At 52.4% G+C, this 57671-nt stretch carries 42 protein-coding genes, 7 pseudogenes and 1 riboswitch (1 of these 50 cut by a window edge); of the genes and pseudogenes, 16 read left to right on the top strand and 33 right to left on the bottom strand.

Translation table 11 applies throughout. The annotated features are described in order from the left end of the window. From AAGR22_RS07970 to AAGR22_RS07935, 8 genes and pseudogenes are all read right to left on the bottom strand, one after another. A protein-coding gene (locus AAGR22_RS07970) for a hypothetical protein (RefSeq protein ID WP_345831208.1) crosses the window boundary here: on the bottom strand, nucleotides 1–4181 show its 5' portion. Its footprint begins 256 nt before the window's first position; the window shows 4181 of its 4437 coding nt (coding positions 1–4181); its start codon is at nucleotides 4179–4181; its stop codon lies off the left edge, out of view. Between the two features lie 350 nt (nucleotides 4182–4531). Further along, nucleotides 4532–4942 (bottom strand): annotated as a pseudogene (locus AAGR22_RS07965) (IS1 family transposase). Between the two features lie 361 nt (nucleotides 4943–5303). Beyond that, complete coding sequence (locus tag AAGR22_RS07960) at nucleotides 5304–6530, bottom strand: HlyD family type I secretion periplasmic adaptor subunit (protein WP_345831207.1); 1227 nt, start codon at nucleotides 6528–6530, stop codon at nucleotides 5304–5306. A gap of 1 nt (nucleotide 6531) precedes the next feature. Further along, on the bottom strand, nucleotides 6532–7068 hold the full coding sequence (locus AAGR22_RS07955; protein WP_345831206.1) for a hypothetical protein: 537 nt from the start codon (nucleotides 7066–7068) through the stop codon (nucleotides 6532–6534). Further along, nucleotides 7058–8323 (bottom strand): TolC family protein, encoded by a 1266-nt coding sequence (locus tag AAGR22_RS07950; RefSeq protein WP_345831205.1) that lies wholly within the window; start codon nucleotides 8321–8323, stop codon nucleotides 7058–7060. Before AAGR22_RS07950 ends, AAGR22_RS07955 begins: the two co-directional genes overlap by 11 nt. Nucleotides 8324–8327: 4 nt before the next feature. Further along, nucleotides 8328–9449 (bottom strand): MotA/TolQ/ExbB proton channel family protein, encoded by a 1122-nt coding sequence (locus AAGR22_RS07945; RefSeq protein ID WP_345831204.1) that lies wholly within the window; start codon nucleotides 9447–9449, stop codon nucleotides 8328–8330. Nucleotides 9450–10016: 567 nt separating this feature from the next. After that, nucleotides 10017–10640, bottom strand: a pseudogene (locus tag AAGR22_RS07940) (IS6 family transposase). A gap of 399 nt (nucleotides 10641–11039) precedes the next feature. Continuing rightward, nucleotides 11040–11259: pseudogene (locus AAGR22_RS07935) on the bottom strand (IS1 family transposase); the annotation flags it as partial. Between the two features lie 75 nt (nucleotides 11260–11334). Between AAGR22_RS07935 and AAGR22_RS07930 the strand changes: the two are divergent. From AAGR22_RS07930 to AAGR22_RS07910, 5 genes and pseudogenes are all read left to right on the top strand, one after another. Continuing rightward, nucleotides 11335–11922 (top strand): annotated as a pseudogene (locus AAGR22_RS07930) (transposase); the annotation flags it as partial. A gap of 341 nt (nucleotides 11923–12263) precedes the next feature. Continuing rightward, nucleotides 12264–13181 (top strand): LysR family transcriptional regulator, encoded by a 918-nt coding sequence (locus tag AAGR22_RS07925; RefSeq protein ID WP_345831203.1) that lies wholly within the window; start codon nucleotides 12264–12266, stop codon nucleotides 13179–13181. A 186-nt stretch (nucleotides 13182–13367) separates the two neighbouring features. After that, nucleotides 13368–13562, top strand: a pseudogene (locus tag AAGR22_RS07920) (transposase); the annotation flags it as partial. Between the two features lie 594 nt (nucleotides 13563–14156). Beyond that, nucleotides 14157–14888, top strand: a complete 732-nt coding sequence (locus tag AAGR22_RS07915) for a MerR family transcriptional regulator (protein WP_067702613.1) — start codon at nucleotides 14157–14159, stop codon at nucleotides 14886–14888. 92 nt (nucleotides 14889–14980) lie between these two features. After that, nucleotides 14981–15085, top strand: coding sequence for a protein YohO (locus AAGR22_RS07910; RefSeq protein ID WP_073980957.1), 105 nt, complete (start codon nucleotides 14981–14983; stop codon nucleotides 15083–15085). On the opposite strand, the gene AAGR22_RS07905 is transcribed toward AAGR22_RS07910, so the two are convergent. The 4 genes from AAGR22_RS07905 to AAGR22_RS07890 are packed head-to-tail and all read right to left on the bottom strand — an operon-like array spanning nucleotide 15072 to nucleotide 18823. Further along, nucleotides 15072–15797 (bottom strand): ABC transporter permease, encoded by a 726-nt coding sequence (locus tag AAGR22_RS07905; RefSeq protein WP_345831202.1) that lies wholly within the window; start codon nucleotides 15795–15797, stop codon nucleotides 15072–15074. The genes AAGR22_RS07910 and AAGR22_RS07905 overlap by 14 nt on opposite strands. A 1-nt stretch (nucleotide 15798) precedes the next feature. Continuing rightward, complete coding sequence (locus tag AAGR22_RS07900) at nucleotides 15799–16731, bottom strand: ABC transporter ATP-binding protein (protein ID WP_067702607.1); 933 nt, start codon at nucleotides 16729–16731, stop codon at nucleotides 15799–15801. Then, nucleotides 16728–17888, bottom strand: a complete 1161-nt coding sequence (locus tag AAGR22_RS07895; protein ID WP_345831201.1) for an ABC transporter permease — start codon at nucleotides 17886–17888, stop codon at nucleotides 16728–16730. The genes AAGR22_RS07900 and AAGR22_RS07895 overlap by 4 nt, the downstream gene beginning before the upstream one ends. 35 nt (nucleotides 17889–17923) lie before the next feature. After that, nucleotides 17924–18823 carry an ABC transporter substrate-binding protein gene (locus AAGR22_RS07890; RefSeq protein ID WP_345831561.1) on the bottom strand — a complete coding sequence of 300 codons (900 nt, stop codon included), beginning with the start codon at nucleotides 18821–18823 and terminating at the stop codon, nucleotides 17924–17926. 246 nt (nucleotides 18824–19069) lie between these two features. Here AAGR22_RS07890 and AAGR22_RS07885 point away from each other — a divergent pair, with 246 nt between their 5' ends. Continuing rightward, nucleotides 19070–20548 carry an MFS transporter gene (locus tag AAGR22_RS07885; protein ID WP_345831200.1) on the top strand — a complete coding sequence of 493 codons (1479 nt, stop codon included), beginning with the start codon at nucleotides 19070–19072 and terminating at the stop codon, nucleotides 20546–20548. 56 nt (nucleotides 20549–20604) lie between these two features. Here the strand turns inward: AAGR22_RS07885 and idi are convergent, their stop codons facing one another. Next, complete coding sequence (idi, locus tag AAGR22_RS07880) at nucleotides 20605–21147, bottom strand: isopentenyl-diphosphate Delta-isomerase (RefSeq protein ID WP_345831199.1); 543 nt, start codon at nucleotides 21145–21147, stop codon at nucleotides 20605–20607. Nucleotides 21148–21593: 446 nt separating this feature from the next. Between idi and AAGR22_RS07875 the strand changes: the two genes are divergently transcribed. Next, on the top strand, nucleotides 21594–21893 hold the full coding sequence (locus AAGR22_RS07875; RefSeq protein WP_345831198.1) for an NINE protein: 300 nt from the start codon (nucleotides 21594–21596) through the stop codon (nucleotides 21891–21893). Between the two features lie 1916 nt (nucleotides 21894–23809). On the opposite strand, the gene AAGR22_RS07870 is transcribed toward AAGR22_RS07875, so the two are convergent. The 3 genes from AAGR22_RS07870 to bglX form a co-directional block, all read right to left on the bottom strand. Then, the gene (locus AAGR22_RS07870; RefSeq protein WP_345831197.1) at nucleotides 23810–24919 is read right to left on the bottom strand and encodes a suppressor of fused domain protein; all 1110 of its coding nucleotides are present in this window, start codon (nucleotides 24917–24919) and stop codon (nucleotides 23810–23812) included. 119 nt (nucleotides 24920–25038) lie between these two features. Next, nucleotides 25039–25908, bottom strand: coding sequence for an oxygenase MpaB family protein (locus AAGR22_RS07865; RefSeq protein WP_345831196.1), 870 nt, complete (start codon nucleotides 25906–25908; stop codon nucleotides 25039–25041). Between the two features lie 101 nt (nucleotides 25909–26009). Next, nucleotides 26010–28307 carry a beta-glucosidase BglX gene (gene bglX, locus AAGR22_RS07860; RefSeq protein ID WP_345831195.1) on the bottom strand — a complete coding sequence of 766 codons (2298 nt, stop codon included), beginning with the start codon at nucleotides 28305–28307 and terminating at the stop codon, nucleotides 26010–26012. 194 nt (nucleotides 28308–28501) lie between these two features. On the opposite strand from bglX, the gene dld reads away from it, so the two are divergent. Continuing rightward, entirely contained in the window at nucleotides 28502–30235 is a 1734-nt protein-coding gene (gene dld, locus AAGR22_RS07855; RefSeq protein ID WP_345831194.1) for a D-lactate dehydrogenase, read from the top strand. Here the strand turns inward: dld and AAGR22_RS07850 are convergent. Together AAGR22_RS07850 and AAGR22_RS07845 are read right to left on the bottom strand one after the other, a co-directional pair. After that, nucleotides 30186–30404, bottom strand: a complete 219-nt coding sequence (locus AAGR22_RS07850; protein ID WP_345831193.1) for a hypothetical protein — start codon at nucleotides 30402–30404, stop codon at nucleotides 30186–30188. The genes dld and AAGR22_RS07850 overlap by 50 nt on opposite strands. A 1-nt stretch (nucleotide 30405) precedes the next feature. After that, nucleotides 30406–32850 carry a DUF3772 domain-containing protein gene (locus AAGR22_RS07845; RefSeq protein ID WP_345831192.1) on the bottom strand — a complete coding sequence of 815 codons (2445 nt, stop codon included), beginning with the start codon at nucleotides 32848–32850 and terminating at the stop codon, nucleotides 30406–30408. A gap of 196 nt (nucleotides 32851–33046) precedes the next feature. On the opposite strand from AAGR22_RS07845, the gene AAGR22_RS07840 reads away from it, so the two are divergent. After that, nucleotides 33047–33586 (top strand): N-acetyltransferase family protein, encoded by a 540-nt coding sequence (locus AAGR22_RS07840; protein ID WP_345831191.1) that lies wholly within the window; start codon nucleotides 33047–33049, stop codon nucleotides 33584–33586. 4 nt (nucleotides 33587–33590) lie between these two features. On the opposite strand, the gene pbpG is transcribed toward AAGR22_RS07840, so the two are convergent. Together pbpG and AAGR22_RS07830 are read right to left on the bottom strand one after the other, a co-directional pair. After that, the gene (gene pbpG, locus AAGR22_RS07835; protein WP_067702571.1) at nucleotides 33591–34538 is read right to left on the bottom strand and encodes a D-alanyl-D-alanine endopeptidase; all 948 of its coding nucleotides are present in this window, start codon (nucleotides 34536–34538) and stop codon (nucleotides 33591–33593) included. Between the two features lie 174 nt (nucleotides 34539–34712). Further along, nucleotides 34713–35303 (bottom strand): Yip1 family protein, encoded by a 591-nt coding sequence (locus tag AAGR22_RS07830; RefSeq protein ID WP_067702568.1) that lies wholly within the window; start codon nucleotides 35301–35303, stop codon nucleotides 34713–34715. A 228-nt stretch (nucleotides 35304–35531) separates the two neighbouring features. On the opposite strand from AAGR22_RS07830, the gene AAGR22_RS07825 reads away from it, so the two are divergent. The 3 genes and pseudogenes from AAGR22_RS07825 to AAGR22_RS07815 form a co-directional block, all read left to right on the top strand. Continuing rightward, nucleotides 35532–36107: a DedA family protein gene (locus AAGR22_RS07825; RefSeq protein ID WP_067702565.1), complete on the top strand. Its 576-nt coding sequence runs from the start codon at nucleotides 35532–35534 to the stop codon at nucleotides 36105–36107. Further along, nucleotides 36104–37918, top strand: a complete 1815-nt coding sequence (locus AAGR22_RS07820; protein WP_067702562.1) for a glycoside hydrolase family 15 protein — start codon at nucleotides 36104–36106, stop codon at nucleotides 37916–37918. Before AAGR22_RS07825 ends, AAGR22_RS07820 begins: the two co-directional genes overlap by 4 nt. 221 nt (nucleotides 37919–38139) lie before the next feature. Continuing rightward, nucleotides 38140–39141: pseudogene (locus tag AAGR22_RS07815) on the top strand (L,D-transpeptidase family protein); the annotation flags it as partial. 469 nt (nucleotides 39142–39610) lie between these two features. On the opposite strand, the gene AAGR22_RS07810 reads toward AAGR22_RS07815, so the two are convergent. The 6 genes from AAGR22_RS07810 to AAGR22_RS07785 form a co-directional block, all read right to left on the bottom strand. Continuing rightward, entirely contained in the window at nucleotides 39611–39856 is a 246-nt protein-coding gene (locus AAGR22_RS07810; protein ID WP_345831190.1) for a hypothetical protein, read from the bottom strand. Nucleotides 39857–41131: 1275 nt separating this feature from the next. After that, nucleotides 41132–42157 (bottom strand): DUF481 domain-containing protein, encoded by a 1026-nt coding sequence (locus AAGR22_RS07805; protein ID WP_067702553.1) that lies wholly within the window; start codon nucleotides 42155–42157, stop codon nucleotides 41132–41134. A 420-nt stretch (nucleotides 42158–42577) separates the two neighbouring features. After that, on the bottom strand, nucleotides 42578–43771 hold the full coding sequence (locus AAGR22_RS07800) for an MFS transporter (RefSeq protein ID WP_067702550.1): 1194 nt from the start codon (nucleotides 43769–43771) through the stop codon (nucleotides 42578–42580). Between the two features lie 50 nt (nucleotides 43772–43821). Beyond that, a complete protein-coding gene (gene dusC / locus AAGR22_RS07795; RefSeq protein WP_067702547.1) occupies nucleotides 43822–44790 on the bottom strand; it encodes a tRNA dihydrouridine(16) synthase DusC in 969 nt (322 codons plus the stop codon). 113 nt (nucleotides 44791–44903) lie between these two features. Next, the gene (rhlE, locus tag AAGR22_RS07790; protein WP_345831189.1) at nucleotides 44904–46340 is read right to left on the bottom strand and encodes an ATP-dependent RNA helicase RhlE; all 1437 of its coding nucleotides are present in this window, start codon (nucleotides 46338–46340) and stop codon (nucleotides 44904–44906) included. A 460-nt stretch (nucleotides 46341–46800) separates the two neighbouring features. After that, nucleotides 46801–47196 (bottom strand): YbhQ family protein, encoded by a 396-nt coding sequence (locus AAGR22_RS07785; protein WP_067702542.1) that lies wholly within the window; start codon nucleotides 47194–47196, stop codon nucleotides 46801–46803. Nucleotides 47197–47377: 181 nt separating this feature from the next. On the opposite strand from AAGR22_RS07785, the gene AAGR22_RS07780 reads away from it, so the two are divergent. The 3 genes and pseudogenes from AAGR22_RS07780 to AAGR22_RS07770 all read left to right on the top strand — a co-directional run bounded on the left by AAGR22_RS07780 (nucleotide 47378) and on the right by AAGR22_RS07770 (nucleotide 50507). After that, nucleotides 47378–48139: an endonuclease/exonuclease/phosphatase family protein gene (locus AAGR22_RS07780; protein WP_067702539.1), complete on the top strand. Its 762-nt coding sequence runs from the start codon at nucleotides 47378–47380 to the stop codon at nucleotides 48137–48139. Beyond that, nucleotides 48136–49389: pseudogene (gene clsB, locus AAGR22_RS07775) on the top strand (cardiolipin synthase ClsB); the annotation flags it as partial. The gene AAGR22_RS07780 and the pseudogene clsB, both read left to right, overlap by 4 nt. Before the next feature lie 152 nt (nucleotides 49390–49541). Beyond that, a complete protein-coding gene (locus AAGR22_RS07770; protein ID WP_067702536.1) occupies nucleotides 49542–50507 on the top strand; it encodes a lysylphosphatidylglycerol synthase domain-containing protein in 966 nt (321 codons plus the stop codon). A gap of 239 nt (nucleotides 50508–50746) precedes the next feature. Here AAGR22_RS07770 and AAGR22_RS07765 read toward each other — a convergent pair whose 3' ends face one another. Then, entirely contained in the window at nucleotides 50747–51457 is a 711-nt protein-coding gene (locus tag AAGR22_RS07765; RefSeq protein WP_067702533.1) for a Bax inhibitor-1/YccA family protein, read from the bottom strand. Nucleotides 51458–51707: 250 nt separating this feature from the next. Between AAGR22_RS07765 and AAGR22_RS07760 the strand changes: the two genes are divergently transcribed. Then, nucleotides 51708–53654: a methyl-accepting chemotaxis protein gene (locus tag AAGR22_RS07760; protein WP_345831188.1), complete on the top strand. Its 1947-nt coding sequence runs from the start codon at nucleotides 51708–51710 to the stop codon at nucleotides 53652–53654. Nucleotides 53655–53737: 83 nt separating this feature from the next. Here the strand turns inward: AAGR22_RS07760 and AAGR22_RS07755 are convergent, their stop codons facing one another. The 6 genes from AAGR22_RS07755 to moaA form a co-directional block, all read right to left on the bottom strand. Next, nucleotides 53738–54832 (bottom strand): DUF1615 domain-containing protein, encoded by a 1095-nt coding sequence (locus tag AAGR22_RS07755; protein ID WP_345831187.1) that lies wholly within the window; start codon nucleotides 54830–54832, stop codon nucleotides 53738–53740. 15 nt (nucleotides 54833–54847) lie between these two features. After that, a complete protein-coding gene (gene moaE / locus AAGR22_RS07750; RefSeq protein ID WP_067702524.1) occupies nucleotides 54848–55300 on the bottom strand; it encodes a molybdopterin synthase catalytic subunit MoaE in 453 nt (150 codons plus the stop codon). Then, entirely contained in the window at nucleotides 55301–55546 is a 246-nt protein-coding gene (gene moaD, locus AAGR22_RS07745; RefSeq protein ID WP_067702521.1) for a molybdopterin synthase sulfur carrier subunit, read from the bottom strand. Beyond that, nucleotides 55539–56024 (bottom strand): cyclic pyranopterin monophosphate synthase MoaC, encoded by a 486-nt coding sequence (gene moaC / locus AAGR22_RS07740; RefSeq protein ID WP_345831186.1) that lies wholly within the window; start codon nucleotides 56022–56024, stop codon nucleotides 55539–55541. Before moaC ends, moaD begins: the two co-directional genes overlap by 8 nt. 4 nt (nucleotides 56025–56028) lie before the next feature. Continuing rightward, nucleotides 56029–56544 carry a molybdenum cofactor biosynthesis protein B gene (gene moaB / locus AAGR22_RS07735; RefSeq protein ID WP_345831185.1) on the bottom strand — a complete coding sequence of 172 codons (516 nt, stop codon included), beginning with the start codon at nucleotides 56542–56544 and terminating at the stop codon, nucleotides 56029–56031. A 14-nt stretch (nucleotides 56545–56558) separates the two neighbouring features. Then, nucleotides 56559–57548 (bottom strand): GTP 3',8-cyclase MoaA, encoded by a 990-nt coding sequence (moaA, locus tag AAGR22_RS07730; protein WP_156484939.1) that lies wholly within the window; start codon nucleotides 57546–57548, stop codon nucleotides 56559–56561. After that, nucleotides 57535–57666, bottom strand: a riboswitch (molybdenum cofactor riboswitch). (Overlaps the previous gene by 14 nt.) Nucleotides 57667–57671 lie beyond the last annotated feature (5 nt).

Raw genomic sequence — 57671 nt, 5'->3', positions numbered from 1 at the left:
GCCAGAGAGCTTAGGTCAATTACGGTAGCACCATCAGAAGACTGCTCTAATGTGTTTTTCCCTTTACCACCATCAAGCGAGCTGACATTCAGAAAATCATCAACTGTTTTCCATAAAAATGTATCATCTCCATTACTTCCCAGAAGCCTTAACGTGTTTCCTGTAAAACCATTGAGTGTATCCTGGTAATTATTTCCTTTATTTATTATTCCTGAATACAAATTAACATCTATATGATCTAAACCGCTATAATCAAATGAAATATTATCAGAACCCTTCACATTGTTAAATGTATGGTTTCCAGCAATATTTCCGTACACCTTCACTTGAGATGCAACGTTAAAATCAAAATTGAAGTCAGAGGAATCAGTACCCCCTTCAAATAGATTAATGGCAGAAGCATTAGCATCATTAAAAACTATATTCTTCAAATCATATAGATGATCCTGACCCATATCCTTTCCAGCATAGTCCTTTTTATCATAAATTCCTGTATCCATATGGAAATCCCCACCATACGGTGTATCATAAAGGTGTCCTACACCATCACTTCCCCAAACTTTATCATTTCCGGCGCTAACAAGATAATGCATAGCATTATTTTTACTTAGATGTACTACGTCGTCGCCAACAGTAGCTCCAAAGTAATTCACTTTACCTCTGATAATGTCATTATCAACTTTATCAGTGAAACTGATAATTCCCGAATCAAAATTCGCATTTAGACCTTTAGTTCGACTCAGATCATAATTCAAAACAGCATTGTTATTAAAGGTAAATATATTCCCACCACCATTAGCATGAATGTATACTCTATTTGTATTAATACTATGCTGCCCCTGTATTTCAAGGTTTATGTGGTTAGCATCGTTATAGTAGAAATTTGAACTCGTTCCTTTGCTGACATCGTAAATAAGATGAGTCATGCTATTAGCATTAATTTCCCTGTTTGTGTAATCGAGAGAAAAATCGAAATGTCCATCTTTTGAATTTGAAAAATTAATTTTAGAAGAACTTGATTGTTGTATGTAAGTGAATATATTTTCTCCAGTTCCACCGGTAAAGACAGAATCTGAATTACCACCGGTATTGTGATAACTAAATTCATTATTTCCATTACCTGCTTCAATATCAATTTTATTATTCCATCCAAAATTACCATCTAAAACATATTTACCACCCTGATCATTACCATAAATTTTACTCACTAAATTATCATAAGTATCAGTGCCGACAGATTTCTTTACAGAGATATTATTGTTGGTAATATTGAACTCCAACGCCCCACTTATCTTATTATAAAATATGTTATCTGTGTTATTGTTTTTTAATTTAAAATCCGCACTGCCGCCTTCTCCAGAATATATATCTGCTCCTGTAACACCTGAGAGATCGAAAAAAGATCCCCCCATTTCTTTAGCATAAAAGATTCCTTTTTCATCATTATTAGCTATAACCCTGTCAAAACCGTCAATATTATCATTGTTTAATTGCGACTTGTTGTTTAAATCTACACAAAGCACCCCTTTATATTTACTGTAATCGAGAGTATTATTCCCTCCCGAGTTAAATATTTTATAAGTTCCATTCTTACCAAGAATGACAAAATAATTGTTAGACGAAAAGTAACCATCGGAATCCACAGTTATATTGTTTCCATCTGCCTTTCCCGTCTCAAACCGATTCCCATCCCCCCATGCATCAATAGTCAGAGCGGAATCATATGTAGAAAAAATATAATTTCCATCACCATTTTCACCTGAGATAATTTTGTTAATTATAGTATCATTCAGTACTATTTGCCCACCGTTAGAGGAATTTATTATCCCATGATCAAGGTCAGCGGAGATCTTACCGCTATTTCCATGGGAAAAGTTTATTTCAAAACTCTTTGCGTTACCATGTATTTGTGAATAACAATCCCCACTATAAAGAGTGAACGCCCCCTCGTTATCCAAAATAATTTCTGAGAAAGCATTATCTGTCAGGTCTAAACGAGATGCCCCTGAACCTGCATTAATAACAGACCGCCCACCGGATAAAAAGAGATTATCCTCACCTTTTTCTGAGCCATGAAAACGTAAGGTCATATCCTTAGCATGTATATTATTTATCAAACCATGAGCACTGATTTCTGAAACTCCATTTGATATAGTGTATTCATTATGATTATCACCACCTATAATTATTGAGTTACCACCCTCAGTGTAAAACTTAATATTACCCGATGTTCCAATGAGAACATTATCAGATCCTGTTTTTCCAATTAGATTCCCTCCCCCATTAGAGCCAACAATTTTGTGAACATCTGAAAGATGGTCCTGACTACCGTTGTATTTGTTAACAATACCACTATTAAGGTCAATATTTACTTTCCCTTTAAGCAGTGAGTAGTCAACATAAGATTTATCGTTAGCATAGATGACATATGAGCCATCTCCAGACCATATATAGTTAGATCCTAACTGTTCATGCAAGGTACCATGCAAATCATTCAAAAAAACTTCGTCATTGTAGCTACTACCAAAAAACTCATTGATACCCTCAAAGTGGTCTTTACTAATTGCATTTTGATTTACGCCACTATGCTCAGTACTTTTCGATCCAGTATTGATCTTTAGACCATTTACATCTATATATTTACCATCAGAAATATTAATTCTCCCAAAATAATGACTTCCTATTTTGCTATAATCTAAAATATTCTCTCCCCCTCCCCCGTGAAAAATATTGCTATCATTATAAGCGATAAATCTATCATTTCCAGAACCGCCAAAATATTCGCGATCTCCTTTTCCAGTAATGAAAATATTGTTACCTGTACTACTTCCGAACACTTTGTCGAAATTGTTAATGAATTGTGTTTTATCACCAATAGTTACAACTGCAGAACTGCTATCTGTAATCTTGAACTTGGCAAATTCAGAAAAGTTATCCGACTGATAATTGAATATGGTATCTTTATTAATATGAGAAAAATCAACCGAATTTTTACCCATGAAGCCATCATATATATTTAAGCCATCTGAAGCGATGAATGTATCATCTCCCTGACTTCCTTTAATAACAAGCCTGGCGTGAGTGCTTCCTATATGGATTAAGGAGTCATCTTGATCATTTAAACTTGATGATTTGTCAATCCCTATTTGTAAAATTGATTTAGTACCGTCGGCTGAGGTGGTGTTGATTGTAGCTCTGATTATCTCATTGAGCGTGGTATTATATATTATCGCAACTTCATTTTCATGCAATCCCAGTAGCGCACCCTCTTTACTGTTCCATGTTATAAATTTGCAATTTGGGGAATAAGGATAGCTGATCGCATCAACTGATTTAAAATCATTCATTTGTATTATCTTTGTGAGGGTGCTTTCGTTGTTTTCACTACCTACAACTCTGGCATCTATCTTCCATCCCGATTTTTGGTCATCTAAATTGAAATATTTAACTCCATATTGTGATTCATAACTTCCATTATTCCTGTCACCTCCACTGATTATTGCCGTATGTGATGCATAATCTAAATGATCACTAGGTTGCAAAACCTTAACTTGGTTTAATTTATCTAGCTTATTAAAGTCATAATCTCGATCAATTATCACCTCTGCTATTTTTACAGTTTCTTTATTAATTATCACCTCTGCTGTTTTAATAGTTGACTTTGATGAGTGTATGACAACAGGATTTATTGGTTGAAAAGATAATAATTCATCAGAAGAGATATTGTCAGCACTCTGGTTTTCGTCAACTATATCTATGATTTTTTTTATTTCATCTGATTGATTGTTAACGATTGCCTTTTCAATCGTAACAACAATTGTTTTGTTTTCTATACCAGCCTGAGTATTTTTATTATTATTGCTATGATCGCTCTTGTTAGTTTCTATATTATCCTTACCGTGATCAGATGATAGGAATCCATCTTTATTTGTGAAGTTTTTTACAGATTTAATTATTACCTCTTTAGAGGATATTTTTTGGCCATCACTGAATGCTAATGTAAATGACTGATCTGATAATGATGCAAACTGAGCAGCATAAGGGATTTGGTAAATGACGCCAGTTGAGGATTCAATTACCAGATCTTGACCAACAATGTTAAACGTAGTTCCCTCTAGCGGGAATGGGATCTTGTTTTCCTGAAAGGTTTTTAATAATAAAGTTAATTCTTTAGTGCTCATAGTTTGATCTCACGATTATTTGATTTATAGAAGGGTTTTAAGAGGAATTAAATATTTTTACATGTTGCACTAGTTTTTTTAGGCGTGTCCGTCGTGACTGATTATGTTGTCTAAACTTAACTAAAATACTGATTCGCATATATAGGTTTTTACGACGCTTGTTAAACCTAATCACTTGATAGAGGTTCAACGGTGTAAATACGAGATAGTAATAATTTATAAAAAAATTTTGGTTTTTAAAAAAGATTTCAAGACATACTCTGACACCGAGTCGCTAATGTAGATGTGAATTTTATCCATGCATAAAATTAAGACACTAAAATTTTTATCATGCACGTTTAAGTCATGTATTAAAAATAGTGAATATATTGCAATGTATAATACCCGCGCTGGATAAAAGTACCAATGGTCTTATCATGTATTACTGTCGGTTTTCCGTACCCCATTGTTCTACGCTTCAACCTGTTGCGGAGATTCAGGTTTTCACGCTCAATGCGCTGTGTGTGAATTTTACCAGTAATATGTTTTTATTCGGTAACACATCATGAGCTTTGAGACGAGGCTCCCATGCCTACCACAGTCAGCGGATCAGGAATTTGCGTCTTCATACCTTACTGGCAAGCATAGTATTCACATTCAAATTGAAAGGGTGGACAGCATGCCTGGCAGCGATAACGGTGATGCCCGGTACACCCCTGTCCATGCTCTTCCACCGGAGCTGTTTGCTTACAAAACGGATATTTGACATCAACCTTGACCATCAGGATCCCTTCGTTAAAACAGGTAGTTTTCCTTAAGATCTCCTGATTGGATACATGATCCACGTTTGAACCTGAACAGACCACTCCGTCATTGAGATATTGGCCCTGGTTGTTGCCCTCAATACAGGTTAAATCCATAAAATGATAGATGGAAAATTCACAGGAATGTGAAAAAAAGTCATCTGACAATGCACATACTAGTCCACTTGTTGAGCATATTAATGTATATGTTATACGCACTGAGTCTCTTGACGGATTTTCTATTCCCTTAAAATCATCGATTGAACTGCTTAACGAAGCAAGAGGCCCCATAGAGTCAATGACTTATCCTGGCGATGTGACTCTATTATATTTTTTGAACCTATTCAGAAAAAACGTATTTTTCTTGCTTTATCACAGGCCAAAGAATATATTCTGCGACACTTCTTTTGCCAGTTTTTATGTAAGCATCAATGGCCATCCCTGGATATAAACTCTTACCTTTTTTATCTTCAAGACTAATTTCAACCTGATAATATCGCTGACTATTATCTGAGGAAAAAGAATCTTCGCTAATCATGTTTACTATTCCATTAAACGACCCTCTATGGTTATTGAAGCCACCCACTTCAATTTTCGATTGCATCCCAGACCAAATATTTATCCTATCTTTAGGATCTAAACGCACAACTGCAACCAAGGGAATATCTGTAGGTGCTATTTCCATAATTTCTCCACCTTGAGGAATTACGCTACCTTTATGGTTTTTAACTAACTTTTGAATGATCCCGCTTACGGGGCTGAATATTTTTTCTTGAGTTTTCCTGACATTTGCTCCAGAAAAATCAGATTTAGCATCAGATAACTTGTCATTGATATTCTCAAGCTCCTTCTGTTTCACACTTAAAAATTCACTTTTTATCTTTTTAGTGTTGATAATTGCCTTTTCAACTTCGGACTCAACCACTTTTAACTCAGACTTTTCCAGATTATAATCATTTTTTGTTCTCTGGTTTAACGAAATTTTCTCTAAAAGATTTGCTTCTGCTGCCGCCTTGATTTTCACTAATGAAGAAACCATTTTTATCTGTCTACCTTCAATTTCCAGCTGTTTCTCTAAACCTTGTATTCTGATTTTTTTTGCATTAAGCTCGGCCTTTTTTTGTTTTTCGATAGCTATATTGAGATTTACAGATTCTTCAATTTCTTTCAAGTTAGTGAGATAACTCGAATATTCCTGCGCATACAATTTTGGGTCATAACTTTCACTTATTGGAAATGGTTTCCCCTCAATTTCACTTGTTATCCTGGCCTTTCTTAATTTAAGTGTTTCAAGCAATACTCTTGATTTGTCATAACTTTCTGAAATGTAACTATTGTCTACAACTGCTAATAATTCACCTTTTTTTACTTTTTGCCCTTCAGTTATATACAGGCTTTCTATTCTCCCCCCCCCCGGATGGTCAATTTGTATATTCTTGTTTTTTATTTGCAAAAAACCTTGTGCATGCACTGTAATATCAACTTTTAGTAAAAACAATGCAAGCAATAGCAAAAAAGGTAATATTAACTTAACAAAATAACTGGATATTAAATATTTAACCCTCATTTTATTTAATTCTCATTTTTATGACTTCCTGATAATGACCGCCAGGTTTCGAGTTTTTGTTAATTATATTATCGATTGGGAAATTATTCAGTGCTGCTATTTGAAGTACTTCGTAGTATAGTATCGCTTGTGTTCTTAAAACAGAACCAACAGATTTCGTTTCAGGAACTGGCAAGTAAACACTAAAAAGGACCTTTTGTCTTTTGCTATCTACTGTTTGCAGCCACTCTTTGATTAATGTCGCATCTTCTTTACTAAGTGAGTTTTTATCCTTTATGTTTAGGATGAAATCTCCCTTTTTGTTCACATACAATTCATTATTGACATCCATCGAACGCTCAATGTCATATTGAAAATTGACTGAAGTAGCAGGCTTCACATCTTGATTTTCAACACAGACACCTTGTACTAAGGCTACGTCATCATCTCCAATTTGAGTGATAACTACCGACAACAAAACATTAAGCAGCACATATACCAACAACAATACAGTCATCATATCAACGTATGCTGGCCAAATATGATTTTTAGCTGACATTACTACTTCCTATATTGAGGATGGCTTCGTCAGTATTTCCATTCAAATGAAAAATAGCCAAATAATAAAGATAAATATTATATTGAGAATCGATCAATCTTAACTCTGCATCAGTCTCCGATCTTTCGGCCGTGATTAAATCCTCGATGCCTTTGATTCCTAGTGGAAACTCATTATAAAATTGCTCTTTGACTTTTTTTGAATTGACGGCATTTGTTTTCAACATCTCCCATGCTTTTCTCTCTCTATCAAATGAGTTTAGGAGTGTTTCATAATTTTTGACCAGGTCTTTTTCTGCCATGCTTAATGTAAGCTTATTAATCTCCAACTCTGAAATCGCTGCTTTCCTCTTATTTGTGCTATTGAATCCATTGAATAAAGGCATACTTACTTGTACAAAAAATTGCATATCAGGTGATACAACATTTCTAAAATGTTCTTTATAATTGGCAATAGCATTCACTTTAGGGTAATCATCTTTTTTTATTGCATTGTACTCTATCCTCTTCTGTTCTACCCTTGTGGACAACACTTTCAGTGCTGGACTATATTTAATTATATCCCTTTTTGTAATTTTAATATTTGTGATGTTTATGTTACTGACATCGTAAACATCGTTTTTTGATAAAGCTAAACCAGTAAGGGAGGATAATTGTATTTCAGCATTACCCAGTTCTTTTCTGACATTATCTAACTTATTTCTCGTTTCATCAGCAGCCACCTTTGCTCTTAGCATATCTGATTCTTGGGACATCCCTGCATCAACACGGGCGTGAACTTTATTGACCAAGGAAGATAACGAACTGTAATCTGATTCTAATACATTTTCTTCATTTTTTTTCTTCCATATATCCAAATATGATTTAGTAATATCAAACTTTGCTTTTTCTATTTTCGCCCTTCTATCCCACTCTTCTTCATCCTGATTATATTTTGCCGCTTTTACTTTCTCTCCCCTCGCTAGATCAATAAGCGTATACTGTGTAGCAACAGTCAACATTGCTGATTCATCATCACCTCTGTAATAATTAGAACCTGCAAATTTCACTTCATCTTTCGATTTGCCAACCAGGCTAACCTGAGGCCAGTACGAGGAATATGCCTCACCTAATATAGCTTCTGCCTTCTCTTTCTTTGCGTTACTTATTTTAAGTTGGATACTATAATCGAGACCATACTTTATGGTGTCCGTAAGGCTCAACGCTTTGCAAAAAAAAGGGCAAAAAAACAAGAACAAACATAATTTTTTTTTCATAATATTAGTCACTTTCTTTATAATTTTTTATTATAGCTATCTTTGTTTCATTAAGCTCACGAAGACATGCTATAGTCGAATTCACGATAACTTGCTGAGTATGATTGTTATCATGCAGAGCATAAGTGTTTTCTTGTGCTATCTCTTTTATCCCTAACAATTCTGCTTTCAAGAACCTTGCTTTATCAGATAAGGAATTTCTATTTGCAATCTCTTTCTTAAACATTCTTTTCATAATGCTTTTGATATTATCTATTTTAGTTTCAACCCTTAGCGAAATGTTTCTCATCTCTTCCATCTGGGTCTGGTCTGTATTGTTAATAGTAATAAATTTTAGATGATCAGTTTGTTTTATATTCTCCTCATGAATTCCAACGGAAATATTGATCAGTGACTGCATAATCCTTTTGTTTTCTGATATTTCATTCTCGATCATCTCTAACTGCAGCAAAACCTCATTAGCATCAGCACTAAGTATACTTTTCTTCATCTTTCTGATTGAAGTTGATTCTCTGGAGTTTTTTATCGCCCATTCATTAACCTGAGAAGCGAATTCTGAACTTATTTTCCCTGCGATCAAGGCAGCAGTACCAACAATAATAGATGAAACCAGCCCCAACATTGATGCCGAAAATGCTGTTGACATACCAGCCAGCGGTATTCCCAACTTAGATACTAATTCTTTTCCTGAAACATTGGCTCCCAGTACTTCAAATACCGATCCCATAGTGTGCATCAGGCCAATAAACGTTCCGAGCAAACCTAAGCAGATTAACGTCCCTGAAAAGAAATCTAGTGTTTTTTCTTTTTCCTTAATTTTATGCTCCCAGCTTTTTAAAAGGTTATTGTTATTACTCGCCATACCTTCATAATTTCTCCCGAAAACAATGGATTCACTATATCTTCCATTAACGAACCCTTGCCATAAGATACTTCTACGGATCATCATCACGGCATCCATAATCAAATATACACATATAATGATTAATATTGATACTATCACTCCATTAATGACCTTATTGTGTTCAATCAAATCAATCATTTCTTTTTTAAATAGAAATACAGCTACAAACACAATCAGTGCAATAAAAAACTGCAGTAATATTAAGGATGTTAATTTTTTCACTTTTCACTCTTTTGAATGGTTGAACAATGATGGATGTTGTTGATTTAGTTTCTTTCGATGTTTTGCCCATTGCCATAATCAGTCATCTGAAAAATAGATATGACCATTGGATAACGGCTTCACTTACTAAGAATTATTTTATATGTTTTTTTTAAATTTGAATGAAATCAAATTTAAGTTGCGATTTTTCTAAATTGCATTTGAAATTAAAGTTTTTCTTACCACGGGTGATACCCGCACTAAAGCAATCAATTGTTAAGTTGTCTTTTATTTGTCTCCCCCCCCTCACCTTGTGATTCATTTTTCCACAGGAATATCTGTCTACAGCCACCCATCGTATAATTAATTATTCCCGTTAAATTGACTAATTCTTAAATACTTTACCTGACCATGTTCACAGGCAATATATCGAGCTGTTCACTCTATCCCTCTACCTGACGTTAGTATTCTTAGAGGCACGCTACCGCCCTTCTTTACGTAAATAAAGAAATCGTCTTATGGTTCCCTTCTCGTACGGCTCCGTCGCATTAACTACGACAGGTCGCCAGAAATCGTGATGCAGTTTATTTAGGCAGCCAACAAATAAAATTGTTCTGCGGATGACAATCCATCACTTTGCGGATGTTGATACTGCCCTTTACGTATCATGTGGAGGAGCTCGATGCGGCCAGCAGCGTCTGTGCACGGCGAAACGATTTAAACCCAGTATCTGTTGCATCCGGCGTTTGATAGTACGGTGATGTTTCCCTCATCAGGTTTTCTGCATTGAGCGTTCTCAGGTCGGCGGTAATGCCGCCTTATCTGTCGTCACCACTACAGGTTCTCCGTGGTGACGGAGAGCCTTGCGTAAGTAGCGCCTCGCTGCTGCCACATCACGTCGCGCGGTCAACATAAAAGTCGATGATCTGACCTCCAGTGTCGACCGCCCTATACAGGTATTTCCACTACCTTTAATGTAGGTTTCATCCATTCACCCTCGGCGTCTCACGGCGCGCTTATGCCGACGAAATGCCTTACCCAGTAACGACACCAGACGGATGACCCAGAATGGTCCACGATAATACCGCGCTTAGCCATCATGTCGTACAGACTACGCAGGCTCAGGGTGTAAGCCAAATACCAGCGAGCATATTGCGCGATGATATCGCCAGGGTAATGTAAACGTCTAAAGGCTCTTCGGAACATAGGCATGAGCAGGTAACATCAAAAAAAAGTATGTTACTTGCTGCAGCCTTGATGCGACAGAACCATATCAATCCATGATTAATGTCAGCCGTTAGTGAGGCCGCAGCCTTAGTTCGACTTGTCGTATTATGCAAGAGTACCCTTAGCTTTGTAAGCTAAGTTATGATTTCCATTTCGGAAACATAGCTATCTCATTCTATTCAAGCAGGGGGTTTGTATAGTGAGTGTTGTGACTACATCCAATAGAAGGCATATCACTGACAAAGGATAAGTGAATGAACTTTATGCTTGTTATTAGATGTTGATTATCAAGAATCCTGAGTTTGTGGTGTATTTAATAGGGTGAATATATTACAGTGTATAATGCTCGAGCTCGATAGATGTACCAATGGTCTTGTCATGCATTTATGCCGGTTTTGAGTACCTCATTGTTTTACGGTTCAGCCGCTTCAGCCTGTTGCCTGGATTCAGGTTTTCACGCTCAATGCGTTGTAATTATAGTTTACCTGTTATATATTTTTCATTGGGTAACACGTCATAAGCACTGAAAATTTCCGGTACATAAGAAGGCCACATTAAAACCTGATAGCAGCACCAGTAACTTGCGAAGCGTTTTTTTGCTCCTGCAACGGTAATCCCCCCAAATAACCGGTGTGTTCATAAGTAGAGTTTCCTCGTAACCTGAACCGGGGAGATTTCTATGAAAAAATCACGTTTTGCCAACAGCCAGATAATGGCCATCCTTAAGCAGGCTGAAGCCGGAACGCCAGTGGCTGAACTGTGCCGCGAGCATGGCATGAGCAATGCCAGTTTCTATAAGTGGCGTTCTCGCTTTGGCGGTATGGATGCTTCCATGATGGCCCGAATGAAAGAGCTGGAAGACGAAAATCGCCGTCTCAAAAAGATGTATGCCGAAGAACGACTCAAAGCCGAAATCATTCAGGAAGCCATGGCAAAAAAGTGGTAAAGCCATCGCTTAGAAAGCAGATGGCGCAGGATGCTGTCAGGCGTCGCAATATCAGTATACGTTTTGCCTGCCAGCTATTTGTTATCAGCGAAAGTTGCTACCGTTACCAGGCTAAACTGAGTAACGAAAATGACGTTATTGCCAACTGACTGCTCCACATCACCGACAGTCAGCGAAACTGGGGGTTCGGCCTGTTTTTTTTTGTACCTGAGTAACGTAAAAGGCTTTCGATTTAACCACAAAAGGGTCTAGCGGATTTACTGCGAATTGTCGCTGAACATGCGGATCAAACCGAAAAAAAGACTGAAACGTAATAAACCTTAACCGCTGGCTGTGCCTGAAAACAACTATGCATGCATTATTATCTTTTGATTAACGAATTAGCAGGGCATACCCAATGGTAGCTGAGACAATTAACGACCACCTTTCATGATCGGAAATAACATCTCAAAAAAAATATTACGGACACATAATATCGTTGTCTGAATACAACAAAAAAATCATTCTCTGACAGAGACTATATGACATGAAAATTTCAATTTTTTTGATAGAAAGTTTTTTCTAAACAAACCCTGAATAAAAATCAATATGTCAAGTGACAAATGGGAGGGCGGGTTTGTTTATGCTATGGTATTCGTCTTACTTTCGGAGGTGATTTTTACATGAAAAAAAATGTACTGATCAATGACTGGATTACTTTTGTCACAGTTGTAGAAATGGGAAGTTTCTCTGCTGCCGCCACAGAACTTAGTGTGTCGACAGGCACTGTAAGCAAAAACCTAACGAAGCTTGAAAACACTATCGGAGCGCAACTTATTAGCAGAAATGCACATAAATGTGAACTGACAGAGTCAGGAAAAATAGCGTATGAGAAATCTATAATTATATGTGAAGCGTACTCTAATCTCCTTGCCAGAATTGATGGTATTGGCAATGAAATAAAGGGGGTCATGAGATTGTCCGCTCCAAGCATAATATGCGATAATATTGCCAGTCAGTGGATAATGGAATATATAGACCTTAATCCTGGAGTGTCCATACATTTGCTTTCCCGTGATAGCGGGAATTTTACGGCGGACTCCCCCGAATTTGATGATTTAGTTCTCAAAAGTGGTTATCTGAATAATCCAGATCTAATTCACAGAAGCCTTAACCCCGTTCCTTTTGGAATTTATGCTTCCCCTGACTATCTTTCAAAACACAAACCCATCAAATTTCCTGAAGAAATGTCTGGTCATAGTTTTTTGAGACTCAGTCACCCTTACCTGAAGCCACCATTAATTCTTATGAAGAATGGTGAGTCACGAAAAATAGAATTCACACCCGGAAAAGAAATGGTGTCCAATAATGTTTTCAGTCTTATTAACATGGCTACAGAAAACCGGGGGATATGTCTTGCAGCCCCGGTCTGGGCGGTGAAAGAGCAGGTGGACAGTGGCTTGCTTATTCATCTGCTTCCTGAATGGCGACTACCTGAATTACAGGTACATCTGGTATGGCGTTACCGAAAGCATTATTCACCTTTATTCCGGGACTTCAGCACGTTCATTGAAAAAAAATGGAATTCCCTGTTTGCATAACCTCATCAATGAGTTCAGGGCACGCAATTTTTTTACAGACGAACCGGCTCGCAGCATTAATGCTGATAATGACAGCCAGGCTCAGGCCTGCCATTATCAATGCGAATATCATTTGGAAGACCCTGCTCCTGAAATCTCCTTCAGTCATATTGTCGTGTCACAGTGAATTTGGCCACCTGAATAGAGGTGATATCATCACCTCATAGTCAAAACAGGTGACATTATGACCGGACGTAACAGACGCATTTTAGCCCCGACTTCCGCCTCGAAGCGGCCCGACTTATACTCGATCAGCATTACACCGTTGCCGCCGCTGCCACGGCAATGAATATCGGTAAATCCATGATGGGTAAGTTGGTCCGCCAGTTGAAAGAAGAGCGAGCAGCTAAAACACCCATAGAGGGCGCGGTTTCCTGTTGCCGTTGTGTGCAACGTGTTTGGGGTTCATCGCAGCAGCTATAAATAGGGGTCTGAAGGCCAATGGAACGAAAACGTACGTTATTGAGGTAAATGACTGATATATAGATAAAAGCCCTTAAAACAGCGTTTTTTATCGCTAAATGGCATTTAACTGACGCTGCTGTCCATTAATCGATTTTTCAGGCGATCTTTCTCGTCTAAGTTGAACGTACAGTAATGTAAGAAACCACGCTAACAGGTACCAGAAATCGATTTTGATACGATCTAGCCTCAAACCGATAAAAAAACGATATTAGGTACCGATTTTTCGGCCCCAATATGTAGTCTCATAAGTATGGACATTTCAAAAAGTTAGTTTCTTAACGTGGTTTTTTTCGCACGGTTGGCCCTCGAACCCCATTAACGTGAGTTTTCATTCGACTGAGCGTCAGCCCCCTTATATGAGATACAGCTGATTTTCTATTCTGCTTCAACTTGTACAATAGAAAAAATAGTTGTACAGCCGGAGGGAGTCCGCTACGGTTAGGGTGAGAGAAGAAAGATAAGAGGAATTGCATGGCATTGTACAGTATTGGTGACGTTGCCGAACGCTGCGGGATCAACCCCGTTACGCTTCGTGCCTGGCAGCGCCGCTATGGCTTACTGAAGCCTCAGCGGACTGAAGGGGGTCACCGACAGTTTGATGAAGATGATATTCTGCGCATTGAAGAAATTAAGCGCTGGGTTGGAAGCGGTGTTCCCGTTGGCAAAGTCAAGGCGTTGCTGGAGGGGGAAAATATCAGCGTGGATGATGCCTGGTCCACCCTCAAAGAAGAGATGATGACCGTTCTTCGTCACGTTAAACCGGCAAAAATCAGGAATAAAATCGCCACCATTGGCCGGGAAAATCCGGCGGATGTGCTGATAGACAACGTTTTTCTGCCCATCCGGCAGCGGCTCGGCCTGGATCAAAATACCGCGCGTGCCATGTGCAGTCTGCTGGACGGCGCGCTAATCGACTATGTGGCATTCTGTCTTACCGGCTCGCGCAAGAAAGCGGGTAAGGATGCGCTATTAATGGGCTGGGGGACGGAGGACCGTACGCGGCTGTGGCTTGAAGCATGGCGGTTATCACAGCAGGGCTGGCGGATGGACGTTATGGCCGAGCCGCTGGAGATGCCCCGTCCGGAGCTGTTTCCAGGCCAGAAGATCTTCATTTTTACCGGAAAAGCGTTAACCCACCGGCAGCAGGAGATGATGAATCACTGGCAGGAGCAGGGTTTTACCGTCTCACATATCGGTCATTAGCGAACGTCGTTAAAAAGCCAGCAAAGGCTTAACGCGAGGGTGGGAAAGGCGATATACTCGTGCCCTCAGCGCTTCAACAAACGGGCAACGGCATGAACTGGCAAAAAATTGGCGTAATTATTATCTTCCTGATGATGGCCCTCGGTGGCATTGGCGGCGTGATGCTGACCGGCTACACCATCCTTATCCGTTCTTAAACCGCCGCATTAACCGCTCGAAAAGTCGATCGGTCACGATCGCCATCAGGGCGACCAGGCAGGCGCCCTGGATAACATAAGCCGTGTTAAATCCGCTCAGTCCAATAATCACCGGGGTTCCCAGCGTTTTCGCTCCCACGGTAGAGGCAATCGCCGCCGTACCGATATTAATAATCACCGATGTCCTGATCCCTGCCAGAATCACCGGTGCGGCCAGTGGCAACTCCACTTTGCACAAAATTTGCCTCGCGCTCATGCCCACGCCTTCGGCGATTTCCCTGGCGCTGGCAGGCACCGCATCAATACCGGCCAGCGTCCCCTGTAGAACGGGCAGCAGGCCATACAGCAGCAGCGCGATAATCGCAGGCGCTTCGCCAAATCCCATCACCGGCACGGCAATGGCTAACACGGCTACCGGTGGAAACGTCTGACCTGCCGCGACCAGCGTTTCAGTCAGCGATCGAAACTCCTTCCCGGCCCGGCGCGTAACCAGTACGCCGGCCCCCATGCCGATAATGACGGCAAAAAAGCTGGAAAATGCCACCAGTTTGATATGTGACAGGGCCAGCTGAACAAAACTGTCCTGCTGGTACAGCGGGCGCTCCAGCTGCGGAAAGGCCCGGGCAAACAGCGGGCCGCTTAAGGGCATGAGCAGCAGCAGAGCCACAAACAACAGAATCAGCCATAAAAGCGGATCGCGGAGCCAGCGCATCTTAAGCCCCCTTCTGCCGCAGCAGATCGGCGAAATACAGCACGCCAAGCGGGCGATGCTGCGCATCTGTCACCGCCAGCCGATCGGTCTGTCGGGCAATGAACTGTGACAGCGCCTCGCGCAGGGTCATACTTTCGGGAATGGCCTCTTCATCCAGCCACTCTCCCCGCCGCGCCGCCGATCCGGCGTTGCCGAGTGACAACAGCCTGACGCCCAGCTCACTACGGCCAAAAAAGTCCTGCACGAAGGCGTTTTTGGGTCGGGTCAGCATCTCCAGCGGCGTACCCTGCTGAATCACTTTACCGCCGTCCATAAGCACCAGACGGTCCGCCAGCGCCAGGGCTTCATCAATATCGTGCGTCACCAACACGATAGTGCGGCCAGAAAGCTGATGAATCCGCACAATCTCCTGCTGGAGCGCGGCTCGCGTTACCGGATCCAGCGCACCGAAAGGCTCATCCATCAGCAGTACCTCAGGATCGGCCGCCAGCGCGCGGGCTACCCCCACCCGCTGCTGCTGCCCGCCGGAAAGCTGATGAGGGTAGCGGTGACGAAAATGATCCTCAAGATTCAGCAGTGCCAGCAGCTCGCTGACCCGCTCGGCGATGCGCGCCTTCGGCCAGTTAAGCAGCGCGGGCACGGTGGCGATGTTCTTCTCTACCGTCCAGTGAGGGAAAAGTCCTATTGACTGGATGGCGTAGCCCATACGTCGGCGAAGCACCTGAGGGTTGAACTGGCGGATCTCCTCTCCGGCGAACAGAATCGACCCCTCATCATGCTCAATCAGGCGGTTTATCATTTTCAGAGTGGTGGACTTACCCGAACCCGATGTGCCAATCAGCACCGTAAATTCCCCGTCGGCAATATTTAGCGTCAGATCGCTGACGGCCGGTTTTCCGGCAAAATATTTGCTCACTCCGTTAAAGTTGATCATTGGCGCTTTGCCTCGGTCAGCGAAAGGAGAAATTTGAACAACGCATCAACCACCACCGCCAGCGCAATGACCGGGATCACCCCCAGCAGTACCAGTTCCAGCGCGCTGCTGAGAAGCCCCTGAAAGATGATGGCACCAAACCCACCGGCCCCAATCAGCGCGGCAATCGCCGCCATGCCAACGGTCTGAACCGAAATGACCCGTAGCCCGGAAAGCAGTACCGGCAGCGCCAGCGGCACTTCGGCATGCCAGAAAATCTGTGCCGGGGTCATGCCCATGCCACGCGCGGTTTCAACCACCTCCCGGGGTACCTGCTGTAAACCCGCTACCACGCTTCTCACCAGCGGCAACAGCGCATACAGCACCAGCGCGATCAGCGCGGGCGCTACCCCGATACCGCTGATGCCTATGTCAGAAAGCGCCGGAAAGGCCTTTGCCAGCCCGGCCAGCGGGGCGATCAACAGGGCGAAGAGAGCGATAGAGGGTACGGTCTGAATAATGTTCAGCACCGCGAAGACCGGGGACTGCGCCGATTTTTTTCGGTAACACAGCCAGCCCAGCGGAATGCCGATAAGCAGGGTCGGCAGCAGCGTACCCAGCAGCAGCAGCAAATGGTGGCTAAGCGCCTCATTAAAGACCTCCCGGCGGTTGGCGTACTCTTTCAGCAGCGCCAGCTGATCGAGCTGTCCGCTCAGGATTAAAACGATGACCGGGATCCAGATTTGTCCGTTCAGCAGCAGTCGCCAGAGGGGATTTTTCGTCAGCCGGGTCACGGCATCCGCTGCGGCCAGCAGACAGAGGCCCAGCGCCAGCCAGCAGCCGCTGCCGAAGGCGCTGCGTGCCAGCGGGCTGCCCTGCTGCGAAAGCCGGGCGGCCAGTTCGCCTCCCAGCGCGATCAGCCCCACCAGCAGCAGTTCGCTCAGTAACAGCGTCAGCAGCAGATTACGTCGGGAGAGCGGCAGAAATGCCAGCAGCGGTAGCACCAGCACCGGCAGCAGCCACCCCTCTCCGCCACCGGGCATAAGTTGATACAGGGCAAAAGGCTGACCGGATACCAGCCGATTGGGCGCGTAGTTAAGGAACGGCAGCAGGAGCAGCGCCGCGGCCAGCAGTACGCCCAGCATCAGCAATACGCGATTATAAATAGTGAGGCGCACAGTTTCCCCGCGATAACCGACCATCAAACCGGCCTTTACTTAGCCTGTAGCAGCTGCTTTTGTTGCAGATAGTCCGCAGCCACTTTCTTAGCATCCTGCCCCTCTACCGCTATTTTCGCGTTGAGCGATTGCAGCGTTTTTTCGTCGAGTGAAGCAAAGACGGGTTTCAGCCACTCCGCAATGTCCGGATAGGCTTTCAGGACCGCATCACGTATCACCGGGGCGGGTGCATAGACCGGCTGCACGCCTTTAGGATCGCTAAGCGTTTGCAGGCCAAGTGCGGCTACCGGGCCGTCCGTGCCGTAAGCCATTGCGGCGTTAACACCAGAGGTATGTTGCGCAGCGGCCTTCACGGTGACCGCCGTATCGCCTCCGGCCAGCGACAGGAGCTGGTCCTGCTTAAGCGTAAACCCATAGGCTTTCTGAAAGGCCGGAAGCGCATCAGGGCGCTCGATAAATTCGGCCGAGGCCGCCAGCTTGAACTCCCCGCCCTTTTTCAGCCAGGCGCTCAGGTCGTCCAGTGAATTCAGATTATTTTTCTTCGCCAGATCGCCGCTGACCGCAATGGTCCAGGTATTGTTCGCCGGTGAGGGAGTAAGCCAGGTCAGATGATTTTTTTCCTCATCCAGTTTTTTTACTTTTTCATAGCCCGCCTGCGCATTTTTCCATGCTGGGTCCTGTTCGTCATTAAAGAAGAAGGCGCCGTTACCGGTGTATTCCGGATAGATATCCAGCTCGCCCGCCGTAATTGCACCGCGAACGACCTGCGTGGTGCCCAGCTGGACTTTATTGATGGTTTTTACACCGTGATTGTCCAGAACCTGGAGGATAATATTGCCGAGCAGCGATCCTTCCGTATCAATTTTCGACCCCACCCTGACCGGATCGGCGGCCGTCGCCGATCCTGCCAGTGCCAGTAGAACAGCCAGCGTCATTACGCCGCCGCGCGCGGTTACCTTTGCCATTTTCTTTTCCTTTTCGTCAGGTTAGTAACAAGCGTAGCCTAATAAATCAACGGATGAAGCCGGACGGCAAAAAAGCGCGCGGGTCATCACCCTGCTGTCGCCCGGCGGCGAATTTTTGTTAACTGAAGCCAATAAGGTGAGAAGTGCGAACTATTTCCCTCCGTCCCGCTCGCGTGTATTCTCAGCGCTTATTCTAATAAAACTGAACACAACATTATGACGCTTTCAACCACGTCGGCGCACGTCGCCATGGCAGGGAATATCCCAACGGGCGAGCCCGTTATTATCCGCGAGGCAGCCGATGTTTCGCATCTGATCAATACCAGTACGCAGTCGCGAAATAATGCGCGCATTGTGATTGGCATCGCGCTGGGCGGCGTTTTTCTGGATGCCTATGATTTAGGCTCGCTGGCCTTCGGCATGAAGGATATTACGCGGGAGTTTGGTCTCTCTCCGGGTGGCGCGGGGATGGTGGCGTCGGCCATTGCCTTCGGGGCCATTATCGGCGCGCTGGCGGGGGGCTATCTGACCGACAAAATCGGGCGCTATCGCGTCTTTATGGCCGATATGTTCTTCTTTGTGGTCGCCGCCATCGCCTGTGCGTTTGCCCCCAACGAGTACGTGCTGGCCGGGGCGCGCTTCGTGATGGGGCTGGGTGTCGGGATTGATTTACCGGTAGCGATGGCGTTTCTGGCAGAATTTTCGAAGCTCAGGGGACGGGGAAATAAAGCCTCCAGTATCGCTATGTGGTGCCCCACCTGGTACGCCGCGATCTCCATCTCCTGGCTGCTGGTGCTGTTTTTCTACGCGGTGCTACCCGATGAATATGCCGGCTGGCTATGGCGTATTATTCTCGGCTTTGGCGCAGTACCCGCCCTGCTGATTATTGCTATTCGCAGTCGCTATATGAGCGAATCGCCCGTCTGGGCGGCCAATCAGGGCGATCTGCAAGGGGCCGCGGCGATCCTGCGCAATGCCTGGGGCATTAACGCCCAGGTGGCGCAGGCGTCGGAACGGCCGCCCGTTAAGCCGGTGCGTGCGGCAAGCTGGCGTAATTACGGTGAACTGCTGAAAGGGATTTACCTGCGCCGGACGATTCTGGCCACCGTCACGGCGGTCGCCTCGGCTTTCGCTTATAACGCCGTGGCCTTTGGCCTGCCGGTAATTATCTCCAGCTTTCTGGCGCAGTCGATGCTGACCACCATTCTGGTTTCACTGGCGTTGAATTTGCTTTTTGCCTTTACCGGCGGGCTGCTCGCCGTGCGGCTGGTCCCACGCTTTGGTGCCTGGAAGATGACCGTGCTGGGCTACAGTTTTCAGCTGGTGGCGCTGGTCGGTCTGGCCCTGGTGGGCAAGCCGGGCAGCGGCGCAGAGGCGGCCCTTTCTGTTGCCATGCTGGCGCTTTTCCTGCTGGGCCAGGGCGTCGGGCCGGGCTCCCATACCATGACTTTCGCATCACTCAGCTATCCCACTTCGCTGCGCGGCGTGGGCGTCGGTTTTAACCAGACGCTGATGCGCGCCAGCTCGACGGTTTCGCTGTTTATGTTCCCGCTGCTGGCCGCCGCCCTCAGCACTCGCGTCTTCTGGATTATTGCGCTGGCACCGCTGGCAGGGCTGCTGGCGTTACTGTTCATTCGCTGGGAGCCGTCGGGCTATGATGTGGATGCGGAGGATTTCAGTTCCGCCAGCCAGTGATGCTGGTCATCTACTGACTGGCGCAGGCGTGGGAACAGAAGCGTAGGGCCGGAACGTTATCCGGCCATCTGTTTTTGGCTAAACTGCTGAAGCTGGGCGGGAATACGGGAGAAGGTGTGCAGAAACCACGGCGTAAAGCGCTCGGGATGTTGCACCATCTCATTTTCCAGCTCGCTCAGTGAGATGTAGCGGTAGGCTTCCGCTTCATCGGCATTCATCTGCGGCAGCTCATCGCTAATAGCGAAAAAAACGTGGCCGTACTCGTGTTCAGTCAGACCGTTACTGAGCGGGAGGTTGTAGCTCAGTTCAAATACCGGTTCCAGCGACAGGCGCATGCCCATCTCTTCGCGCAGGCGTCGCTCGGCGGCGTGGCGGGTCGCTTCTTCCGGGTAAGGATGACCGCAGGTGGTGTTACTCCACAGGCCGCCGCAGTGGTATTTCCCACTGGCGCGCTGCTGTAGCAGCAGTTGATGACGCGAGTTGAAGATATAGACGGTCACCGCACGATGCAGCAGTCCCTTTTCATGCACCTCCAGCTTTTCCATGCGGCCGGTAGGGCGATCGTGACGATCGACCAGTATCACTTCGATTGCAGACATTCGCCCTCCTTAAGATAATTCCCAGTTAGTGTGGCACATCTTTTTAACCTGATGACGTAAAATTCGTGCGAAATGAGAAAGGTTACGCAACTTTAGCAGGATTGCGCGAGTAGAGACGCCAATCGCGAGAGAGCGGAGGGTGAATCCGGTCACCGTAAAGTATTGCTGCGCGGGTGTCATCCCACGGGCAGGATCATATCCAGACCCGCGGGTAGTACCGGAGAGTTTTTATCGCGCCACGTAATATTTGTATTTGCATCGATTGCCATTTTGATATGATGGCTGCCGATAATTTAGCCGGACAGGATAAGTAGAATAATGCCCCTTGTCTGCGAATTATCCAGGGGCGAAATACGTAAGGTTTTTTTGTCCTGTTGGTATTAAGAAATTTCTAACCGGTGCCGATAACGGGAAAGTTAATTTTAATTTATTAAATGGAGGTTTATATGTCTGGGATGGTTTTTTGCCGGGGTTGCGGTAAAGAAATTCACAGTTCTGCCAGAGCTTGTCCACATTGTGGCGCAACGCAGGGTGCGGTGACAGGAGAAAAGAGCCGGATTGCAGCAGCGCTGTTAGCCTTTTTCCTTGGCGCATTTGGCGTTCACAAGTTTTATCTTGGCCGTGTTGGGCAGGGTTTTCTCTATCTGATTTTTTGCTGGACGTTCATTCCGGCGCTGATCGCCTTTTTTGAGTTTATTATTTACCTTTGCACATCTGATGAGAATTTCGCCAAAAAATACGGCTGATTGGTCAGGGCAACATAATTATCAACCGCGCTGAATTGCATTATATCTGGGTGGTTGTGCAGGCTGGAATTTCTGCTGTGCCGGTGGATAATCCCTGCGGGTGACGGTGAGTTGTGCAGGCTGGGATTTTTGCTGTGTCGGTGGATAATCCCTGCGGGTGCCGGGCGTCCTCGCGCCACGCTTCGCATGGTGCCTTTGGCTCCGGCTCCAGGCCGGACGGCCCGGTCGCGAGCGGGCATCCCTGCCCGCCGCTCCCTGAGTGCAGCATCCCTGCTGCCCTCGCCTGGCCTTCCGTCTGCGCCGCAGCGCTGCGGAATGCCCGTCACCCGCAGGGATTATCCACCTCTCAGGCTTCTGGGCCGCTTTAAGTAAAACCGTTTATCTGTCCGCAGGTTTCCGAGCCTATCCCCGTTAAGGTTTGCTCTCGCGCAGGATTCAGCTCACTTGTCGATTTAGTTTTTGGTGCCGCTATTCAGGTCATTTATCTGCACCACGAAAAAACCAGTCACAATAAACTGTGCACTCTCAGTCTTCTGATTTTCTTCATATCCCAACTATTTTGGTAATTGCATATTTCCTGTACGCATTCAAACCTGCCTGGGATTGCCTGTCCGACACCGCCCTTACCCGCAGCCAGCACAATGCAATAAGCCAGCGGGTGGGGCCCGGTGACAGGCATTCCGCAGCGCTGAGCGCAGGGAGGAAGACCCGGATGGGCCAGCAGGGATGCTGGCACAAGGGCATGCCGGGAAAGGGATGTCACGTCATGCCCGATCCGAAAGGTCGACGAGCGGAGCGAAGGCACCGCGCGAAGCGCGGCGTGAGGACCGCCTGGCACCGGGCAACACCCGTTGGCGACACCCCAGGCCTGTGCAGCACCGTGCACCACGCGTAAGCGACGGCACCAGGCCTTCAGCCAGCCAGCCGCCGTTCGTTGGCGACATCCCGGATCCTGGCCATATCGGTCACTGCCCGCAAACGGTATCCACGGCCTTTACAGCATCAGGCATAACCCACAGGCTACGGCCCTGAGGCTTTGGCAAAGAGGTTGTCTGATTGCAGAGTTCTCTCCGCTTTCAAACCTGCCTGGGATTGCCTGTCCGAAACCGCCCTTACCTACAGCCTGCACAATGCAAAAGGAGCCAGCGGGTGGGACCCGGTGACAGGCATTCCGCAGCGCTGAGCGGAGAGAGGAAGACCCGGATGGGCCAGCAGGGGGGCTGGCACCGGGCAACACCCGTTGGCGACCATAGGGGCCTCTGTCGCACCGTGCACCACCCGTAAGCGACGGCACCAGGCCTTCAGCCAGCCAGCCGCCGTTCGTTGGCGACATCCCGGATCCTGGCCATATCGGTCACTGCCCGCAAACGGTATCCACGTCCTTTGCGGCATCAGGCATAACCCACAGGCTACGGCCCTAAGCGTTTGGCAAGGAGGTTGTCTGATTGCCGAGTTCTCTCCGCTTTCAAACCTGCCTGGGATTGCCTGTCCGAAACCGCCCTTACCTACAGCCTGCACAATGCAAAGGAGCCAGCGGGTGGGGCCCGGTGACAGGCATTCCGCAGCGCTGAGTGAAGAGAGGAAGACCCGGATGGGCCAGCAGGGAGGCTGGCACAAGGGCATGCCGGGACAGGGATGTCACGTCATGACCGCTCCGAAAGGTCGACGTGCGGAGCGAAGGCACCGCGCCACGCGCGGCGCGAGGACCGCCTGACACCGGGCACCACACGTTGGCGACCACCCCAGCCTTGCCGCGCCAGACACCGGGCACCGCACGTTGGCGACCACCCCAGCCTAGCCGCGCCAGACACCGGGCACCACACGTTGGCGACCACCCCAGCCTTGCCGCGCCAGGCACCGGGCACAACCCCCAGGTGACAGCACTAAGCCAGTAACGCGCAAGGCAATGCCCGTGCTTAACTCTCTGGATCGACAATCTGCTGGCGCGGCCGGAAAATATGACCGGCACCGGATTGCATCAGCCGCTCAACCAACTGATAACCCCCATTCTCATCGGCCTGCGCAAACTCACGCTCGGTAGTGGTCACCGGCGTTGCCCAAAACAAATTAACCTTATCACCTTCGCGCTTAGGTAAGGCAAACTGCCCCTCCTCACGCCCCAGCTCACCCGACAGCAGAAAACCTTCAAAACCCACCGGCGCGACCGCTGACTCCAGCGTATGCCCCTCCCCCAGCCAGCTAAGCCGTGCCCAGGGGAAATGTGCGAAACCTGCCAGCGCACTGGCCATCTGCACCGCGTTCTCCTCGGTCATCACCTCGGCATCAATCGCCATCGCCAGCTCGGCGCGGCGATACTGTGGGGCCAGCTCCTGATACAGATAATCGACCCAGGGCATCGGGCGAATGCTCATCCCCAACGTCAGGAAAAACCAGCTCCCCTGATGATAGTGCTGGGAAATGGCCATCGGCGGCCAGCTCCCCTGATCGATAGCATAATACTTAAGGGACTCGCCGTAGTGGGATTCGTAACACTTAAGCAAATCGCGCTGCATGGGCTCCCACAGATGTGCGTCGTGCCAGTCACGCCAGAAAAGACGGTTTTTTTCAGCCTGGGCGTAATTATCATTGGTCGAAGCCGACCCCAGCGGCGCGGTCAGACGGTTTTCCTTAATGCACCCGGCCGAAAAGCTCACCTGCTTATTCTGATACAGACTCCAGCCCGGGATCACGGCCAGCAGCTGTCCCTGATACCAAAGCGCCGCACCGTCATCGGACGGTTCCCAAATAATTTGTAAACCAGCAGGGTCCAAAGCAGGTTCCGCCTCCAGCGTGCGACAGAAGCTGGCGCTTAACAGCGGTGCTATCCCCTGCTCCATGGCCTCTACGTCTTCGCGGGCAGGTGCAGGCAGAAGATTACGTAGCCAGCAGCCGCGTACGGCAAACTGACTGCGAAAAGACTCGGCGGGCCACAGGTAGAAATAAGCCGTGCGCTCATCCTGTTCAACCCTGGCGATCAGCGTTTGTTGCTGATTAGCCACTTCAGCAATCAGGTACGACGGTCTCATATAGCCTCGACGATGGTGGGAAGGATCCCTTTTCCGGAGAATAGAGCAGGATGTCCTGTTACGCCACGTCACAACAAGAGGAAGAGTCTCAAAGTCTTCCTTAGCGCCCGATGTATCGCTTAATCACGCCCCATGCGCTGCATTGCCCGATGATAGGCCCCGCGACGGATACACCAGCGCAGAACACCGGCAAGCAGGACAAGGCGCTGGCGAATCAACCGATGCCTCAGCGGCGAGAAGCGAAAGCCAAATGCCTGCTGTGCCCATTCGGGAAGCAGTTCAATACCGGCCATCATCATCGCGTGCATCGCGGGCTTTGCCTGCCAGCTGGGTGCAGGGGCATTCATCAGCAGAGCAAGCACTTCACGGGTACGCGCATCGCAGCGCAGTTGGGGCCGTATTCGCTCCAGATAGTCCTCTACCGCCGCGACCGTTTTCGGCACCTCCTCCGCGCCCAGCGCTTCTGCGACCCTCGCCGCTTCCGCATAGTAGCGGTCCTGCTCTGCCAGACTCAGCTGCGGGTTTTTATAGCGCAGATGGGCGGCGAGAAAGCGGCTGGTTTCAGCCACGTGAACCCAGGTCAGCAGTGCCGGATCGCTGGCGGCGTAAGGCGTACCCGCGGCGTCTACGCCGGTCACCTGGAGATGGATGCGTTTCACCCGCTCAATCAGCGTAGCGGCGTCCTGGGTGTTCCCAAAGGTGGTCACGGCAATAAACTGGCTGGTCCGCCGCAGGCGACCCATCATATCCTCCCGGAAGCGGGAGTGATCCCAGACGCCCGCCAGCGCCAGCGGATGCAGCATCTGCATCAGCAGGGCTGATATGCCGCCGCACAGCATTGACGAGAAGTCGCCGTGAACGCGCCAGATTACGCTGTCCGGGCCGTAAAGGCCCGGGTCGCCAGCCGGTTGAGAGAGATCAAATTCATTCATTGCCAGCCCGTTCAGGCGAAAGACCTGCTGCTGGATCCTGTCGCGAACCGAAAGCATAGGGGTTCCTGATTAATGCGGAGTCAAAATAATAAGGGGCGAAAATTTCGCCCCTTATCCCGGCCATAAACGTTGTGCTATGGCTGATTTACCTGCAGAGATTACGGGTAAGTGAACTCTGCATTCTGCGTCCGAACCGAGTCCAGTCCAATCATCACGTCGAATTTGCCTGGCTCAGCAACATACTGCATCTTCGCATTCCAGAAGCTCAGCGCCTGCACGTCGATCGGGAACGTCACCCGTTGTGATTCGCCCGCCTTCAGCATGATGCGCTTAAAGCCCTTCAGCTCTTTGACCGGTCTGCTGATGCTGGCGATGTCGTCATGCAGATACATCTGCACCACCGTGGCGCCGTCACGCTTACCGGTATTGGTAACCGTGACGCTGGCGTTCACCGTACCGTTATGCGGCAGGGTTGGCGCAGACATCACCACTGGGGACACCGTAAAGGTGGTGTAGCTCAGACCATAGCCGAACGGAAACAGCGGACCGTTAGCCGCATCATAGTAATGCGAGGTGTACTTATTCGGCTTGTTGGCATCGTAAGGACGCCCGGTATTAAGGTGATTATAGTAAATCGGGATTTGACCCACCGAGCGGGGAAACGATATCGGCAGCTTGCCAGAGGGATTGTAGTCGCCAAAAAGCACGTCGGCGATGGCATTTCCGCCCTCGGTGCCGCTGAACCAGGTCTCCAGCAGCGCATCGGCCTGCATATTCTCCTTCACCAGCGCCAGCGGTCGACCGTTCATCAGAACCAGCACCAGCGGCTTGCCGGTCGCTTTCAGCGCATCGATCAGCGCCAGCTGGCTGGGAGGAATGGTAATGTCGCTGCGGCTTGAGGCCTCATGCGCCATGCCCTGGGCTTCGCCGACCACCGCAATAACCACATCCGCTTTCCTGGCGGTGGCAACCGCCTCATCCAGCATTTGCTGCGGGGTACGCGCGTCGACCGTCACCGCCTTTTCATACAGATTGAGGAAATCCTGGATGCCTTTGTTATCGGTCACGTTAGCGCCCTTGGCATACAGTACCGTTGCCTTACCAGCCGTCGCGTTTTTCAGCCCCTGCAGCACGCTCACCGACTGTGCAGCAACGCCCGCCGCCGACCAGCTCCCCATAATGTCCCGCTGGCTGTCGGCCAGCGGCCCAATCAGCGCAAGGGTACCGGACTTTTTCAGCGGCAGCGTATCAAGACGGTTTTTCAGCAGCACGATGCTCTTACGCGCCACATCACGCGCCTCTGCCCGGTGCAAACGGCTTTCGGCGTTGGTATCGGCAGGGTCGCTCTCTTTGGGCCCAAGATGGCTGTAAGGGTTATTAAACAGCCCCATGTCATATTTGACGTTAAGCACGTGGCGGACGGCGTCGTCGATCTCGTTTTCACTTACCGCCCCGCGTTTTACCAGGCCCGGCAGGTACTTACTGTAGTATTCATCACTCATGCTCATATTGACGCCGGACTGAATCGCAATGCGCACCGCGTCTTCCGGATCGCTGGCGACCCCATGCTTGATCAGCTCTTTAATCGCCCCGTGGTCGCTAATGGTAATGCCCTTAAACTTCCACTCATTGCGCAGCAGATCTTTTAGCAGCCAGCCGTCCGCCGTGGCGGGCACGCCGTTTAGCGAGTTAAGCGCCACCATCACGCCCCCGCTTCCCGCATCCAGCGCGGCTTTATAAGGCGGCAGATAGTCCTGCGCCAGACGCTGCGGGCTCATATCGACCGTGTTGTAGTCGCGGCCGCCCTCTACTGCGCCATAGGCCGCAAAGTGTTTTACGCTGGTCATCACCGAATAGCGATCCGCCGGGCTTTTACCCTGCATGGATTCAACCATCGCCCGCCCCATTGCCGAGGTCAGAAAGGTGTCTTCTCCGAACCCTTCGGAAACCCGGCCCCAGCGCGGCTCGCGCGTGACGTCGACCATCGGCGCCCAGGTCATGTTCAGGCCATCATCTGCGGCTTCATAAGCCGAGATCCGCCCCACGTCAGCCACCGCCGCCAGATCCCAGCTGGCCGCCAGCGCCAGCGGGATAGGGAAAACGGTGCGCTGGCCGTGCACCACGTCAAAGGCAAAAAAGAGGGGGATTTTCAGGCGACTGAGCTGCATCACCTGATCCTGCATCGCGCGAATATCCTGTCGGGTCACAGTGTTGAAAATCGCCCCCACCTGCTCATGCTGGATCATATCGCGGATAGCCTCTTTCGGATTATCCGGCCCGACGCTTATCAGTCGCAGCTGACCAATTTTTTCATCGAGAGTCATCTTTTTCAGCAGATCGGTCACGAAGGCATCGCGGGCTTGCGGCGTTAAGGCATGGGGAGCCGTAAGGTCCTCAGCTAATGCCGGGTGCAGCACCAGGGCGGCAGCAAGGCTGACAGAGCACATCCATTTCATCAGGTTGGTTTCTCTTAATAACTGCGGAGCAGTGAGTGATTTCACGACAGGACACGGGTACGCCAGTGTGCCATAAGTTGATGATAGCAGATAGTATTCAACCCACTGGCGGGATCGCGATCGACTTTTTTACCCCACCGGCACGCGCGGAGTGGTGCTAAGGTTAAGCGGTGATAATGAAAAGGACAACGCCTATGCTTAATTCTTCACGCCCGGACCCTCAGCAGCTGGTAGCAGAACTGAAGCGCATCGTCGGGCGCGCGCATCTTCTTACCGATCCCGGCGACACTGAACGCTATCGTCGCGGCTTTCGCTCCGGCGAGGGTGACGCGCTGGCGGTGGTTTTTCCCGGTACGCTGCTGGAACAGTGGCGCATTCTACAGGCCTGCGTCAGCGCAGACGTGATTATCCTGATGCAGGCGGCCAATACCGGCCTGACGGAAGGCTCCACGCCGAACGGCAACGACTACGACCGCGATATCGTGATTATCAGCACGCTGAGAATGGACAAAATTCAGCTGCTGGATAAGGGAAAGCAGGTGCTGGCGCTGCCGGGCAGCACGCTCTATCAGCTGGAGAAGCTGCTGAAGCCGCTGGGACGCGAGCCTCATTCGGTGATCGGCTCCTCCTGCATCGGCGCGTCGGTGCTGGGCGGCGTCTGTAATAACTCAGGCGGATCGCTGATTCGCCGTGGCCCCGCCTACAGCGAAATGGCGCTCTACGCGCAGATTGATGCGCAGGGCGCACTGAAGCTGGTGAATCATTTGGGTATCGAACTGGGTAACAGCCCTGAACAGATCCTCAGCCGGCTGGATGATGAAACCTGGCAGCCGGACGATGTCCGCTACGATACGCGCCACGCCTCTGACCATGAGTATGCCGAACGCGTGCGCGATATCGAAGCTGATACGCCTTCGCGCTTTAATGCCGATGCCCGGCGCCTGTACGAAGCATCCGGCTGCGCAGGCAGGCTGGCGCTCTTTGCGGTGCGGCTGGATACCTTCCCCGCTGATACGACTCAGCAGGTTTTCTACATTGGCACCAACGACACAGCCGTGCTGGATACGCTTCGCCGCCATATCCTCAGTGAGTTTCGCGAACTGCCCGTCGCCGGGGAGTATCTGCATCGCGATATCTTCGATATTGCCGAAGTCTATGGCAAAGACACCTTTATGATGATTGACCGCCTCGGCACCGACAAAATGCCGCTGTTCTTCAGCCTGAAGGGCCGCGCCGACGCGCTGCTGAAAAAACTCTCGTTTGTTAAACCCAACTTCACCGATCGGCTGCTACAGAAGTTCGCTAATCTGCTCCCCTCTCCGCTGCCAAAGCGACTTAAGCAGTATCGCGACCGCTTTGAGCATCATCTGATGCTGAAAATGTCCGGTGAAGGTATTGACGAAGCGCGTCGCTATCTTGATGCCTTTTTCCAGCAGGCGGACGGCGCCTTTTTTGAATGCGATAAAGAAGAGGGGGCGAAGGCGTTTCTGCACCGTTTTGCCGCAGCCGGTGCGGCGGTCCGCTATCATGCGGTCCATCACGATGAGGTTGAGGATATTCTGGCGCTGGACATCGCCCTTAAACGCAACGATCGCGACTGGTTCGAGCGCCTGCCAGCCGAATTCGACGATGCGCTGGTACACCGCCTCTATTACGGCCACTTTTTCTGCCACGTATTCCATCAGGATTATATTGTGAAGAAGGGCGTGGACGCCCACGCGCTTAAAGAGAAGATGCTGGCTATTCTGGCGGCGCGCGGCGCTGAGTATCCCGCCGAGCACAACGTCGGCCACCTCTACGAGGCGAAGCCGCAGCTCAGAGCGTTTTATCAGCAGCTCGACCCGACCAACAGTTTTAATCCAGGAATTGGCAAAACCACTAAAGCGAAGCACTGGGCAGCGTGCGGCTGCGAAAGTCACCAGAAGTGAGATAAGTATGCTGACGCTGACTCAGCGTCAGCATCAGCATCAGCATCAGCATCAGCATCAGCATCAGCATCAGCATCAGCATCAGCATCAGCATCAGCAGCTCATTTTGAGCCAGAGTCAGCTTATAAACCAGATTCAGCCACGACGCTGGGCCAGAGCCGGAAGCCATATTATCCTTCAGTCGCTGATCCTTCGGGTTCTTTTACCACCAGATTGCCGTTACGCTGCTCGACGATCATTGTTTGCGGCGTGGAGAGGACCACCCCTTCTTTGCGCAAACGGGTCAGAATATCAAACAGCAGATCGCTCTTGGCACCCGAGACCTGGCGCGGACTGGCGACGTTACCGGTTACCGCCAGCACGATCCCAGCAGAGGTCAGATCCTTGAAGGAGACCGAGGGTTCAGGGGTATCCAGAATGCGCTCATTTTCGTTATAAACGTCCAGCAGCAGATCCCGCACTTTCTCAGGATCGATATCCAGCGGGAAGGTGAGCGTGATGGTGGCCACGCCCTGCGCATTGCCCATGGTGGCGTTACGCACGTTCTGCGAGATCAGCTGTGAGTTAGGCACAATCACCGTTGACTTATCGCCAAGCTGGATTTCGGTCGCGCGCACGTTGATGCGGCGGATATCCCCTTCTATCCCACTGATACTCACCAGGTCGCCCACCTTCACCGGACGCTCGGTCAGCAGGATAAGACCAGAGATAAAGTTCTTCACAATCTCCTGCAGGCCGAAACCGATACCTACCGACAGGGCGCTGACGATCCACGCCAGCTTGTTCCATTGCAGACCCATAATGGAGAGTGCCAGCAGGAACACCACCACGTAGCCAAGGTTGCTGAACAGGGTGATCAGCGAAACGCGCATCCCCACGTCCATGGTGGTCTTCGGCAGAAAGTCATGTTCCAGCCAGCGCTTCACCGAGCGCAGTACGTAAATCCCGACCACCAGACTGAGCAGCGCATTCAGCACGTGCGCCGGGACAATATTCAGCGACTCCAGCCCCTTCCCGCCCCAAAACTCAATGGCTTTTTGCACCAGTTCAATCGGCGTTCCGCTACCGAAGGTGCCGTTCAGTGCGGCCATTGCGGCGGCCAGCACCAGGAACGTTTTACCGATGGCACCCAGCAGGGTCGAAACCTGCGCCAGATGGCGTTCATCAATGTTCAGCGATCGCTGAATGCTTTTACCGGTAGAGGTATTGGTTGAGAAGAAGGTTTCACAGGCATCGGACACCAGCTGGCTGAGAATATAGAATGAGCCGAAAACAATGCCAATCCAGATAAGCTCATAGCTCAGGAAGCGGGCCAGCGTAATGTAACCAATCAGCAGGGTGATCATAATCGCCACGCCTACCAGCGTTATCGCCATCTGGATCAGACCGACCAGCGTCGATTTCGCCTCCGGCTGTGCGCCGGAAAGGATGATTTTGCGGCGCACGCGGTTGGTACGCAGGCTGATGGAGAGCGCCGTTGCGCCAATCAGCAGCGCGGTCAGGCCATTAGCAAAAACGGTGGTGCTGACGCTGGTATTGGCGCTGCTGTTGAGAATTTCGATCGTCTGGAAAACAAACACCAGCACGGCGGTCAGCGGCGGGAAGGGTTTTAAAGCCTGGGCCACTTCGTTAGAGATATTGGGTAAACGCCATGAGGGACGGCGGGTGGATAAAAACGCCCTGCCCAGTCCGGCAATCAGCCCGCATAAAATGCTCAGATTCACCAGCTTATCGGCAAAATCCCTGACGTCGTCCACCACGTTGTCATGGCGGGTAAAGGCCAGATCAAGGAAGTTAAAGGCCAGCACAATAGCCAGCAGGCTGGTCAGCGCGGTCGCGGCGGCCAGGAAGCTGCGGCGCAGGCGCCCTTCGGGCAACAGATTAATCCCCACCCAGGCGAGAAACTGCTCAAGATAGCGGCGCCCCAGCGTGGCGACCAGCACCGACAGCACGAGCCATAGCACGGTGCCCAGGCGCCAGCCGGGTTCCCATGACATCGCCGCCGTTTGCGCCAGTTCGTCACAAAAGTACCTGACCTTCTGGCTGTCATCGCTCTGCGGAGTAAACAGGGGCGACCAGAAATGTGGCCCGAAAATACTGCCCGCGTTAAGCGCCAGCTGCGTTTTCAGCGCGTCCCGACGCAGGTTGACGATCTGCGCCGAAAGGTTAATGGCGCTGCTTTTAATCGACTCTGCCAGGGTGATTTGATCGTCAATTTTGCCTTTCTGGTTTTCCAGATTTCTACGCTTGCTGGTGACCTCACCGGTCTCTTTTACGCCGCTTTGCGGTTTCGGCGGCGGGCCGAGAACCGCCAGCTGCGCCACCAGCTGGGCGCGCTGTGGCGTAATTCCCTGCGTCAGCGTATCGGCGTCGCCGGACAGCTCCAGCGCCATATCATTAAGGGCGCTCAGCTTGCTGTCATTGGTCTCCCCCGATACCTGCTGCTTAATTTTATCGAGGACTTTCTGCATTTTAGGCAGTTCGACGGCGGCATTGACCTTCACCGGCGCGTCCTGACTCTGCCCGGATGCATCATCATCTGCCTGCGCCAGTACCGGAGAGAGTGTCACCAGCGCCAGCAAAAATATGCGAAACCAGGTTAATAACGTAGACATGAACATTTCCAGATATCAAACAATGGATGGTACCGAAGACAGTACCCGTTAAAACCCGCGCCAGTTTAGGCTTTTTCCCAAAACTGATGCTATAGGATTACTCACGAAAATGTGGCGTCATAACGCTTGCCTATGACGTCTTTGTGACGCCTGTATGACAAAATAACAGCAAACTTTAATAGTGGGATGATCTGTTATGTCTGCGTTAAGTCTGATAACCGTCCGCGATGCCGTTGAGAGCGATATGGAGGCAATTACCGCCATTTACGCCTGGCACGTTATTCACGGCTGTGGATCCTTTGAGGAGACGCCACCCGACAGCCATGAAATAGCGTTACGCTATCAAAAAGTGCTCTCGCACGCCCTTCCCTGGCTCTGTGCAGCGCGCGGCGACCAGGTGGTAGGTTACTGCTATGCCACCCAGTATCGCCCCCGTCCCGCCTACCGCTTCACGCTGGAAAACTCTGTCTATATTCACCCTGATTTTAGCGGTCAGGGGGTTGGTACCCTGCTGATGAACAGGCTGATCGAACGTTGTAATGAAGCAGGTTATCATCAGATGCTGGCAATTATTGGCGATGGCGAAAATAACCAGGGTTCGTTTAAATTACATAAAAATCTGGGGTTTGACATCGCGGGTAACTTTCGCAGCGTCGGTTTTAAACAGGGTAAATGGCGAGACACCCTGCTGATGCAAAAAACCTTAACGCCTTCCCCACAGCACAAGGAAGGCTGATGCCCTACTCGACGTCGCTGCCGGCTGCCCCATTGCTGACTATTTCAGCCGCCTTCTGCTTTTTATAGCTTAGCGCAGCGGCAGGAACGGGCGAGGCTTTACCGGTTTCTACCCAGGTACGCAGGCGGTTGGCATCGGCAAAATGGGTATATTTTCCGAACGCATCCATCACCACCAGCGCCACCGGGCGTCGGTTAATCACCGTCCGCATCACCAGGCAGTGTCCCGCCTCATTGGTGAAGCCTGTTTTGGTTAGCTGGATATTCCAGTCGGGGCGATACACCAGGTGATTGGTGTTGCGAAACGGCAGCTGATAGGGAGGATTGCTAAAGGTAGCCATCTCTTCATGTGTGGTACTCAGCTGGCCGATCAGCGGATAGCGCTTCGTGGCGATCAGCAGCCTGGTGAGATCGCGGGCGGTGGAGACGTTTTGCGTCGACAGGCCGGTAGGCTCGACATAATGGGTGTGCATCATGCCCAGCTCGCGCGCTTTCGCATTCATCGCGCGAATAAAAGCATCATAGCCGCCGGGATAGTGGTGGGCCAGACTCGCTGCCGCACGGTTTTCCGAAGACATAAGCGCCAGCAGCATCATATTTTTGCGGCTAATTTCGCTATTCAGGCGCACGCGAGAATAGATACCGCGCATCTCAGGCGTGTGGCTGATATCGACATTAAGCTTCTCATCAAGCGGCAGATGCGCATCGAGCGTCACCATCACCGTCATCAGCTTGGTTATCGACGCCATTGGCCGAACCAGGTCCGGATGGTTAGCGTAAATCACTTTGTTGGTATTAAGATCGACGATCATCGCGCTACCCGAGGCGATCTGTGGCTGCGATACAGGCACAGCATCTGCCTGAAGCGGACGGGCTACGGCCTGATTCAGGATGCCCTGACCAGAAAAAAGTAGAGCTAACGTCAAAAGAGATAAGCGGATTTTCGCAGGCATCGTTAAAAACTTAATCGAAAGGTGATTCTGGTACGGAGAGTCCGTACGCCGCCCCCGCGCAACGGCACTCGGCGGGAGCTGGCCCGCGCATCATACTCTGGAGGATTGAAAATTTACTACAGGATATTCGTTTCCGGGCGTTACCGAATAGCCGCCGGACGCCCGGCGGCGAATTCAGGCTATCAGCCGGTAGCCATAACCCCAGATCACCACGGTCAGGGCCAGTAACACTTCAAAAACCAGGATGCCAATCGCCAGCGTGGAGCCAGAGAAGCGCAGGCTCTCTTCACGATCGATATTCAAAAATAACGGAATGCCAACGTAGAGCAGATAAGCGGTATAGAGCAGCGCCAGCGCGCCCGCCAGTACGCACAGCCACACCAGCGGATAAAGCGCCACCAGGCCACTGATAAATAGCGGCGTACCAACGTAGCCTGCAAACACCGTGCAGCGCTGCAGGCTGGGGCGCTGAGGATACTCCCGCGCCATCCAGTAAATCACCCTTCCCATCAGCGCCACGCCCCCTAAAATAAGCGCATAGAAAAGGATCCCCAACCCGACGGCGGTGGCCAGCGAAAGCATAATGGTATGTCGCGCGCCGAGATCCCAGCCAATCTGCGTGGTACCAATCAGCGCACAGATAACCGGGATCAGCGCCATTAACAAAACATGGTGCGTGTAATGGTGAGAGATCGTTTCGTTCTCTTGCTTAATATCACGCATCTCACGATCGGGATGCGCAAGAAGTCCCCAGACATGGTTCATCTTTTCATTCCTCTGCTATGACGCTTCGACGAGCCTGAGACGTTCAGGCGGTGGATGCTATTGAGTATAAGCGCTGTTTAACTGTTTATTTTCCAGGCAGGGTCTGTTTCGCTTAATTGCCTCATTATTCAGCGAATAAAAAACAATTCATCACAACTTTCGCGGCGGTTTATTCCATAGCGGTTAAACTTAAGGGTTAACGCGCATCAACCGCAGGAGATTACGCATATGGATGTTAACGGGCTGATATCACAATACGGTTATCTGGCGCTTTTTATCGGCTGTATCGCCGAAGGGGAAACTTTCACCCTGCTGGGCGGCGTTGCGGCTCATGAGGGACTTTTACACTACGGCTGGGTGCTACTGGTGGCGATGCTCGGCGGCATCCTGGGGGACACCGGACTCTTCTTTATTGGCCGCTATTACGGTAGTGCAATCCTTAAACGCTTTAAAAAGCATCAGAAACAGATTGCTAAGGCCAACCGGCTCATCCGCAAACGGCCCGTGCTGTTCGTTATTGGCGTCAGATTTATGTACGGGCTGCGCATCGTGGGACCGATTATTATCGGTGCCAGCAAGCTGAAACCTCAGAAGTTCCTGGCGCTGAATATCATTGGCGCGATGCTGTGGGCGGTGATTTTTGTCTCACTGGGCTACCTTGGCGGCGAGGTCATTGCGCCCTGGCTGCATACGCTGGATCGCCATCTGAAACAAATTTTCTGGGTCGTGCTGATATTCGGTCTGGTCTGGGCGGTGCGAATTTACTTTAAGCGGCGCGCAGCGCGCGAGAAAGAGGCAGAATGAGTCAAATTAAGCGAAAGATTGAAGATCACGGGGTGATAGGTGACCTGCGTACCTGTGCCTTAATTGCCAACGACGGCACCATTGACTATTTCTGCTGGCCCGATCTCGACAGCCCCTCCGTTTTCACCGCCCTGCTGGACGGCGACGAGGCGGGTGTTTTCAGCATTCAGCCCGACTGGCCTGATGCCCGCCGTCAGCAGCTCTACCTGCCCGATACCACCCTGCTGCAAACCCGCTGGCTGGACAGTCAGGGCGTGGCAGAGATCACCGACTATATGCCCGTCTGCCAGGAAGACGAGGATCGCCCACGCCTGATCAGGCGAATAAAGGTGCTGCACGGCGAAGCCACTATCAATCTGCGCTGCGCACCCGTTCACGACTATGCCCGCGCGACCACCTCGGCCAGCCTGAGCGAAGGCAGCGTACTGTTTACTGCCGCCGATCAGCCCACCCTGCGGCTGTGCGGCAACGTCGATTTTACCCTGGACGGCAGCGCGGCCACCGCCCGCTTCACCCTTAAGGCAGGCGAACACCGCGAATTTATTTTCGGCAGCGCCGATGATAAATCGCTTGATGATGAGGCCACGCTGAACTGTTTCCAGCAAACGCTGAACTTCTGGCGCCGATGGAGTGCAAAAAGCTCCTACCATGGCCGCTGGCAGGAAATGGTCAACCGCTCGGCGCTGACGCTTAAGCTGCTGACGTCGCGCAGGCACGGTTCTATTGCGGCTGCGGCCACTTTCGGGCTGCCTGAGGAGCTGGGCGGCGAACGTAACTGGGACTATCGCGCCTCCTGGCTGCGCGACGCGTCATTCAGCATGTATGCCCTGATGCGTCTTGGCTATGTCGATGAAGCCAAACATTTCACCCACTGGGTGGGACGCTGCGTTGAAAACAGCCATCAGGATATTGAAAAGCTCCAGGTGATGTACCGACTGGACAGCGGCACCGAGTTGCAGGAGAGCGAGCTGCTGAATCTTTCCGGCTATGCCAACTCCACGCCGGTAAGGATCGGCAATGGTGCATGGAATCAGTCGCAGCTGGATATCTATGGCGAGCTGATGGATGCCATTTATCTGGCGAATAAGTACGGTGAAGCGATCTCCCACCGCGGCTGGATGCACGTCACCACCATGATCGATTATCTGTGTGACAACTGGAATCAGCCGGATGCCGGGATCTGGGAGATGCGCGGCGAGCCGCAGCATTTTCTTCATTCGCGCCTGATGTGCTGGGTTGCTCTGGACAGGGCGGTGAGGCTGGGAGAGAAACGCTCGCTTGAGGTGCCCTGGACGCGCTGGACGGAGACCCGGGATGCGATTCGTGCAGATATCTGGGCCAATTTCTGGAACGAGGATCGCGGTCATTTTGTCGCCACGCGCCACGGCGATTATGTTGATGCCTCGATGCTGCTGATGCCGCTGGTGCGCTTTGTCGGCGCAACCGATCCTGACTGGCTGTCAACGCTGGATACTATCAAAGAGAAGCTGGTGAGCGACGGATTAGTGCGCCGCTATAATCTGGCGGAGACCCCTTCTGACGGGCTGGAAGGAACCGAAGGATCCTTTGTCGCCTGCTCCTTCTGGTACGTGGAGTGCCTTGCGCGGGCGGGTCGGGTGAATGAGGCCCACTTTGAATTTGAGAAGCTGCTGAGCTACGCCAACCCGCTGGGGCTGTACGCCGAAGAGTTTGACAGTCAGGGCTATGCACTGGGTAATACCCCCCAGGCCCTGAGCCACCTGGCGCTGATTAGCGCGGCATTTTTCCTGAACCGCAAGCTGAGCGGTGAAGACCCGCTCTGGCAGCCGTGATCGCTCCCTGAAGAGCGGTGAAATCGTTGCTTCCAACCGCCTTTCACAAAACGGCTTTCCATTTGCTGTCAGTCAGGGCCGGGAAATATACGTAAAGTTACCGCAATAGTTAAAATCCCGGTTTATTCCCCGGGGTTATGACCATATAATGTGCAGCCGCTCACACTAAGCGGCACAGGTTCATCTATCCACCGTTTACATGGCGCAACATCTTAGAAAATATGAAAAAGAGCATCCGCGCATTAGCCGCTTTAGTCCTGACCGTTACGGCATACAGCCATTCAGCCTTTGCCGTGGTTTACCCGCTGCCTGCGGCAAACAGCCGTCTGATTGGTCAAAATCTGGAAATTACCGTTCCTCAGGACAGCAAACTTCCACTGGAAGCCTTTGCGGCACAGTATCAGATGGGCCTGAGTAACATGCTTGAAGCCAATCCGGGCGTCGATGTTTATCTGCCCAAGCCCGGGACCAAACTGATTATTCCTCAGCAGCTAATCCTGCCTGATGCCCCGCGTGAAGGTATTGTGGTTAACAGCGCTGAGATGCGTCTTTATTACTATCCTAAAGGCACCAAAACGGTAGTTGTTCTGCCGGTCGGCGTGGGTGAACTGGGTAAAGACACCCCCATGAACTGGACGACAGCGGTCGAGCGTAAAAAAGATGGCCCGACCTGGACGCCAACCAAGAAAATGCACGAAGATTCGGTAGCTAATGGCTCGCCGCTGCCAACGATTTTCCCGGCTGGCCCGGACAATCCCATGGGGCTGTATGCCCTCTATATTGGTCGTCTTTACGCAATCCACGGGACCAATGCGAACTTTGGTATCGGCCTGCGCGTGAGTCATGGCTGTGTACGTCTTCGCGCTGACGATATTAAATGGCTTTACGACAATGTGCCGGTAGGTACGCGCGTGCAGTTTATCAATCAGCCGATTAAAGCCAGCGTGGAGCCTGATGGTTCACGTATGGTTGAGGTGCATAATCCGCTGTCGCAGACCGAGGAGCAGTTTAATTCTCGTGAACCGGTGCCGCTGTCCATTACGCCAGTGGTCAGTAAAGTGGTTAGCGATGCCAGCGTTGACAGTAACGCCATGGACGCCGCCATGAAGAGGCGCAGTGGCATTCCAACGCGGGTCAATGGCGGTGCCGACTATACGGCCCCTGCTGCGATCGCCGTGCAGGAGATGAGTGGTGCATTGCCGAAGGAAGAACCCATGACCCCTGCGACGCAGCAGGGTGCCAACGTGGTTAATCAGGATGCAGCATCTGCCGCGCCGACAGTAGACGGTAGCGCAGCCCCGGTTCAGCAGGCTCCGACCGATGGTAGCGCAGCTCCGGCTCAGCAGGCTCCGACCGATGGCAGTACAGCCCCGGCTCAGCAGGCTCCGGCCGACGGCAGTGCAGCCCCGGCTCAGCAGGCTCCGGCCGACGGCAGTGCAACCCCGGCTCAGCAGGCTCCGGCCGATGGCAAAAGTTCGTTTGTTGTACCTGCTCAGCCAGGCCCAATTTATGACAATAAGTCAACGTCCGTGAAAACCGCGACGCCGGGTAGCGTAGCGGCGGGTTAATAGTTTTAACCTGCGGTAAAGCGGGCGAGTTGCTGGAGCTAAGGGTGTAGTAATTCGCTTCAGCTACCGGGCAGCGTTTCACCAGCTTTGAATGGAAGGGTTCATGTTGATCATGAGCCCTTTTTTATTTTCGGCATTTGGTGGAGAGCTTTTGTGGGTTGCAGGCTGTGATATCTGAGGAGCCGGTGGATAATCCCTGCGGGTGCCGGTGGGTTGTGCTGGCTGCAATTTCTGCTGTGCCGGTGGATAATCCCTGCGGGTGACGGGCGTCCTCGCGCCACGCGTTGCGTGGTGCCTTTGGCTCCGACTTCAGGCCGGACGGCCCGGTCGCGAGCGGGCATCCCTGCCCGCCGCTCCCTGAGTGCAGCATCCCTGCTGCCCTCGCCTGGCCTTCCGTCTTCGCCGCAGCGCTGCGGATTACCCGTCACCCGCAGGGATTATCCACCTCTCAGGCTGCTGAGCTGCTTTAAGTAAAACCGTTTATCTGTCCGCAGGCTGCTGAGCTGCTCCGGTAAAACCGTTTATCTGTCCGCGGGCTACTGAGCTGCTCCGGTAAAACCGTTTATCTGTCCGCAGATTTCATAGCCTATCCCCGTTAAGGTTTGCTCTCGCGCAGGATTCGGCTCACTTTTCGATTTAGTTTTTGGTGCCGCTATTTAGGTCATTTATCTGCACCACGAAAAAACCAGTCACAATAAACTGTGCATTCCCAGTCTTCTGATTTTCTTCATATCCCAACTATTTTGGTCATTGCATATTTCCTGTACGCATTCATATCTGGCGAAGAGTTTCCGGGAATCTCCGACACCGCCCTTACCCGCAGCCAGCACAATGCAATAAGCAGACGGGTGGGGCCCGGTGACAGGCAATCCGCAGCGCTGAGTGCAGAGAGGAAGACCCGGATGGGCCAGCAGGGAGGCTGGCACAAGGGCATGCCGGGACAGGGATGTCACGTCATGACCGCTCCGAAAGGTCGACGAGCGGAGCGAAGGAACCGCGCCACGCGCGGCGCGAGGACCGCCAGGCACCGGGTCCCAGCCGTAGGCGACGGCACTAAGCCTCTAGCGCAACGGGCACTATCCGCAGGCGACATTCATCGGAACCTCCGTACATCATGCGCCCCCACAGGCAACATCTTTGCAGCATCAGGCTCCAGTGACAACACGGAGTCTTTGGCAAAGATGATTTCTTATTTACAGCGTTCTTTCCGTTTCCACACCTGATCCAGAGTTTCATATAACCCCGAAACCGCACTTACCCGCAGCCAGCACAATGCAAAGAAGCAGACGGGTGGGGCCCGGTGACAGGCATTCCGCAGCGCTGAGCGTAGAGAGGAAGACCCGGATGGGCCAGCAGGGAGGCTGGCACAAGGGCATGCCGGGACAGGGATGTCCCGTCACTGCCCGCTCCGAAAGGTCGACAAGCGGAGCGAAGGAACCGCGCCATGCGCGGCGCGAGGACCGCCTGGCACCGGGCCCCACCCGTTGGCGACCACACGGGCCTCTGTCGCACCGGCCACCACACGTAGGCGACTACACAAGCCTCTGTCACACCGGGCCGCACCCGTAGGCGACGGCACAAGCCTCTGCCACACCAGGCGACACTCACGCCGGGATGGTATGCCCGCTGCGAAAAAACGACTGAACTACCACTTAACCCCCAGCCCGGTAATAAAACTCCGCTCGTTAAGCGTATCACGCGTGCCGCTAATCAGGTTATGACCATAGGTGATATTAAGCGATGACCAGCTGGTGAGCTGATAACGCAATCCCACCTCCGCATCCATACTGAAAATAGCATCGTCATCCAGCGAATGACCCACTTCACCGTGCGTGAAAAGCGACAGCGTCCTGCCCCGAAGGAAACGCTGATAGTCCCAGCGTACTGAAGCCCCAAAATGGCTATCTGAACTGCCATCGCTGTAACTGTAGGCAAAAGCACCGCCTAAAAGCGACATCGAAAATGAACCCAGCTCATCATCCCAAAACTGGTAGCCGGGACCGGTGCCGATCAAACCCTGCTGGGAAATATCCTCTACCCAGTCACGCTTATAGCTCGCCCTGCCCTGCCAGAAATACCGATCGCGAAACATATAGTCCAGCGCATAGCGCAGACTGTAATTATCGGTATTCATCGTACCGTCTTCTTCTTCGCGGTTGTAAGTTCCGCCAAAGTCATTACGCCACTTACCGACATTCACTTTGTTGTTATAGGCGAGATTGTAATCCTGAGTGCGGGTAGAAGCCTTTTTCAGGCTGACACCCGCATCAATATTCCCCGTCCAGCTCAGCGCAGCCGTTTTCGGCTTTGGCTTAAGGAACTCTTCAAATCGGGCGACGGGCACGCGCTGCTGGCTTTCTCCCTGATGCACGATAATGTAGCCAGCATCGGTGGCTTCAAGGCGGGCTTTAAAGGTTTTGCTGCTTTTACCGTTACGGACGTCAAAATCCTTTTCGCTGGACAGGGTACTTACTGCATTCCAGTTTAGCGATACCGTTCCCGCATAGCCGGTGTCTATGACCAGCTTGCCGTCGCTGAGCGAGCGCACCGTGCCGCTGACCCGGTCACCATTTTTCATCCAGACGGTATCAGCGATGGCAAAAGGCGGAGAGACCAGCAGACAGGTTAGCAGGCCAGCTCGCGCAGGGCCGCCGCGAATTGAGTGGGGCATAGTGGTGAGTTAACTCCTCAACTTACGTCATCAGGACCATTTTTCTTTCCAGGGTACAGGATCGGGCTGGACAGAGTGAGAGGGAAAGGTCTGATAGATAAGCTTATTGCGCACGAAAGGTTCAGGAATTAATAGAAAGCTATGGCCAGCTACGGTCAGCAAAACCAATCATCAGGCCGCTGAGCCTGTTACTGTTATCTGCTCTATATATACGGCGGCGCCCAAAGATAATGACTGCTACGCGAACGCCCGTCGCGGCAAACTGACATAGCCCAGCGCTCATCGGCTGGGCTGAAATGTGCACTATTAAGCCTATTGAGCCGCTGCGCCTGGTGCAACGCCCCAGGCGGCGCATCTGCGGCTACCAGCCCGGTTAAATCCGATGCGCCCTTTCCCGGTGCTGGCTGTCAGCAGGTTGGCTTAGGCGGTATTCTCGTTCGGCGGCGTAATCAGTCGAAGCCGCACGGTGATAAACAGCGCCACCATCACTACCAGGGCCGCCGCCAGGTAGATTGAATCCACGCCCCAGCGCCCGATTAGCAGCCCGGCCACCGGGCCGGTAATACCCAGGCCAAAATCCAGAAATGCGGAATAGAGCCCCAGCGCTGACCCCTGATTCTGCGGAGCCACCCGGCGAATAGCCTCCACGCCAAGAGCGGGAAACACCAGCGAGAAGCCGGAACCGGTGAGGAATGCGCCCACGTCCACCATCCAGGATGAGTGGCCCTGCCAGATCAGCAGCAGTCCAATACACTCAATAACAAAGGAAAACAGCGACACCCGGATGCCGCCAAACCGCCCGATAAAGCTGCTGAAAATCAGCCTCATCACCACAAAGCCCAGGCTAAACAGAGTCAGGGAAAAAGCCGCCCCGTGCCAGCCGTGACTGGAAAAATACAGGGTGATAAAGGTGGCAATGGTTCCGAAGCCAACCGTACCCAGCCCCAGACAAAGCCCATACAGCCAGATCCGCGAGAACACCTGGGTGAAAGGAATGCGCTGCCCCACTGCCACCACTACCGCCGGACGGCGAGTCGCCAGCCAGAAGCCAAAAATCGCCATCAGCATAATCAACACCGCAAAGCCGGGGATACCAAACGCGGAGTTGAGCATCACGCCGAGCGGTGCCCCCAGGGCCATCGCCAGGTAGGTTGCCACACCGTTCCAGGAGATCACCCGCGCGCTCTGTAGCGTGCCGACAATATTTATCCCCCACAGAATCGAACCCGTTGCGGTCAGGCTCTCCCCCAGACCCAACGCGATCCTTCCGGCAGCCAGCAGCAGCAGGCTGGTGAGCGCACTGCCGTGGACCGTCACCGCCAGCAGGGTGAACAGGCCGCTAACTCCACAGAGTAACAGCCCCATCAGCACTACCTTTTTGGGGCCGAGCAGATCGGCATAGCGCCCCGCCTGCGGTCGGCTGATCAGCGTGGCAAAGTATTGCAGGCTGATAATCAACCCGGCCATAAACGAACTGTAGCCCAGATCGTTATGCACGTAGCCGGGCAGTACCGCCAGCGGCAGGCCAATAGAGAGGTAGCAAAAGAAGGTGAATATAACGACCGAGATAATACGCTTATTGAGCTGGGCGCTGGATAAAGCTGCTGAGGACATGACGGGACCAGAAATAGGTGTGATGTGAGTCACATCATACCCTTAGCAGACTAAGAGATCCCGTTAAGAATATTGGGAAATGTGACAGCCGCCGCCTCAATCGCCCGCGCAATATCAACGGAGCGCTTAAGCGGTCGGATGTCTGCAAACAGCATATCGGCCTGCGGATACACTTTACGCAGATATCCCAGCCACTGCTTAATGCGCGCCACGTGGTACAAACCGGTGTCACCCTGCTTTTCCAGCCGGACATACTTTTGCAACAGCCTGACCACTTCCGGCCACGGCATGGGCGGCACATTATCCTTTATGACCCGGCTCAGGTTTGGCACGTTTAGCGCGCCGCGACCAATCATCACCGCATCACAGCCGGTCACCGCCAGGCAGTTCTGCGCGCTCTGCCAGTCCCAGATCTCCCCGTTAGCAATCACCGGGATGGTCAGCCGCTGGCGAATTTCGCCAATGGCCTGCCAGTTAATGCGATCGGCCTGGTAGCCATCCTCTTTTGTTCGCCCATGCACGGCCAGCTCGGTGGCACCGGCCTGCTGAACCGCATCGGCTATTTCAAATCGCTGGTCGTCGGAAGCCCATCCCAAACGCACCTTCACCGTCACCGGTAAATGCGCAGGTACGGCCTGGCGCATCGCTTTCGCGCCGCGATATATCAGCTCAGGATCTTTTAACAGCGTGGCGCCGCCGCCGCTGCCGTTGACCGTCTTCGAGGGACAGCCACAGTTGAGATCGACACCCCACGAACCCAGCTCCGCCGCGCGAAAGGCGTTTTCCGCCAGCCATTCAGGCGACTGGCCTAACAGCTGAATACGTACGCGCGTACCCGCAGGTGTGCGACTGGCATGATTAAGCTCGGGGCAAAGGCGAGAAAAGGATTTAATCGGGAGTAGCTGGTCAACAACCCGCAAGAATTCAGTGATGCAGAGATCGTAGTCATTAACTTCGGTAAGCAGTTCGCGTACCAGCGAGTCAAGCACGCCCTCCATCGGGGCCAGTAGAACACGCATGTCACAACCCATTGCGTTAATAAGGGGGATCTGGGCGATCCCCCTGGTTAGAAAGCGTTAATGCCTGCTTACATTACGCGCATGAAACCCAGCCTGGATTAAGCGTGTTAATATCAGCTCGGATTAGACCGGCGCTGGCGGGTCACGCCACGCGGTGCGGCGCTTCCGCCTTCTGGCCTGGCGCTGCGGCCACTGCCGTTGGCCTGGCGACGCTGGCCGTTACCCTGGCTGCGTTCACCTGAGGCTGCACTGCGTTCGCCACCATTGCCGCGATTTCCGCCCTGACCACGTTCGCCACCGCGGTTGCCCTGCGGCGCGCCGCGCCCACGGCCTGCACCGCCACCACCGCCGCCGCCGCCACCGCCACCGCGCTGCTGACGACCATTCTGGATCGGATCGGCCTTGATAGACGGATCCGGCTCATAGCCGTCAATGGCGATACGCGGGATCTCACGCTTCAGCACGCGTTCGATATCGCGCAGCAGCTTGTGTTCGTCCACGCAGACCAGCGAAAGGGCTTCGCCCGTTGCCGCAGCGCGGCCGGTACGACCAATACGGTGAACATAGTCTTCCGGCACGTTTGGCAGCTCATAGTTCACTACGTGCGGCAGTTCAGAGATATCAATACCACGCGCGGCGATATCCGTCGCCACCAGGACGCGGATTTTACCCTCTTTGAAATCGCTCAGCGCACGAGTACGGGCGCCCTGGCTTTTGTTGCCATGAATGGCCGCAGAGCCAATGCCATCTTTATTCAGCTGCTCGGCAAGGTGGTTGGCACCGTGTTTGGTACGGGTAAAGACCAGTACCTGCTGCCAGTTATCGCGCCCGATCAGGAACGACAGCAGTTCTCTTTTACGTTTCTTATCAACGAAATGCACGTGCTGAGAAATCTGCTCGGAGGCGGTGTTGCGGCGCGCCACGGAGACCTGCTCCGGGTTTTGCAGCAGCTTTTCTGCCAGACCTTTGATCTCGTCAGAGAAGGTCGCGGAGAACAGCAGGTTCTGACGCTTAGCAGGCAGTTTGGACAGCACGCGACGGATATCGTGAATAAAGCCCATATCCAGCATACGGTCAGCTTCATCCAGGACCAGAATCTCAACCTGAGACAGGTCTACCGCATTCTGATGTTCCAGATCCAGCAGACGACCCGGCGTAGCGACCAGTACGTCAACGCCGCCGCGCAGCTTCATCATCTGCGGGTTGATGCTGACGCCGCCGAAAACCACCAGCGAACGAATATCAAGGTATTTACTGTAGTCCTGCACGTTTTCACCCACCTGAGCCGCCAGTTCGCGGGTCGGGGTTAAAATCAGCGCACGAACCGGACGACGCCCTTTAGGATGGGGGGTCGCGCTGCTCAGCATTTGCAGCAGGGGAAGCGTAAAGCCGGCCGTTTTACCGGTACCGGTCTGGGCGCTGGCCATCAGGTCACGACCAGCTAAGACAACCGGGATCGCCTGACGCTGGATTGGCGTTGGCTCGTTATAACCCTGCTCTGCAACAGCACGCAGAATGTCGGCATTAAGGCCGAGAGAATCAAATGACATAAAATTGACTGACTCCGGATCCGCCCTGACCGCATTTAAGGGTGTAGTTTCCAGGGGGAGAATATGACGTCAGGCTTCGCCAGACGTTTGAAAGGGAGCACAAACCACGGTGCGTAAGCGGCAGATTATAACAGATGTTATCCCCTCACAGAGAGCGTTTCTTTGCGAGCCGATAAAAACGGCATTTTTACACCAGAAACGCCCCGTCCCCCTAAGGGCGGACCGGCATTCTGCGTCTGATGCGGCATATATACGCCAGTCGTAGGGTGAGATCCTATGCAGCGAGGTATAAACGCTCGCAGGGGTGATCAGGCTTATGCAGCGAGTGGAAACGTTAGCGGAGGTGATAAGGCTTATGCAGCGAGGTGTAAACGTTAGCGGGGGGATGAGGTCTGATGCAGTAGCATGAAGTCGTAAAATGGCTTTAATAAAACGGGCCGCGTATGCGGCCCGTTTCGTCTCAGCGGTGGCGTGGCCTGACGGCACGACGAACCGGCTCTTTCGCCAGCAGTGAAACCAGCGCGGGCCCGGTCAGCATCAGTACACCCACACAGCCCAGCAGCAGGTTATGGTGAACAACGCGTGACAGCAGGTAGAGTACCAGCATGGCCGCCCCAAAATAGTAGGTGGTGGTGACATCCTCAAGGAAGTCGCCAACGCGGCGCAGATGCGGCAGACGCTGTGTCAACAACATGGCGGTAAATACGCAGGCATAAAGCGCCAGTAAAACCATGGTGACATGCAGCAGGCTTTGGTGTTTCCATCCCCACACCAGCGCTGCAATCAGCAGCAGGTGCAACATGATATGTACGCAGGCTTGTCCGGTGACAATCTGGATACGATTAGACCATTTCATTTTCTTCTCCTGGCACACCCAACATCGGTCGCCCAGTTTGGCTATCACAGTAAGCGATAGCGCATTCTTCAGACTACCCCACTTTTCGGATAATGCCGCAAATAATGAGGCTGCCCGGCACTATTTTGTGACAAAGACTACACTTTATTCTTCGCACGACGAAAAGGAGAGCGCGCACAGTATGTCACAAAAACCGCAAGGATTTTCATTAAAAGTCCTGACGATCAATACGCATAAGGGTTTCAACGCCTTCAACCGTCGCTTTATCCTGCCAGAATTGCGCGATGCAGTTCGGGCCACCTCGGCGGATATTGTTTTTTTACAGGAGGTGATGGGCAGTCACGCCGTCAATCAGCTGCAGATTGAAGACTGGCCTGACACACCTCATTACGAATTTCTGGCTGATACCATGTGGAATGATTTTGCCTATGGCCGCAATGCCGTCTATCCCGAGGGACACCATGGCAACGCGGTGATGTCCCGCTTTCCCATTGTGGAGTATGAGAACCGGGATATCTCCGTCGAGGGTACGGAGAAGCGCGGATTGCTGCACTGTAAGGTGACCCTCCCCCATCGCGATATTACGCTGCACGCCATCTGCGTGCATCTGGGGCTTCGCGAGGCACACCGTCATGCGCAGCTGATGATGATGTCTGAACTGATTAACAGTCTTCCCGCCGATGCGCCAGTCATTGTGGCGGGTGACTTTAATGACTGGCAGCAAAAAGCTAACAGGATCCTGCATCGGGAGGCGGGCATGGATGAGGTATTTAGCCAGCACTATGGTCGCCCGGCCCGAACCTTTCCCGCCCGCTTTCCGCTGCTCCGGCTGGACCGCATTTACGTGAAAAATGCCACGGTCAGCCACCCACAGACTATACCGCTCCGGCCCTGGTCGCACCTGTCCGATCATGCCCCTCTGGCCGTGGAGATTCACTTATGAAAATGCATTGGCGTGAAGGTAATCGGCTGAAACTGCTGGAGAATGGTGAAAACTATTTTCCCCGCGTGTTTGAGGCCATTCGTCGGGCGAAAAGCAGCGTGCTGCTTGAAAGCTTTATCCTCTTTGAGGATGAGGTCGGTAATGAACTGCATCAGGTGGTTTATGATGCGGCAAAGCGCGGCGTGAGAGTCGAAATGCTGCTGGACGGCTATGGCTCCAATAATCTGTCGGAAAACTTTATCCACCAGCTAACCGCCGCGGGCGTACGCTTTATCTATTACGATCCCCGCCCGCTGGTGCTAGGCATGCGCACCAATATCTTCCGACGCCTGCATCGTAAAATCGTCGTTTGCGATAATGAGATTGCCTTCGTCGGCGGTATCAATTTCTCCTCGGAACACAACACCAGCTATGGTCCGGCAGCCAAACAGGATTATGCCGTTGAGGTGAAAGGTCCGATCGTTGAGGACATTGCCCTGTTTGTGCAGCAGGCTATCAACAGCGAACAGGTCACGCGCCGCTGGTGGGGGGGGCGCTCCCATCGTTCGGCGCAAAACACCAAACCCGGCGACGCTCAGGTCCTGTTTGTCTGGCGCGACAATGACGAGCATCGTGACGATATAGAACAGCACTATATTGATATGCTGCGCGAGGCCAAAAATGAGGTGATTATCGCTAACGCCTACTTTTTCCCCGGCTACCGCCTGCTGCGCGAGATGCGCAACGCTGCTCAGCGCGGCGTTTCCGTTAAGCTTGTCGTGCAGGGCGAGCCGGATATGCCGATTGTGAAGACGGGTGCCGAGCTGCTGTATAACTTTCTGGTCGAAGGCGGCGTGGAGATTTATGAATACACCCGGCGCCCACTGCACGCCAAAATTGCCGTGCAGGATACCCACTGGTCTACCGTTGGCTCCAGCAACCTTGACCCGCTAAGCCTGTCACTGAATCTGGAAGCCAACCTGATGATCCACGACCGCACCTTTAACGAGGTCATGCGCGGCACGCTGAATCATCTGCTGACCCAGGACTGCCGACGCGTGCAGAAAAGCGAACTGCCGAAGAAAAACGGCTGGCAGTTTATGAAGAGCATGCTGGTGTTTCACTTCCTGCGCCATTTCCCGGCGATTGCAGGCTGGCTGCCCGCCCATACGCCAAAGCTGGCGCAGGTTACCGCGCCCGCGAAATCGGATCAGGCTGACTCCCCGGTACAAAGCGAGCTGGAAACCCAGGATCGCGTCAAACCGGAGCATAAAACCATCAAAATTGAACATGAGCATAAAACGGTGAAACCTGAGCATGAGCATGAGCATGAGCATGAGCATGAGCATGAGCATGAGCATGAGCATGAGCATGAGCATGAGCATGAGATTGTGAAGCCTGAGAACGAAAAGGTGAAGCGCTGATGTCAGATTCGCACCCTCGCTGGCGGTGGATAAAGAAGATCCTCACCGGGCTGTTTTTTGTCGCCGTGGTTGTGCTGCTGGTGATTTATGCCCGTAAGGTCAACTGGCACGATGTGGCAGAGGTGATCACCCACTATAACCGGCTGGCCATTCTCTCCTCGGTCGCGCTGGTGATCGTCAGCTATCTGACCTACGGCGTGTACGACCTGATTGGTCAGGCCTACTGCGGGCATCGTTTGCAAAAGCGCCAGGTGATGCTGGTCTCCTTTATCTGCTATGCCTTTAATCTGACGCTCAGTACCTGGGTTGGCGGCGTGGCGATGCGCTATCGCCTTTACTCACGGCTGGGGCTGGACGGCAGCACTATTACGCGTATTTTTTCGCTCAGCATCGCCACCAACTGGCTGGGCTACGTGCTGGTGGCGGGCGTGGTGTTCAGTATGGGTCTGGTGCCTGTCCCGTCAGGCTGGTTTATTGGGGAAGGCACGCTTAGAGCGACAGGCGTCTGCCTGCTGGCGTTTGTGCTGGTCTATCTGGCATTTTGCGCTTTTTCACGCCGGCGGCGCTGGACGGTAAAGGGCCATACGCTGGCACTCCCCTCTCTGCGTATGGCCCTGCTACAGTTCAGCGTATCCAGCGCAAACTGGCTGGTCATGGGCGCTATTATCTGGCTCCTGCTGGGGCAGAGAGTGGATTACCCGCAGGTGCTGGGCGTGCTGCTGATCAGCAGTATCGCGGGGGTGATTATTCATATCCCAGCCGGGATCGGCGTGCTGGAAGCGGTATTCCTAGCACTGCTGAGCGGTGAGCACCTCACTCACGGCGCGATTATTGCGGCGCTGCTCGCCTACCGGGTGATCTATTTTATCGCCCCGCTGCTGCTGGCGCTGGTGCTTTATCTGTGGCTGGAGAGCCGCGCGAAAGGCCTGCGGCAGAAAAACCAGCAGGCGATGCAAAAGACCTGACGCTGGGATGGAAAAGTCATCGCCATCGGCAGGTCCAGACCTGTTGGGGCGTTGATGGGCAGAAGAGACATATCTGATATTCGGATGATGGCCGCACAATAAGCGATAAAAAAGAGGTGCCAGCTGCAAAGCGGGCACCTCTCTTATCACAATGCTGCCTCAGGCAGCAGGTTCTTACCTTAGCAACACCATGCGGGCGCTAACAGAACAGCGCCTGCTCAGGCAGCATGGGTGCCGTCTTAGCGACGGTTGCCGAAAATGCGTAGCAGCATCAGGAACAGGTTGATGAAGTCCAGATACAGCGTCAGCGCACCCATGATTGAGTAGCGACGCAGATTCTCTTTATCCTCAACGTTGATGCCTTCACCAATATTTTTTAGCTTCTGCGTGTCATAGGCGGTCAGACCCACGAACACCAGCACGCCAATATAGGTTACGGCCCACATCAGCGCCGTACTCTTCAGCCAGATATTCACCACCGACGCCAGCACAATACCAATCAGGGCCATAAACAGCATGCTGCCCATACCGCTCAGATCGCGTTTAGTGGTGTAGCCCCAGAAACTCATGGCACCAAACATACCACCGGCCACCAGGAAGGTGCTGGCGATGGAAGAGTAGGTATAGACCAGGAAAATACTCGCCATGGTCAGCCCGGTAAGCGCTGAATAGAGCATAAACAGCCCGGTTGCCGCCGCCCCGCTCAGCTTGTGCACCATACCTGACAGCACAAACACCAGGCCAAGCTGGACAATAATCAGGCCAAAGAAGGTAATGCGATTAGCAAAAACCAGTTCCATAACGGCTGGCGTATTGGCCGCAAACCATGACACAAACGCCGTCAGCAGCAGGCCGCAGGTCATCCAGCCATAGACTTGCGCCATGTAGGTCTGAACGCCACTGCTGGCCTGCGATACGATTGACCCATTAGAGCGTGGGTATCGATCCATGATTTTCTCCTTATTCTCACGTGAACGGAATTACCACAAGGTAACCGCAAGTCTGGCACAGTCCGGGGAGATTAAGCCAGCCCCGCACTCACCTTTTTCTTCACCCTGGAACCCCTGCCGTACGGTCAGACTGCAAAATCGGTTCAGCCGTGCTTAAAGAAGCGCCAGTTTATGCCGATAGAACGTACACAGGGAGATCGCTAAACAGGAAGTATGCCTATGCTGCACCTTTTTACGCCGGGGAACCTGAATGAAAACGAAATCAAACCATAAACGGAAGATGAGCACCCGCACGCTGATGCTCGTGACCGGGGCGCTAACCATCACGCTCGGCTTTACCATTACCATTGGACTGCTGAGCTGGCAGTCAGCCAGGCAGCAGCGCATGCTGGCCGGAGAGTATCTGGGGCAGATTGCCGAAAGCCAGGCCCTCAGCGTGCAAAAAGAGCTGGATTATGCCCGCACGGTAGCAAAAGACCTCGGGCAAAGCCTGATTGCCCTGCCGCCCTCAGGCATAACCGACCGTACCACTGCTGAAAACCTGATGAAATATTCGCTTAAGCAGAATCCCGACTACCTCTCGATGTCGGTGATCTTTGAAGCGAACGCCTGGGATGGAAAAGATGCAGAGATCGCCAAACTGCCCGGTGCCGCGCCGCAGGGCCGCTTTGCACGCTTTGTCGATCGCGATAAGTCCGGTAACTTTGCAATGCACAATCTGGACTCCTTTCTCACGCCAGGCGAGGGGGACTACTACCTTATCCCGCAAAAACGCCAGAAAGATGTGTTAATTGAACCTTATACCTACGCCTACAACGGCGTCGATACCCTGCTCACCTCCGTTGCCGCCGTGATCATCGACGACGGCAGGCTTAAAGCGGTGGTCACCTCAGATATTTCTCTTGCCTCGCTGCAAAAAACCATCGGTGCCATTCACCCCTGGCGGGGAACCGGCTATGCGCTGCTGATTTCTCATGGTGGGCTGGTGGTGTCCGGCACCGATAAAGCGCAGGCCGGGAAGCCCTATACCGGAAATCGCGGGCCGCGTACGCAGGCTATTGTGGAACATTACGACAGCGCGCTGGGGGAGAAGGTGCTGGAGACCTGGCGTCCGGTGACCATTGGTAACAGCGACAGCCCCTGGTATCTGGGGATTGTCGCGCCGGTGAGCGCGGTGATGGCGGAAGCAAACCGTCAGCTTTACTCTGCGCTAATTATGATGCTGCTCAGCATCATAATCGTCTGTACCGTACTGGGTCTGCTTTTCAGCCGTAAAGTTGCCAGGCCTATTGGTGGGGAGCCTTTGCAGGCGGCAGAGATTGCGCTGGGCGTCGCGCGGGGAGACCTGAGCGCGGCCATTCCGGTTGCGGCACAGGATCGGCAGAGCATCTTTTTCGCCATGCACACCATGCAGCAGCAGCTGCGTACCATGGTGGGGGAAATTATCTCCGCCAGTCACGCGGTCAGGCAGGGTGCCGGTGAGATTGCCACCGGTAACCTGGATCTCGCCTCGCGGACCGAACAGCAGGCCGCCGCGCTGGAAGAAACGGCTGCCAGCATGGAACAGCTCACCGCCACCGTGAAGCACAATGCGGATAACGCGCATCAGGCGACCGCCCTCACCAGTACCGCGACGGATATCGCCAGGCGCGGCGAGGATCTGGTACTTCAGGTGGTGCAGATCATGCAGCAGATCGACGACAGCTCACGGAAAATTGGCGCCATCACCAGCATCATTAACGGTATCGCTTTCCAGACTAATATTCTGGCGCTGAATGCGGCGGTAGAGGCGGCGCGTGCCGGAGAACAGGGCCGTGGTTTTGCCGTGGTGGCCGCCGAGGTCCGCAGCCTGGCCCAGCGCAGCGCCAATGCGGTAAAGGATATTTCTGCGCTGATTGGCGAATCAACCCAGCGCGTGGGCCAGGGCGTTTCTCTGGTTCAGGATGCCGGAAAAACGATGCAGGAGATGAGTGCGGCGGTAGACTCGGTAAAAACCATTATTACCGAAATTGTCCACGCCTCTGACGAGCAGTCGCAGGGCATTGGTCAGGTGACGGTGGCGGTTAACCAGATGGATGGCACCACCCAGCAGAACTCGGCGCTGGTTCAGCAGATGTCGGCCGCCGCTGCTTCGCTGGAAAATCAGGCGAAGCAGCTGGCGGAGACGGTCGAACGCTTTCAGCTGGGTGCGGGTTAGCCGCGGGTGAACACGCCCGGCCGCTCGTGGCCGGGCGTATCACCGCGCTATTTCGCTCGCCTGTGGCCGGGCGTATCACTGCGCTATTTCGCCCGCGTCAGACAGCGTTGATAGCGTCCGTCGACCCGCTGGGCATACCAGGCGGTGGTGAGATTACGGGTGATTTTCGGGCTTTCCAGCTGGATGCCGGGCAGCCTTTCACGCGGCAGGCGCACGCCGGCATTTTTATCAGCCAGGGTGAACACCTTCTCCCACAGCGCGCTTTTCTCAAATGCCAGGGTTTCCCCCTGCTCCAGCGCGCGCCGGATACTGCTATTGCTCATGTCCAGCTGCCTGCTCAGGGTACGGACGGCCAGCTCAGTGGCACCCGGCGTGTCTGTACCATAGCGGATCACATCGCCATCCAGCGCCAGCTTAATGCCGGTCAGCTGCGCCACCGCGGCCTGGAAAGCCGCGTTGCGGCTGGCGTACCAGCCCGCATTGAAATCGGCAAAGCGATAGAGCGGCCTGCTGTAGTGGGTGGGATACCCCAGCAGGTGGCGGGTGCCAAACCAGACTCCGCCGCGCCGGGTAAATACCTCATGGCGCAGCGTGCCGTCGACCGGATAAGGGTAGCCTTTTGACTGCGCCTCCGCGAAGTCAATACTCACCTGCATCGGCCCACCGGTATGGATAGGGTTCAGATTGCCAAACAGCCTCTGTCCCATCGGGGCCATATTGATAAAGTCATCGAAAATGGCGCTTAGCTCTTTTTCACTGCGTACGTGATCCAGCCGCCAGGCGTAGCTTTTTCCGCTGGGTGAGTTAATCATCAGCGCGGTACGGACCACAAAGGCTGGAATATGCAGGCTGGCGGCGCGCCGGTCAATCTCACCCCAGGCGATTTTAGGCAAGCCCGCCACCGTGGCATCTACATTGAAGTTGGACTCCTGATCGGTCACCGCAATGACCGCACAGAGATTGTCGGGGGACGCATCAATGCCCTGGCTGTTGAAGGCGGCAAAGATATCGTTTGCCCAGCCCTGCCTGTCGTTCACTCCGGCGGGGATCAGCCGGACAATCTGCGCTTTGACGTCGGCGGGCCGCCGCTCGGGAAGGTTTTTGTGCGGCTGGCTGCTACAGCCTGCCAGCACCAGCAGTGCCAGCAGCAGTCCGCGCTTCAGGGGGGAACGGATCATGACTTTCCTTGTGGTTTATTTCCAGCGCGAGGCAGCCTGGTGGTCGCTATCGCGGGATTCAACCCAGCGGTCGCCGCCGGGCGTGGCTTCACGCTTCCAGAAAGGCGCTCGGGTTTTAAGATAGTCCATAATAAACTCGGCGGCGGCAAAGGCGCTGCCACGGTGGGCTCCGCTTACCCCTACCATCACAATTTCATCACCGGGAAACAGTTCGCCAGTGCGGTGAATTACCGTTACGCGCTGCATGGGCCAGCGCTCACGCGCCTCGGCGACAATTTCTGCCAGCGCCTTTTCCGTCATCCCGGGATAGTGTTCCAGCGTGAGCGCGGAGACGTTATCGCCGAGGTTATGGTTGCGCACCTTGCCGGTAAAGGTCACTACGGCGCCATCTTCATCACAGGCTGCCAGCCAGCGGTACTCTTCTGCCATATCAAACGGGGCCTGGCCGACCCGGATCCGCGTTTCCATTTATCCTCCGGTGACCGGTGGGAAAAAAGCCACCTCATCACCATCCTGAAGCGGATGCTGAGGCGCCACCAGCGTTTGATTCACGGCGGAAAGCAGCTTACCGGTGGTCAGCGCCAGCGCCCAGCGATCGCCGCGCTGAGCCAGCGCAGCCCGCAGCGCCTCAACCGTGGCGTACTCCTGCGGCAGGCTCAGGCTGTCGGTGCCGGTTAACTCGCGGACCTGGGCAAAAAACAGCACGTTAATCATGGTCAGCCGCCCTGAAGTCACCCGACTTGCCGCCGCTTTTACTCAGCAGTCGACAATGCTCGATGGAGATATCCTTCTGCACCGCTTTGCACATATCGTAGATGGTCAACGCGGCGACCGACGCCGCGGTGAGCGCTTCCATTTCTACGCCAGTTTTACCGGTCAGGCGGCAGAGGGATTCAATTCTCACCCGCTGCCTGGCAACGTCAGCCGTTAAGGTGACTTCAACCTTGCTGAGCAGTAGCGGATGGCAGAGGGGGATCAGCTCCCAGGTGCGTTTAGCCGCCTGGATACCGGCAATGCGCGCGGTGGCAAAGACATCGCCCTTATGGTGGCTGCCATCAATAATCATCTGTAGCGTATCGGCATGCATCACCACAAAGGCTTCTGCCCGGGCTTCGCGTACGCTCTCCGTTTTGGCGGAAACATCCACCATATGCGCCTCACCGGCAGCATTAATATGTGTGAGTTGTGACATCTGTTCAGGGCTTCTTTACGTGTGAAACAAAGTTGCAGGGGCGGGTGCGGGCATCAAGCTGATCCTGAATGATCCGTTCCCAGGCGCTCTGGCAGGCCCCGGTCGAGCCGGGTATGGCCAGAATTAGCGTCTGATTCGCCATGCCCGCGACCGCGCGCGACTGGATGGTTGAGCTGCCGATCTCCTCCCAGGAGACCATGCGAAACAGCTCGCCAAAGCCCTCAATTTCGCGATCGAACAGCGGCAGAAGCGCTTCCGGGGTGCTGTTTTTGCTGTTAAAGCCAGTGCCGCCGTTGATCAACACCACCTGCACGTCCGTACTGGCGATCCAGCTGGATACCACCGCACGGATGCGGTAGCGGTCGTCTTTTACTATGGCCCGGTCGCAGACGCGGTGGCCTGCCCCGGTCAGCGCTTCACGCAGATAGTCCCCGGAGGTGTCACTGGCGGCGTCGCGGCTGTCAGAGACGGTGAGGACCGCTGCGTTAAGCGCGATGAATTCTGCTGTGGGTTTACCCATGTTGAGCTCCTTACTTAACCGCCGATAAATGAGAGATTCTGCGTAATGCCGGTGTTGCCCTGATGCAGGAAGTGCGTCTGCTTTTTGGTTCGCAGGCTGGCTGCAATACGCGCCTGCAACGCATCCTGCTGATCGTCGCTTTGCAGCAGATCGCGCAGTGACACGCCGCCGTCGCCAAACAGGCAGAGATGCAGCTTACCGACCGCCGAGACGCGCAGGCGGTTACAGCTGGCACAGAAATCTTTTTCATAAGGCATGATCAGGCCGATTTCACCCTGATAATCGGGATGGGTGAAGACCTGCGCCGGGCCATCGCTTCGCGCGCGCGACTGACGAACCCAGCCCTGGAGCAGCAGACGGTCGCGGATCACCTCGCCGGAGATATGGTGCTGACGAAACAGCGCCCCGCCCTCGCCGGTTTCCATCAGCTCGATAAACCGCAGCTGGATGGGCCGGTCACGGATCCAGTTCAGGAATGTCTCCAGGCTGTTATGGTTGATGTCGCGCATCAGCACGGTATTCACCTTCACCTTGCTGAATCCCGCATCAAAGGCGGCATCAATCCCACTCATGACCTGATGAAATTTATCCTGCCCGGTGATGGCATGAAACTGGCGAGCATCCAGACTGTCGATGCTGACGTTGAGCGCGGTCAGCCCGGCGGCGCGCCATGCAGCGACATCGCGGGCCAGCCGGTAGCCATTGGTGGTAACCGCCAGCTGGCGGATGGCGGCGTTCTCGCGAACGGCAGCGATAATGTCGGTGAAGTCGCGGCGCAGTGAAGGCTCACCGCCGGTAAGGCGGACTTTTTCCGTCCCGGCTGCCGCGAAGGCACGGGTAACCCGCCGGATTTCATCCAGCGTAAGGAAGCTTTTGTTGGTTGTACCCTGGGGCTTATAGCCGTCGGGCAGGCAGTAGCTGCAACGAAAATTGCAGACGTCAGTGATCGACAGACGCAGATAATAAAAACTGCGGTCGAAGCTATCAGTAAATTGTTGCACCAGAACACCTTTCCAATTCGGGAGATGCAGGCATTTCTTTCTGCACCCTGGCAACGTATCGTTGCGGCCAGGGCACCCTATCCAAAGACGTAGGTGCCAGGGCTAAGTGTGGTCTACCGACACCGG

The sequence above is a fragment of the Erwinia sp. HDF1-3R genome, assembly GCF_039621855.1.
Taxonomy (GTDB): domain Bacteria; phylum Pseudomonadota; class Gammaproteobacteria; order Enterobacterales; family Enterobacteriaceae; genus Erwinia.
This window is presented reverse-complemented; position numbering and strand designations above follow the sequence as displayed.

Excerpts from the sequence above, each read along its gene's own strand:
- AAGR22_RS07960 (WP_345831207.1), bottom strand. The coding sequence starts at position 6,530 with ATGAGGGTTAAATATTTAATATCCAGTTATTTTGTTAAGTTAATATTA.
- AAGR22_RS07955 (WP_345831206.1), bottom strand. The coding sequence starts at position 7,068 with ATGTCAGCTAAAAATCATATTTGGCCAGCATACGTTGATATGATGACT.
- AAGR22_RS07950 (WP_345831205.1), bottom strand. The coding sequence starts at position 8,323 with ATGAAAAAAAAATTATGTTTGTTCTTGTTTTTTTGCCCTTTTTTTTGC.
- AAGR22_RS07925 (WP_345831203.1), top strand. The coding sequence starts at position 12,264 with ATGAAAAAAAATGTACTGATCAATGACTGGATTACTTTTGTCACAGTT.
- AAGR22_RS07915 (WP_067702613.1), top strand. The coding sequence starts at position 14,157 with ATGGCATTGTACAGTATTGGTGACGTTGCCGAACGCTGCGGGATCAAC.
- AAGR22_RS07910 (WP_073980957.1), top strand. The coding sequence starts at position 14,981 with ATGAACTGGCAAAAAATTGGCGTAATTATTATCTTCCTGATGATGGCC.
- AAGR22_RS07905 (WP_345831202.1), bottom strand. The coding sequence starts at position 15,797 with ATGCGCTGGCTCCGCGATCCGCTTTTATGGCTGATTCTGTTGTTTGTG.
- AAGR22_RS07900 (WP_067702607.1), bottom strand. The coding sequence starts at position 16,731 with ATGATCAACTTTAACGGAGTGAGCAAATATTTTGCCGGAAAACCGGCC.
- AAGR22_RS07890 (WP_345831561.1), bottom strand. The coding sequence starts at position 18,823 with ATGACGCTGGCTGTTCTACTGGCACTGGCAGGATCGGCGACGGCCGCC.
- AAGR22_RS07885 (WP_345831200.1), top strand. The coding sequence starts at position 19,070 with ATGACGCTTTCAACCACGTCGGCGCACGTCGCCATGGCAGGGAATATC.
- idi (WP_345831199.1), bottom strand. The coding sequence starts at position 21,147 with ATGTCTGCAATCGAAGTGATACTGGTCGATCGTCACGATCGCCCTACC.
- AAGR22_RS07875 (WP_345831198.1), top strand. The coding sequence starts at position 21,594 with ATGTCTGGGATGGTTTTTTGCCGGGGTTGCGGTAAAGAAATTCACAGT.
- AAGR22_RS07870 (WP_345831197.1), bottom strand. The coding sequence starts at position 24,919 with ATGAGACCGTCGTACCTGATTGCTGAAGTGGCTAATCAGCAACAAACG.
- AAGR22_RS07865 (WP_345831196.1), bottom strand. The coding sequence starts at position 25,908 with ATGCTTTCGGTTCGCGACAGGATCCAGCAGCAGGTCTTTCGCCTGAAC.
- bglX (WP_345831195.1), bottom strand. The coding sequence starts at position 28,307 with ATGAAATGGATGTGCTCTGTCAGCCTTGCTGCCGCCCTGGTGCTGCAC.
- dld (WP_345831194.1), top strand. The coding sequence starts at position 28,502 with ATGCTTAATTCTTCACGCCCGGACCCTCAGCAGCTGGTAGCAGAACTG.
- AAGR22_RS07850 (WP_345831193.1), bottom strand. The coding sequence starts at position 30,404 with ATGGCTTCCGGCTCTGGCCCAGCGTCGTGGCTGAATCTGGTTTATAAG.
- AAGR22_RS07845 (WP_345831192.1), bottom strand. The coding sequence starts at position 32,850 with ATGTCTACGTTATTAACCTGGTTTCGCATATTTTTGCTGGCGCTGGTG.
- AAGR22_RS07840 (WP_345831191.1), top strand. The coding sequence starts at position 33,047 with ATGTCTGCGTTAAGTCTGATAACCGTCCGCGATGCCGTTGAGAGCGAT.
- pbpG (WP_067702571.1), bottom strand. The coding sequence starts at position 34,538 with ATGCCTGCGAAAATCCGCTTATCTCTTTTGACGTTAGCTCTACTTTTT.
- AAGR22_RS07830 (WP_067702568.1), bottom strand. The coding sequence starts at position 35,303 with ATGAACCATGTCTGGGGACTTCTTGCGCATCCCGATCGTGAGATGCGT.
- AAGR22_RS07825 (WP_067702565.1), top strand. The coding sequence starts at position 35,532 with ATGGATGTTAACGGGCTGATATCACAATACGGTTATCTGGCGCTTTTT.
- AAGR22_RS07820 (WP_067702562.1), top strand. The coding sequence starts at position 36,104 with ATGAGTCAAATTAAGCGAAAGATTGAAGATCACGGGGTGATAGGTGAC.
- AAGR22_RS07810 (WP_345831190.1), bottom strand. The coding sequence starts at position 39,856 with ATGCTGCACTCAGGGAGCGGCGGGCAGGGATGCCCGCTCGCGACCGGG.
- AAGR22_RS07805 (WP_067702553.1), bottom strand. The coding sequence starts at position 42,157 with ATGCCCCACTCAATTCGCGGCGGCCCTGCGCGAGCTGGCCTGCTAACC.
- AAGR22_RS07800 (WP_067702550.1), bottom strand. The coding sequence starts at position 43,771 with ATGTCCTCAGCAGCTTTATCCAGCGCCCAGCTCAATAAGCGTATTATC.
- dusC (WP_067702547.1), bottom strand. The coding sequence starts at position 44,790 with ATGCGTGTTCTACTGGCCCCGATGGAGGGCGTGCTTGACTCGCTGGTA.
- rhlE (WP_345831189.1), bottom strand. The coding sequence starts at position 46,340 with ATGTCATTTGATTCTCTCGGCCTTAATGCCGACATTCTGCGTGCTGTT.
- AAGR22_RS07785 (WP_067702542.1), bottom strand. The coding sequence starts at position 47,196 with ATGAAATGGTCTAATCGTATCCAGATTGTCACCGGACAAGCCTGCGTA.
- AAGR22_RS07780 (WP_067702539.1), top strand. The coding sequence starts at position 47,378 with ATGTCACAAAAACCGCAAGGATTTTCATTAAAAGTCCTGACGATCAAT.
- AAGR22_RS07770 (WP_067702536.1), top strand. The coding sequence starts at position 49,542 with ATGTCAGATTCGCACCCTCGCTGGCGGTGGATAAAGAAGATCCTCACC.
- AAGR22_RS07765 (WP_067702533.1), bottom strand. The coding sequence starts at position 51,457 with ATGGATCGATACCCACGCTCTAATGGGTCAATCGTATCGCAGGCCAGC.
- AAGR22_RS07760 (WP_345831188.1), top strand. The coding sequence starts at position 51,708 with ATGAAAACGAAATCAAACCATAAACGGAAGATGAGCACCCGCACGCTG.
- AAGR22_RS07755 (WP_345831187.1), bottom strand. The coding sequence starts at position 54,832 with ATGATCCGTTCCCCCCTGAAGCGCGGACTGCTGCTGGCACTGCTGGTG.
- moaE (WP_067702524.1), bottom strand. The coding sequence starts at position 55,300 with ATGGAAACGCGGATCCGGGTCGGCCAGGCCCCGTTTGATATGGCAGAA.
- moaD (WP_067702521.1), bottom strand. The coding sequence starts at position 55,546 with ATGATTAACGTGCTGTTTTTTGCCCAGGTCCGCGAGTTAACCGGCACC.
- moaC (WP_345831186.1), bottom strand. The coding sequence starts at position 56,024 with ATGTCACAACTCACACATATTAATGCTGCCGGTGAGGCGCATATGGTG.
- moaB (WP_345831185.1), bottom strand. The coding sequence starts at position 56,544 with ATGGGTAAACCCACAGCAGAATTCATCGCGCTTAACGCAGCGGTCCTC.